This window comes from Salinimicrobium sp. CAU 1759, from assembly GCF_054482715.1.
Genome location: NZ_JBTLRK010000001.1, coordinates 1,803,857 through 1,861,527, shown reverse-complemented (window position 1 = coordinate 1,861,527; position 57,671 = coordinate 1,803,857). Strand labels below are relative to the sequence as shown.

Below are 57,671 nucleotides of genomic sequence, written 5' to 3'. Positions count from 1 at the left end.
GAAGTTCTTCTATAGTCCCCAGTGGAATCCCAATCCACCGTCCAAAAGGACAAACCAAACCTAAAGATGCCGATGAACCGGTATTCGGTCCTTCAAAAAGAGTGGATTTTGAACTGGAAATGGCATTCATAACCACAGATGCAAACCATCTGGGAGAACCTATTCCTATAGACGAAGCCGAAGATTACATTTTTGGTCTGGTACTATTCAATGACTGGAGTGCCCGTGATATTCAAACCTGGGAATATGTTCCGCTTGGACCTTTCTTAGCTAAGAACTTTGCTTCTTCAGTTTCTCCATGGATCGTAACTCTTGATGCTCTTGAGCCCTTTAGAGTGGAAAGCCCAAAACCTGAAAAGAAATTGTTGCCTTACTTGCAGTCCACCGGTAAGAAGAGTTTTGATATAGAACTTGAAGTATTCCTGCAGCCAGAAAATGGCGAAGAGACTAGAGTTTCCAAGTCCAATTTCAAATACATGTATTGGAATATGAGTCAGCAACTGGCCCACCATACGGTAAATGGTTGTCCTGTACTATCGGGAGATATGATGGGATCGGGAACTATCTCGGGACCTACCCCTGATTCTTACGGCTCCATGCTCGAACTCTCCTGGAAAGGTGAGAAACCGGTAAAGCTAAACGATGGCAGTACCCGTACTTTTATTGAAGATAATGATACGGTGATCATGCGTGGTCACTGCAAAAAAGAAAACTATAGAATAGGATTTGGAGAAGTAAGCACTAAACTACTTCCCATTTTTGAACCTAAGAAAAAGTAATTTTTTACTGATATAAAAAAAAGAGCCGCAATTTTGCGGCTCTTTCTATTTCGACTAGAAAAGATTATCTGCGCTCTTCTCTGCTACCGGAACCTCCGGTTCTTTCCTCACTGTTTCGATCCCGATCCATATCACTTTCTCTTTCGGCATCTTCTTTACGTTGCTTATCGCGGTCACCTGCGGCCTGTTGAGCCGGATTTTTGGTTTGCTCTTCCTGTTGGTGCCGTCTTTGCTCTTCGTTGCGATCCCGGTTACGATCTTCTCTTCTCTCTTCCATAATAAAGTTTTTTTAAGTTAATGATTAATACATACTAAATATAACTACATCATACTTCTATAAAAAACTGGTTATAAAACCTTTAACTGGAATTTAATGCTTTAACATAATTCGAAACCTATTAGGCTATATTAACTCTTTTATTCTTTCAACGTCTATCGACTGGTGAGAAGAATGATGTACCACCTGCTGATCTTTTAAAATGATCATTTGCGGACTCTCGTGTCTAACACCAAAGCGGCTCGCTACCTCATTGGAAATGCCCCGGTTGGCTATAAGGTCCAGGAAGTAAAGTTTTACTTCCTTATCTTTTGGCAGGTCGTAATTCCTTTCAAAATTGTTCAACACCATGCGACTAATACCGCATCGGGTGGAATGTTTGAAGATCACAACAAGTTGCTTTTCAGATTCTTTCTCCATCTTGTCAAGCTGCTCCTCTTCGGTCAAAGCATGCCACGGCACTTCCTCAATCTCTTTCTTTACTATATCTCTTTCGCTCTTAAAAACTTTATCGAATAATCCCATTTTTCAATCTTTAGTTACAACTTTTTTCAACTCCGTAAAATAGTAAAATCCTGTGAGATTACAGTGAAAAAGCCCTAAGTTTAGTATCTTTATAAGAGACAAAAAGTCATTCCTTTTTACTCATTTTCAGCCATTTTGTCTGCCGGAAGTTGCTGGTACACGCTTTGCTAAACCTGGTATAAAAAGATCAAAGATATAACTATGAATCTCAATAATTTTACAATAAAAAGCCAGGAAGCCATTCAACAGGCGCAGCAACTGGCTCAGGAACTGGGACATCAGCAAATAGAGAACGAACATATATTTAAAGCTATAACTTTAGTAGATGAGAATGTAACTCCTTTTCTTCTGAAGAAGCTCAATATCAATGTTGTTCTTTTTCAGCAGATCCTGGATAAGACCCTACAGAGTTTCCCAAAGGTGAACGGCGGAGATATTATGCTTTCCCGTGAGGCATCGAGAACTCTCAACGATGCATCTTCCGTAGCCAAAAAAATGGGAGATGAGTACGTTTCCATAGAACACCTCATTTTAGCCATTTTTGGATCCTCAAGTAAAGTGGCACAGATCCTCAAAGATCAGGGAGCTACAGAGAAAGGTTTAAAAGCCGCTATTCAGGAATTGAGGAAAGGAGAAAATGTGACTTCTCAAAGTGCAGAGGAAACTTACAATTCCCTTAATAAATATGCGAACCACCTCAACAGGCTGGCCGAGGAAGGAAAACTCGATCCGGTAATTGGAAGAGACGAGGAAATTCGTCGTGTGCTTCAAATCCTTTCCCGAAGAACAAAGAATAATCCGATGCTGGTAGGAGAACCCGGAGTTGGTAAAACTGCTATTGCCGAAGGTCTCGCTCACCGTATCATCGCCGGGGATGTGCCCGAAAATCTCAAAGACAAGCAGATCTACTCTCTTGACATGGGTGCATTAATTGCCGGAGCGAAGTATAAGGGCGAATTTGAGGAAAGATTGAAAGCCGTTATCAAAGAGGTGACTTCAAGTGAGGGAAATATTGTGCTCTTCATTGATGAGATCCACACTCTTGTTGGTGCCGGTGGCGGACAGGGCGCTATGGATGCGGCTAATATCTTAAAGCCTGCTCTTGCAAGAGGGGAACTCAGAGCTATTGGTGCCACCACTCTTGATGAATACCAGAAGTATTTTGAAAAGGATAAGGCGCTGGAGCGACGTTTCCAGAAGGTGACTGTTGATGAACCCGATACGGAAAGTGCAATTTCCATCCTCCGTGGAATCAAAGAAAAATATGAAACTCACCACAAGGTGAGAATTAAAGATGAGGCCATCATTTCGGCAGTTGAATTGTCTCAGCGATACATCACCAACCGTTTTCTTCCCGATAAGGCTATTGACCTTATGGACGAAGCAGCTTCAAGGTTGCGCATGGAGATCAACTCAAAGCCTGAGGAACTCGATGTGCTTGATCGTAAGATCATGCAACTGGAGATAGAGATGGAAGCTATTAAGAGGGAAAATGATGAGAACAAACTTAAAACTCTTCGCGCCGACCTTGCCAATTACAAGGATGAGCGCAATGAACTGCATGCCCAGTGGAAAAACGAGAAAGATGTAGTTGACAACATTCAGACTTCAAAATCCAAGGTTGAAGAATATAAACTTGAAGCTGAACGTGCAGAAAGAGAAGGAAATTACGGAAAGGTAGCCGAATTGCGCTACGGAAAGATAAAGGAAGAACAGGAAAGATTGGCTGAACTTCAGAAGCAACTTGAAGAGAATCAACAAAGAAAATCTTTGATCAAGGAAGAAGTAACTAATGAGGATATTGCCGAAGTAGTTGCCAAATGGACAGGAATCCCGGTAACGAAGATGCTTCAAACCGAGCGGGAGAAACTTTTGAAACTTGAGGACGAACTGCACCGCAGAGTCGTGGGGCAGGATGAAGCTATACAGGCTGTAAGTGATGCCGTGCGAAGAAGCCGGGCAGGATTACAGGACCAGAAAAAGCCAATTGGATCTTTCCTTTTCCTGGGAACAACAGGAGTCGGTAAGACAGAACTGGCAAAAGCCCTGGCCGATTATCTCTTCAATGATGAGAGCGCAATGACAAGGATCGACATGAGTGAATATCAGGAGCGGCATGCAGTTAGCCGGCTGGTAGGTGCTCCTCCGGGATATGTAGGATACGATGAAGGCGGACAGCTTACTGAGGCGGTAAGAAGAAAACCTTATTCTGTGATCCTGCTGGATGAAATTGAAAAAGCTCACCCGGACACCTTCAACATTTTATTGCAAGTGCTGGACGAAGGCAGGCTGACAGATAATAAAGGTCGGGTAGCCGATTTTAAGAACACCATTATCATTATGACCTCCAACATGGGATCTCATATCATACAGGAGAAATTTGATGCTGTTAAAGATGTCGAAACAGCAATGGAAAGTGCCAAAGTTGAAGTGCTGGCATTGCTGAAACAAAGCGTAAGGCCTGAATTTCTCAACAGGATCGATGATATCGTGATGTTCTCTCCACTCTCCAGGAATGACATCAAACAAATCGTGGGATTACAATTGAAGGGCGTGACAAAAATGCTCGCAAAACAAGGCATTACACTTGATGCAACCGAAGAAGCAATTGCACATCTTGCTGAAAAAGGATTTGATCCACAGTATGGTGCACGACCGGTCAAAAGAACTATTCAAAAAGAGGTGCTAAACAAGCTCTCGAAAGAGATCTTAAGCGGAAAGATCCATACAGATAGTATTATTTTGCTGGATGCTTTTGATGATGAACTGGTCTTCAGGAACCAGGAAGAAATTGCCCAGTAATAGACAAGGCCCCAAAATTTGGGGCCTTTTTTTCTTACCATCTGTCGATTTCCCGTTTCAGGTCCTCTTTACTCCGGCCGGTTTTTTCCTGCAAACGTCCCAGCATTTCATCAAACCTGCCTTCGTTGTAGGTTACATCATCATCGGTGAGATCTCCATATTTCTGTTTGAACTCCCCTTTTATTTGTTTCCATTTTCCTTCAATTTGATCATTATTCATAACAAGTTGTTTTTATATTCAACTTGAAGGTAGACAGAAATGCTCTTCCTATCCTTTAAAAAATTGCCATTTTGCTCTTAAGATTTTGTTATTTTTACCGCTATGAGAAAAATAATTCTGCTTGCTATTCTGGCGTCAGCCCTGTTGAGCTGCAAAAGCTCCAGAATAGGAAATACCTCAAATGTCCAGGTTAGATTTTTAGATGATTACAGCATTAAAAGCGGGCTTACAGTGGAAGGAACCGAAGTTGGCGGACTTTCAGGTATTGATTTTCACGAAGGGGATTACTTCCTGGTGAGCGACCAACCCTCCAATCCAAGAATCTACCGGGCCAAAATTGATATTTCAGAAGAAAAGATAGATTCTGTCTCCATCATTGATGTGATCCTGTTGAACAAAAATGAGGAAGAACTAAAAGATCAACATCTTGACCTGGAGAGTATTCTGTTTGATCCATTAGAAGATAATTTTATTCTTAGCAGTGAAGGAAATATTAAAAGTGGAAAGGATCCCATGGTTTTCAAGACATCCAAAAAGGGCAGTTTTGTGAGTTCTTTTTCTGTACCCGAAAATCTTCTGGCTCAAAGCATAAAGAAACCCCGCAATAACGGAACCTTAGAAGGTCTTGCCTTCTCACACGACGGGAAGGGGGTTTGGGCGGCTATGGAGCTTCCATTGGAGACAGACGGACCTAAACCAAAGCTATATCCCACCAAATCTCCTGTACGGATCACCTATTTTGATAAAAAAACCGGAAATGCCACCAAACAATTTCCTTACAGGCTTGACCGCATAGCAAAGATCCCGTGGTTGTATTTTGCAGTTAACGGAGTTACAGATCTTCTGGAGTATGCCCCGAACAAGTTTTTGATCCTGGAAAGAGGATTTTCCGCCGGGCATGGACAAAAAGGTAATACGGTAAGGATCTATGATGTAGACGCTACCCTGGGAACCAATACACTTGACATCAATAACTTAAGAGTTGCTTTCAATAATCCGGCTAAAAAGACATTGCTCTACGATTTCAAGTGGGCAAAGAAGTTTTTGAGTCAGGAGATCATAGATAATATTGAAGGGATCACGTTTGGGCCCGAGCTGTCCAACGGAAATAAAAGTCTTATTTTAATTTCAGATAACAATTTCAATTCCATGGGACAGCAATTGAACCAGGTGATCCTCATGGAATTCATTCCTAAAAATTAAGTTTATGAACAGCTTTTTCATCCTTATACTTTCATTGTTATCTTTAGGTGAAACTTCTAAATTCGAAACCGATCCGCCTGTGCAGGAAAGTGTCACACAATATTATTTTATTCGTCACGCCGAAAAGGACGAGAGCAACAAAGAGGATAGAAATCCCAACCTGACTCCTGAAGGTGTTGCAAGAGCAACAAAGTGGGCCGAGGTTTTTAAGGAAGTTGAATTCGATTTTATTTTTTCCAGTAATTATAACCGGACCATGCAGACGGCAAAAACAATTGCCAACTCCCAGGAAAAAGATGTCGACATCTATGACCCCAGGCAGTTAAATGATCCTGCTTTTCAAGAGAAAACAAAAGGTAAAACTGTGCTGGTAGTAGGCCATAGCAATACTAACCCGGCATTTGTGAACCTGGTTCTGGGAGAGAAAAAATTTCAGGATGTGGACGAGAAGGAATACGGAAGCCTCTTCATCGTTACTGTAGCTCCAAATGGAGAAAAATCTTCCCAGGTGCTGTATATCAACTAATCCTGAATTTCCACTTTCAGGATCTCATTCTCGATCTGAGAAACCTTCGTCAACTGCCCTTTTTGGAACAGCTCATCCAAATTTTCTAACGGAGTAGAGAGATCTTCAGTTTTGTAATTCTCATAATCTACAAATCGAATTCCATTGACCGTTCTTGGATTTACAGCTTTTCTAAATCTTATTCCGCCGTCATTTACAAAGAATCTGTACGCGAGATAATCTACGGTAAAATCATCTTTTTCGATCCAGTACATATATACATCTTCATGATCTGCACCGCCACCTTCTTGTTTGAATGTTACTTTAATCTCGTGATAAACCGTATTGTTAATGGTATCTTTTCCTACAAGTTCAGTAATGACAGCATCGTTTTGCAATCCAAATGGTAATTGCACAAAGTAATGAACGGCGTTGACACTTTCGGCTATGGCAGCCGAAACAGAATCGGGCATTACTACTTCCCGTTCTTCCCTAAAGGATTTAATACCTTTGTTCGTCAAGACATCCTTTATCTCCCCAAGGGAATCTTTTCTATGCCGGGTAAGTTCGTACAAGCCCTCCTTCCTGCTACTGGTATAAAAATTTTCCCGAAACTGAAATTCAATTATTGCACTCTCATATTTTTCACCCCCTGCTTTTTCTATGGCCTGGGCAATTATTCTATCGGCTTCTGAAAGTTCTTTGTCTTGCTGACAAGATATAAACAGGACAGCCAGAAGCAACCAAAGTATATTTTTCATAAGTAGGATTTATGGTGCAAAAATACCTTTTTGAGACCTAAATCTGAAATAGAACCACCTCTCTTTAAGAAAACTCTAAAAAGAAGGGATTTTCGGGAAAGCTTGTTACTTTTGTTTTATGAAGAACGACATAAACATCAAAAACCGGAAGGCGAAATTTGAATACGAGATCCTGGACAAATATGTAGCAGGGATCAAACTTACAGGTACCGAGATAAAGGCCATAAGGGAAGGCAAGGCATCAATAGCCGAAAGTTTTTGTGAGTTCTCCAACAATGAGCTCTTTGTGATCAACATGACGGTGCAGGAGTACTCTCACGCCACTTACTTTAATCATGATCCAAAGCATGCACGTAAACTTCTGCTGAATCGGCGGGAATTGAGAAAACTGGAGAAAGAGGTGAAAAACTCCGGACTAACCATTATTCCGCTTCGGCTCTTCATCAATGACCGCGGACTCGCAAAAATGCAGATCGCTCTTGCCAAGGGTAAAAAGCTTTATGATAAGCGGGAAACAATTAAGGATAGAGAGAACAAGAGGAAGCTGGATAGAATTCAGAAGGAATATAAATAAAACTGTTGCGGGTTGCAGGTTGCGGGTTGCCTGTTACCTAAGAAAATGAAAACTGCCTACTGAACACCGAGTACTGAACACTTAATTCCTGTCTTCCAGCAAAGGCACAAACCTGAAATTTCCGAATTCTGTTTTCTCGAACTCCGTTTCAGATTTTCTTTCGAAAAGTGTCATTACCTGAGTGTCTTTTCCTACGGGAATGACCATTCTCCCTCCAACTTTTAACTGACTCAGCAAGGGTTTCGGAACAAAAGGGGCGCCGGCAGTAACTATGATCCTGTCGAAAGGCGCATAATCGGGTAATCCCTTGTAGCCGTCACCAAAGGCAAGATAACGCGGCCTGTATCCTATTTTTGACAGGAAAAGCTTTGTTCTCTTGAACAATTCCTGCTGCCTCTCAATACTAAATACTTTAGCTCCAAGTTCGCACAGCACAGCTGTTTGATAACCGCTCCCGGTTCCAATCTCCAATACTGTATCTCCTTTTTTAACCTGCAGCACTTCGGTTTGAAATGCAACGGTATAAGGCTGGGAGATGGTTTGATCTGCTGCTATAGGAAAGGCTTTGTCCTGGTAGGCATGGTCTTCAAAGCTACTATCCATAAAAAGGTGTCGCGGAATTTTCTTGATGGCATCAAGAACCTTTTCATCCTTGATCCCTTTACCTTCCACAACTTTGGCCAGCTGCATTCTCTTTCCCTGATGTTTAAGCGTATCCTTTCGCACCCTTTTTCTTTTGAGCGGCAAAATTACACAAAGATTACCTCAGGTTAAAGAAAAAATGGGAATGGCTGTTTTTATTCGGTCATAATTGGCATTGGCTTTAGTTCAAGAAATGCTATTTTTGTTGAAAACCTTTTATTATGCTTAAAGCCGGCGTCCTGGGTGCAGGACACTTAGGAAAAATTCATCTGCGTTTGCTCAAGGAATCCGAAAAATATGAGTTGGTAGGATTCTACGATATAGATGAAGACAGTGGCCGCAAAGTTGAAGAAGAATTCGGTTACAAATATTTCAACAACCTGGATGATCTAATTGCAGCCGTTGATATGGTTGATGTAGTAACTCCTACCCTTTCTCATTTTGAAGTAGGACAAAAAACCATAAAGGCAGGAAAGCATCTCTTTGTGGAAAAGCCTATCACCAACACCGTAGAAGAAGCTGAAGAGTTGGTACGGTTGGCAAAGGAATATAAGGTGAAAGGACAGGTTGGACATGTCGAAAGATTTAACCCGGCCTTTAAGGCTGTCGCAGAGAAGTTTGAGAATCCTATGTTCATTGAAGCGCATCGCCTGGCAGAATTCAATCCCCGCGGAACTGATGTGCCGGTAGTACTGGATCTCATGATCCATGATATAGATGCCATTTTAAGTGTGGTAAATTCTGAAGTGAAGGAGATCAAAGCCAACGGGGTTTCAGTCATTAGTGATACTCCCGATATCGCCAACGCCCGTATTGAATTTGAGAACGGTTGTGTAGCAAATCTTACCGCCAGCCGAATATCCCTGAAGAACATGCGGAAGGCACGCTTCTTTCAGCGGGACGCTTATATTTCAGTAGATTTCCTGGAAAAAAAATGTGAGGTAGTAAAAATGAAGGATGCACCCGAAGTTCCGGGAGATTTCGACATGATCCTTCAGAATGCCGAAGGTTTAAAAAAGCAGATCTACTTTGATAATCCACAAGTCAATCCTAATAATGCCATTTTAGACGAGCTTAATTCCTTTGCCGATGCTATCGAGAACGATACGACTCCCATTGTAAGTCTTGAGCAGGGAACGCAGGCATTGCGTGTGGCAAAACAAATCATAAATTCATTTAACTAACATTTTCTATGAAAAATATTGCAGTCATTGGTGCAGGAACTATGGGGAACGGAATCGCCCATACTTTTGCTCAATTTGGTTATAAAACAAATCTCATTGATATCTCAGAAAAGAGCCTGGAGAAAGGAATGAAAACCATCTCCGGAAATTTGGACCGCATGGTGGCCAAAGAAAAAATTTCTGAAGATGATAAAACCAATACCCTTAACAACATCACCACCTTTACAAATATTTCTGAAGGAGTAAAGAATGTGGATCTTGTGGTTGAAGCAGCTACCGAAAATGTGGAGCTGAAACTTTCCATTTTTAAGCAACTGGATGAGGCATGTTCTGCAGAAACTGTTCTGGCTTCAAATACTTCCTCTATTTCCATTACAAAGATCGCCTCTGTGGTCTCGAATCCTGAAAGGGTAATAGGAATGCATTTTATGAATCCGGTGCCGGTGATGAAGCTTGTGGAAATTATTCGTGGCTATAACACGAGCGACGAGGTTACCTCAAACATTATGGACCTCTCAAAAAAGCTAAAAAAAGAACCTGTTGAAGTAAATGATTACCCGGGATTTGTTGCCAACCGTATCTTAATGCCTATGATCAACGAATCTATTGAAACCCTTTACAATGGAGTGGCAGGCGTTCAGGAGATCGACACGGTAATGAAACTGGGAATGGCCCATCCCATGGGACCTTTACAGTTAGCCGATTTTATTGGCCTTGATGTGTGCCTTTCCATACTTGAGGTGATGTATAGCGGTTTTAAAAATCCAAAATATGCGCCTTGTCCTCTCCTTGTAAACATGGTACAGGCAGGGAAACTGGGAGTTAAATCGGGAGAAGGTTTCTACGATTATTCCGAAAGCAGAAAAGCTGAGAAAGTTTCTAGCCAGTTCACCTCTTAGAAAAGGCATTTTTAGAACCTATTAATCAGCAGCATTTGGCAAAAATAATTCCTTTCAAGGCAGTACGCCCTTCGCGGGACAAGGTGGGGCTTGTGGCTTCACGTCCCTATCAGGAATATTCGGTTGAAGAAGTAACCTTTCAGCTGGAGCACAATCCTTTTTCTTTTCTGCATATCATAAATCCGGGATATAAATTTCAGAAGGAAATATCGGGAAGTGAGCGTTTTCAGCTTGTAAAGAACCGCTATCTCGAGTTCAAGGAGGAAGAGGTCTTTATTCAGGATGAAAAACCGGCTTACTACATTTACAAAACCATTTCCCGAAACCAGGCCTACTGCGGAATTATCGCTGCCACCAGTGCCGAAGATTACGAAAATAATGTGATCAAGAAACACGAGGACACGATCTCGCACCGGGAACAGCTCTTCAAGGATTACCTGAAGACTGTAGGCTTCAATACAGAACCTGTGCTCCTCACCTATCCAGATAGTGAGGTGATCAACAAGATCACTAATGATGTGATGCAGGAGCGGCCAGAATATGAGTTTTCATCCCTCAACCGGGATGTGCACTATATGTGGTTGGTAGATGATCATGAAAAAACTGAACTCATAAGAAAAGAGTTTGAACAATTGCAGGCAGTTTACATTGCCGATGGTCACCACCGCAGTGCCTCCTCCTGGCTGCTTGCCAAGGAATCCCGTGAAAAGAATCCCAATCATACTGGGGAAGAACCTTATAATTTTTTCCTGAGCTACATGATCGCCGAAAGCAACCTGAAGCTTTATGAATTCAACAGGCTGGTGCGGGACCTCAACGGACTTGGAAAAGAGGAATTTTTGATCGGCCTTGACGAATGGTTCAGGATAGAGAACAGAGGAACTCAGTTTTACAAGCCTTCTAAAAAACATCATTTTTCGATGTATTTGGACGGAGAATATTACTCGCTCTATCTGCGAAGGACGAATTACGAATTCACCGATTCATTAAGTTCTCTCGACCCTTACATCCTGTTCATCAAGATCCTAAAACCTATATTAGGAATTGAAGATCTTAAAAATGACCGGAGAATATCTTATCTTCCGGGTAGAAATGACACTTTTGATGTAAAGAAAGCTGTAGACGAGGGAAAATTTGCAGTTGGCTTTGGAATGCTGCCATTAACAATAGAAGAAATAAAACAAATTGCAGATGCAGGCTTGACCATGCCTCCAAAGAGCACCTGCATTGAACCCAAATTACGCAGCGGACTTACCGTATATGAATTCTGAAGACTTTATGAGCATTGCAGAAAATATCACCAAATTTAAAAATGAAATTCCTGAAGAGGTCACTCTTGTAGCCATCTCAAAGACCAAACCCGAAAATGACATTTTAGAAGCCTATAATGCCGGGCAAAGGATCTTTGGGGAAAACAAGATCCAGGAGATGACCGAGAAATGGGAAACGCTGCCTAAGGATATTAAATGGCATATGGTAGGCCACGTGCAGCGCAACAAGGTGAAGTATATGGCAGAATATGTGGACCTTATCCATGCGGTAGATTCTTTAAAGCTACTCAAGGAGATTGAGAAACAGGCTAAAAAATACGACCGCACAATTTCATGCCTTCTACAGATCAAGATAGCCGAAGAAGACACTAAATATGGAATAGATGTTGATGAAGCCAGAGGTATCCTTGAATCTGATGCTTACCGCAAAATGACTCACGTTAAGGTAGTTGGATTGATGGGAATGGCAACATTTACCGAAAAAGAAGAAAAAGTAAGAAGGGAATTTAGCTTTTTAAAGACTACCTTTGAAGATTTGAAATCTGAATATAATTCCTTCAGCATTTTATCTATGGGAATGAGTGGCGATTACAGGATCGCCATAGACTGTGGCAGCACGATGGTAAGGATAGGAAGTTCAATATTTGGAGAAAGAAATTATAATTAACAGGGAGATTTAGCATTTGTACGCGATTTTAGACATAGAAACTACCGGCGGGAAGTACAATGAAGAGGGAATTACAGAGATTGCTGTCTATAAATTTGATGGTCATAAGGTCGTAGATCAATTCATTAGCTTAATAAATCCGGAAATTCCAATTCAGCCTTTTGTTGTTGGGCTTACCGGTATTAATAACGAAATGCTTCGGCATGCACCAAAGTTCTACGAGGTGGCAAAACAAATTGTGGAGATCACCGATGGAGCTATCCTGGTTGCTCACAATGCAAAATTCGACTATCGCATCCTGAGAACCGAGTTCCGCAGATTAGGTTTTGAATATGAAAGACAGAGCCTTTGTACGGTAGAGCTGTCTAAAAAGCTAATTCCGGGGCTGCCTTCCTATAGCCTTGGGAAACTTGTAAGATCCCTGGGAATCCCTCTGAGCGACAGGCATAGGGCCAGTGGAGATGCACAGGCTACTGTTAAGTTGTTCAAAATGCTGCTCGCAAAAGATTCCGAAAAAGAGATCCTCAAGAGTTCAGTCAGAAATGCTCCAAAACTTCAAATGGATGATAAGCTTCTTAGGCTGCTTGAAGACCTGCCATCTATCACAGGTGTTTATTACCTGCACAATTCAGAAGGAGATATCATCTATATAGGGAAGAGTAAGAATATCAAGAAGCGCGTAAATCAACACTTCACCAGCGAGAATCGCAAATCACTAGAGATTCAAAAGGAAGTTGTTTCTATTAGCTACGAGGCTACAGGAAATGAACTTAATGCGCTGCTCAAGGAAAATGAGGAGATTAAACGGAATAAGCCTAAATTCAATAAATCTCTTTCCAGGACAATATTCTCTTATGCTCTGTATCGAACTACAGATGAGCATGGCTTCATTCACCTGAAGATTGGCAAGGCCGATCGTCGTAAAAAAGCGGTAACTACCTTTACCAATCAGCAACAGGCAAAGCAAATGCTTTCTAACCTGGTCGAAGAGTATAATTTGTGCCAAAGGTATACCGGCCTACATGAGGGCAATGGAAGTTGCTTTCATTACAGCATTAAAAAATGTAATGGTGCCTGCCTGGGAGAAGAGTCTGCTTCTGACTACAATAAGAGAGTACAGGAAATACTCGATAAATACAGCTATGAAAGGCAAAATATGCTGGTAATCGACCGGGGTCGGGATCTGGATGAAAAGAGTGCATTATTGGTCGAGGAAGGTCAGTTCAAAGGAATTGGGTATTTTAATCTCAACTACCAGCTCAACAATATGGACATTATCAAGTCGATCATCACTCCCATGAATAATGACCGTGATGCGCAGCATATTATCCAGAGTTATCTTCGGAAAAACAATCGGCTTAAGGTAATCATGCTCGATCCTGCAGAATAGATTTATCTTTTGAAGAGTTTACATTCCCCCGAAAAATCCTATTTTTAGGCTGTAATTCTACATTTGTGGCCGAATCAAATACTTCAGAGTGGAAAAAGAAACTTCATGAGATCATCTATGAAGCCGATACTCCTATTGGAAAGACCTTTGACATAGGGCTGCTTTTCGTAATTGTTCTAAGTATTGTCCTGGTAATGCTGGAGAGCATTCCCGGACTTAACGAGAGATACTACTGGGAATTTTACACAGCAGAGTGGATCATTACTGCCATCTTCACCATTGAATATATTCTAAGGATCGTGGTGATTAAAAGACCTTCCAAGTATATATTCAGCTTTTATGGTATAGTAGATCTTCTTTCTACACTTCCTACGTATCTAGCGATATTAGGCGGGGGGCACAACCTTCTCTTCGCCGTAAGGGCACTACGGCTTTTGAGGATCTTCAGGATCTTAAAGATCACCCGGTACATTGGAGAGTCAAACAGGTTACTCCTCGCGCTGCGGAACAGTCGAGCCAAGATCCTGGTATTTCTTTACGCAGTTGTAATTCTATGTGTGATCATGGGAACTATCATGTACCTGGTAGAGGGACCTGATAATGGCTACACTAGTATTCCCACAGGGATCTATTGGTGCATAGTCACTCTAACAACAGTAGGTTTTGGAGACATACACCCCATTACTCCTCTGGGCCAATTCATAGCTTCCATAATAATGATCACGGGTTACGGTATTATTGCTGTACCTACCGGAATTGTAACTTCAGAATTTTCAAGAGCATCGAGCCGGGTTCAGGTGAATACTCAGGTATGTCCTCATTGTAATGAATCGCAACATTTGGATAAGGCGGAATATTGCCATAACTGCGGAAATCTTCTGAATGAATAATAAATTCCTGATCGTAGTAGTTGGACCTACAGCTATTGGAAAGACTTCTTTAGGCGTTGAACTCGCCAGGAGCTTTAACACAGAGGTCATTTCAGCCGATTCCCGGCAGTTCTTCAAAGAAATGAGGCTTGGTACTGCTGTCCCTTCCAAAGGGGAACTGGAAGCCGTAAAACATCATTTTATTCAACATATTTCAATAGAAGATGAGTATTCCGTGGGAGATTTTGAGCGGGATGCTATTGAAAAGCTGAAAGAGTTATATCAGCAAAAGGACGTAGTGGTGATGGTTGGCGGCAGCGGATTATACATTGATGCTGTCACAAAAGGATTAGATGATTTTCCTGAAGTCGATCCGCAAATAAGAAGAGATCTAAAAAGAGAACTGGAAGAATCAGGCTTGGAAAAACTTCAGGAGGAATTGCAAATCAAAGATCCCGACTATTATTCTGAAGTTGATCTTCAAAATCCGCACCGGGTCCTTAGAGCCCTGGAAATTTGCAGGGGCACCGGGAAAGCGTATTCTTCCTTCAGAAAAGAAAGCTCCAAAAATCGCTTTTTTGAGCCTGTATATGTCGGACTTACCGCTGAACGAGCAACCGTGTATGAACGAATAAACAGGCGGGTAGATATCATGATGGAGCAAGGTCTTTTGCAGGAAGCCGAAGCTCTTTTCTCCCGGAAGCATCTAAATGCCCTGAACACTGTGGGATATAAAGAACTGTTTAAATACCTACAGGGAGAATGGGATCTCGAAACTGCAGTAAGTGAAATAAAAAAGAATACCAGAAGGTTCGCCAAGCGCCAGTTCACATGGTTTAGAAAAAATGAGCAGATCAACTGGTTCAAAATAGATACCCCTCCTACAGAAGTTGTTTCCTTTGTTCAGAAAAAAATTACCAGATAATTGCCCTTTTTAGATACTCCCTTCCATTAGTGTAGATCATCATGGGATAAACACCTGCTTGATATGCTCTCAAATCCAGCGTATATTCGAGTGGTGGCACTGTGTTATCGTACTGATGCTCCATAACAAACCGCCCTCTTACGTCAAAGACTTCGATCCTGTCGATTTGCAGCCCGGGAGATAGTTCGAATCTGATAAATCCATCCCCGGGATTAGGGTACAGGATCAGAGTGTCACCCTCAACGGGCCCTGTTGTCTCACAAATTCCGAGAGGATCGTCAACCCCTACTCTTACCTGACAAGAGCCCTGCTCAAATTCTGTTGAATAGTTTAGAGTGACCACATTTTCTCCCAAATCTTCACAGGTAAATACTGACTGACTTACGGTATAAGTACCGGTACTTGTACCTCCAGAGAAAAGATCTTCCGGCCTTATCTCTGCCCTCCCCGTTACATCAAGGCTAAGTGTAACAAGATCTACACATTCTACAGCGGGAGGATTTTCTCCATTGGCAAGGATAGTTACAGTGCCCTCACAGGTGTTTGTATTTCCTGATGTGTCTACAACTGTTAGAACAACCTGTTGTTGACCTATATCAGACTTTGTAAAAGTTGTTCGATCAAGGCTCATTGAAGCGATCTCGCAATTATCTGTGGACCCACTTCCAAATTCTTCTGCAGACAATGTTGCAGTGCCATTAGCATCTAATGTAATTTCAAGATCTGGTGTACAAACTGCCACAGGATCGGTATTGTCTACCACCTCTACCTCAACTTCACAGCTTTGAGAAGGGTCATCCTTCTTAGAAAGAACGACTGTATGTAATCCTATGTCTTCACAGGTATAGGGAATCTCTCCAAAGAATTCGACTCCTGCAGGATCACCTGCATAGAGATCCTGCGCAGTAAGAGTCACTTCTCCGCTGTTATTGAGCTCCAGTACCACCTTTTCTTTGCAATTCAATTCTCCCGTGGTAGCCATGTACGGTTTGACATTCACTGTTACCTCGCAAACGTTTATATTTCCAGAAGAATCTGTGACAATTAACCTTACTTCCTGAGTTCCGATGTCTTCTGTGGTAAAGCTACTTCTACTTAATCGCAAATCTCCAATACCGCAATTGTCGGTGGAATTGAGATTAACATCACTTGAAGAGAGCACAGCCTCCCCATTTTGATCCAGGATAAGGTTAACTTCAGAAACGCAGTTTACAACGGGAGGTAGATCGTCCACTACAATGATCTCTATTTCACAACTTCCCGTGTGTTCTCCGTAGTAGGTCGCTGTGATCATTTGAGAACCAATATCGTCACAGGTAAAATTACTTTTGCTAAGTTCCAGTGCTATATTCTCTTCATTCCCACTATAGTTGAGATTGAGTTCTCTCTTACCTTCTTCATCGAGAGGCAGCGTGATGGATTCTATACAAGAAACTCCACCACTTTGTTCAAAAGGAATTACTGTCACGGTGGTAGTACAGGTCCCGGAATTTCCATTTACATCGGTCACAGTCACTTCTACCTCATTTTCCCCAACATCTGGGGTTTCGAACCTGGTCTTACTGAGAACCGCACTTTGTATTCCGCAGTTATCTGTTGCATTTTCAAGGAGGATCTCTGCTGAAACAATACCGTAACCTTCTTCATTGAGAAAGAGTTCAAAAGTTTCCCGGCAGGAAATTGTAGGTGGAGTAGTGTCAACAAGCTCCACCAGGAAGGTGCAACTCGCCGTCTCACTTCCATCTACCGCAATTAAAGTTACATCAGTAGATCCTGAAATCAAACTACCCACAGGCGGATCTTGAGATAATTTGGCATCTGCCCGGGATACGCTCGCCATTTCTGTATAATCAGGCAATATAAAAGAGCAGTTTTCTCCGGAGGTTTCCGACTGGTCACCCAAGCAGGTAATCTCTAAAGGAGCATTCTCGACTATAAAAAGGCTAAAACTGCAGGTAGTGCTTAGACCCGCTTCATCCATTACAGAAAATGAAATCTGAGTCTCCTCACCCGTAATTTCCACCCCAGGTGCGGGACTTTGAATAATTTCATAAGAACAATTCTCATTTACCTCTGCCAGTTCTCTGTAGTCGGGAAGCACAAAAAGCTGTCCGTCCGGAGCCTGTACAGTAATGTCATCCGGACATTCAACTACAGGAGGAGTTTTGTCTTCCACATTAATTATAAAGGTACAGGTATCGGTCAAGCCATTAGGCCCTGTAACTGTAATACTCACCTGGGTTGCTTCGGAGATCTGTGTGCCTGGAGATGGTAGCTGAATAATGTTCACATAGGTTTGTGAAGTCTCAACTTCAGCAGTATAATCGGGCAGCTGAAATTGACAATTAGTTGAAAGCTCCTCGGTGGTAGATGTTGGGCAGGAGGTTATTCTGAAATCCTGGGAGGCATTAAGGATTAAATTGAAGTTACATGTTGTTCTGTTCCCGGTCTCATCCTCAAGAGTGATAACCACCTCCCTGTTTTGATATAATACCGTTCCCGGAGTCGGTACCTGTTCGATCTGCAAATTGCAATTATCCCGCACATTTAATTCTGTAGAAAAATCGGGGGTGGTATAACCTGTAGAAGGATCGAAGGGTCTGGTGATCTCTCCGGGACAATCGATTTCAGGAAAAAGATTATCAACCACCTCAACCTGAGTCATACAACTTGCCGAGGTTCCATCAAAATAAGAAACTGTCAACTCTACCTGCTTAGTTCCCAAATCATCACAATCAAATGAAGCAGGATTTACTACCATACTTTGAATATTGGGGTCATTGGAATCGCCATCAAAAATTTGAGAAGCTTCCAAATTTACAGTACCATCTAAACCCAAAGCTAATTGAACCGAGTTGCAGGCAATAGATTTATTTTCGTCAAATTTCAATTGGAAGGAACAGTCATTGGAAACATTTCCAAAATTATCTTCAACTTTAAAAGTTACTTGAGTGTTCTCAGTTATAGTTGTACCCGCAGCAGGATCCTGAATTAAATTTAAAGATCCGGAGCAATTATCAGCGTAGGTGACTTTATAAGAATAATCTGGAACAATAAAGTTTTCGCCCGAAGCTATTCCTGTCTCTACAGGCGACGCATTGCATGATATGATCTGCGGAGCTGTAACATCTAAAAGAGGAATTTCAACCTCACATTCTCCCACAAACTCACCAGTTTGGTCTGCACCGTGAAATACTTCCAGAGTTACCCGAAGTACATTCCCTTCTCTCACTTCCTTCTGATCAATGAAGATCCCATTTTCAAAGTGCTGTCTATTTATGACAAGATCTCTAAAATCATTCTCAGGGTAATTACAGGTTTCGTCAAGCTCCAGGGATAACGCTTCAGCAGAGCCACATTCAAAGGTTGGCGCTTCTTGTTCAATTAGCACCAGTTGCATTAAACAAGGTTCTGATTTATTACCAGCTTCATCAGATGCAATAACTGAAACGGTAGTATCTGAAGTAATTTCTGAACCTATTGGCACAGACTGTGAGTAATTTACAATAGAACTGCAATTATCTGTAGCCTCCACCAGCTCCAGAAGATTAGGAACCAAATATGCTCCATTTTCAGCTGAAATATACTGGATTGAATTCGAAGGGCAGGTTGTAAAAACCGGGCTCTCCTCGTCCTTAACCGTAATAAGTAAAGTACATGTAGCAAAATTATCTGAAGCATCCCGTGCTTCAAAGACTACTTCATAACTGCCGACCGCAAGAAAGTCTGCGGAGTCCGGGCCACTTAATTTTGTTACTTGTGGTGAACCTGCATTGTCACTGGCCTCCGGTTGTGGATAATTCACTACCGCTCCACATTGGCCAGGTTCATTCAGCACCTCTATGTCGGTTGGACAGGTTATCACCGGGGCCTCCTCATCTTCCGCTTCATTTACTGTGACTGAAAAGCTGCAGGTTATTTTTTTACCCGAAGCATCTGTTACTTCAAAGATATTTGTGACAGTTTCTCCTACAGGAAATACAGTTCCAGATGCCTGTCCATCAATTTGTTGAATCGTAGAACCTGAACAGTTATCTCCATATGTTGGCAGATCAAAATTCACAATTTTTCCCGTTTCCCCTATTGCTGCAGTTTCAAAAATGTCTTCCGGACAAGTAATTTCGGGGACCTCTTCGTCTGTCACTGTAATTGTAAAGCTACATTCAGCAGTATTACCTGCTCCGTCTGTGGCTGTATAAGTTACCGTAGTAGGACCAACAGGAAAAAATTCTCCCGGTGCAGGGCCTGCTGTTCTTTCAACGTTAACCGTTCCGGAATCATCTGTAGCAGAGGGAACCGCATAATTGACTATAGCACCACATTCTCCAGCATCATTTACTACTACAAGGTCTTCAGAAGGACAATTTGAAAAAACAGGATCTGTGGTATCTGTAGGATCTTCAATTAAAATTTTAAAAGTACACTCTACCGATTCATTTCCGGAATCATCTATTGCAGTTAATGTAATGGTTGTAGTCTCTGTTATAGATGTGTTTGCTGGTGGTGCTTGAACAATATCAAGATCATCATCACAATTATCTGTGAATTGTGCAAAATTAGAGTAATCTCCAATCGTAAAACTCCCATTCACTAATTCTTCCTCCTGATCACCGGAGCATGAAACCAAAACCGGAGCTTCAGTATCATAACCCGCTGATCTATTATAGACTTCCAGATCAAAATCCAGGTCAAAGTCAGGAACATCGGTACAACCAAAGAACGGGATACAATATGAATCTAATTCTCCATCGAAAATTGCGTTATTTACGTATAGAGCGCCGCATGGAGAAACAGCAAAGTCTATAGGAAAATCTATTTGAGAAGAAATTGTTGATCTAAAGGAATTATCTGGATTATAGATATTAATCTTAAAAACGTTATTTTTTATTCCATTCTTGATTATTTCAAAAACAGCGTAAAACTCATCTATATCCTCTGTAGCTGCCAAAAGTCTTGGCAGATCAATTTCATTTCCGAAGTCTGCTACAAAAACATAATCAAATTTGTCAATAATTATACTTCCGGGAGCCCCTAAATTAGTCGCAGGACCATTCGTTATACTTATAGGATTGAAATTCTGATCTAACTGGACTATTTTCACTTTCGCATTGTCATCTTGTCCAAGCTCGGACATGTACAATTCTCCCTGACTGTTAATAGCAAGTCTATAAGGAAATTTTAAAATAGTGCCATTGACATTGTCAAATTCTCTAATAAGATTATTCTTGTAATTTCCAGAAGCGTCTTTCCGGTAGATCTTTATAGCACTTGGGCGGGAAGGGTTTTCAGTTCCAATATAGTGGTCGGCAACATATAAGTTGTCGTCTTTATCGAAAGCCAAACCTGAAGGTCCCTTAAATTTATTTGCGCCGCTGCCATACGAACCGTCTCCCAAAGTTTCGTTTGACAAATAGGCACCTTGAGGGGAATAAACTCTTATAAATCTCCGGTTACTTTCATTGGTTGCAACAAAGAATTTCCCCTCACTGTTAATGGCAAAATCCAGTGCGTTGCTCAACCTGTCGCTTTGATTTGGAATAAAGTTTACCAAGCCTCCATTAGCCCCTACTTTTTTGATCCCGTTACCAAATGTTAGAACGTAAACTTCACCATCGGGACCTACATCGACAGCAATAATAAGCCTGTTAATTTTTGCCTGAGGATTTATTGCGTCTGTTATTGTAATGCTGAAATTATCCAGGTTCCTGGACTCTGCAGGATTATGTGTGTAATTAGGCTCCTGGGCCAGAAGAGCGCCATTCGTGGAGTACAGTAGAAAAAAGGAAAAAATAAAGACTGAAAAAGTTTTTTTCCGGCTAAGACCAGCACAAAGCCCACCAAAAAAATGCCGCAGGAATACGGCAGTAGAATGACATTTTTGGATGGAGCGGAGTCTCCTCATTGTGTGCAGGTTACACGGCAAATATAAGTAAGTAAAACGAAGACCCCGTAAAAGTTATTATTAACATACAAATATTCAACATTGCTGCAGCTATACTGCAGCAATGCCAAATATTAGAAACTGAAAATAGTATGCTTAGCTCTGAGCTTCTTCTTTATTTCTTATCACCAGCCTGAACCCTTCCCCGTGAATGTTCAGGATCTCTACGTTTTCATCCTTTTTAAGGTACTTGCGTAGTTTGGCAATGTAAACATCCATACTTCTTGAAGTAAAGTAGTTATCATCCCTCCAGATCTTGGTTAAAGCAAGTTCCCTTGGCATAAGGTCATTTTCATGAAGTGCCAAAAGTCGCAATAGCTCGTTCTCTTTTGGAGATAATTTTGATGGCTCTTCATCCCTAAAAGTAAGGAAGCGGAGTTTTGAATTCAAATGGAAATCTCCAATCTGGAATTCGAATTGCTTACTATCGGCCACACTGTCTGTAGCTTTACGCTGCATTATTGCTTTGATCTTCATAAGCAACACTTCGCTGTCAAAAGGCTTGTTGAGATAATCGTCTGCCCCAACCTTGTAACCTTTTAGAACATCTTCTTTCATAGCCTTAGCCGTTAGGAAAATGATTGGAATTTCCTCATTCTTTTCCCTTATTTCTTTTGCCAGCGTAAAACCGTCTTTGTACGGCATCATTACATCCAGGATACAAAGATCGAAATCATCTTTCTTGAATTTTTCAAATCCTTCCATTCCATTCTTGGCGTGAGTGACCTCATAATCGTTCATGGCCAGGTAATCTTTTAATACCGTTCCAAAATTCGGGTCATCTTCAACTAGTAAAATCTTCTTATTTTCAGTTTCCATAAATTAAGATATTAGTGGTAGTTTAATTATAAATGTACTTCCTTTTCCTTTCTCGCTCTCCACGCTAATTTGCCCGTGGTGATCATCAAGGATTCGTTTTGCGTAGGCTAGCCCAAGGCCGTGGCCTTTGACATTGTGGATATCACCTGTATGCTCACGATAAAACTTTTCAAATATTTTCTTTTGGACCGGCTTGCTCATTCCGCTACCCTGATCCCTAATTTTCATTACGATATAGTTCTTGACATTTTCCGTAAAGATATCTATCCGCGGTGGATCTGGTGAATATTTCACCGCATTGTCCAGCATGTTCACGATAACATTGGTAAAGTGAGTTGGGTTAGCGAGTATAGATGACTTCAATGCTCCAAAATGTGTTTGAATATATCCTTCCTTATCCTCTACAATTAGTTCGACATGAGTGATCGCTTCTTCAATTAACTCATGAAGATCAAGCCTTTCTTTCTTTAGATCGAGTTCGTTCTTTTCAAGTCTTGAAATTCGCAGTACGTTCTCCACCTGTGCATGCATCCTTTTATTCTCATCTCTGATCATGCGATGATAATGCGCAATTTTATCTGGATCGTTCATGACCTTCGGATTCTTTATAGCATCCAGAGCCAAATTGATGGTCGCTATAGGTGTTTTGAACTCGTGGGTCATGTTGTTTATAAAATCTGTCTTGATCTCTGAGATCTGCCGTTGCCTTATTAACTGAGATAAAGCACTTGAATAGGCGATCACAATGATCAAAGTAAAAATGATCGACAAGGCCGCCATAAGGGTAATGGACGACAAAACAACCTGCTTCTTTTCAGTAAAATTGACGAATAACTGATAATTATTGCTGTTATTCCCGGCTGTAAACAGCGGTACCCTGTAAGTGGTCCTGGCATCCAGTTCAAAATTCTCCGATCGTACCTTTGTAGCCAGTCCATTGCCGTACACTCCATATTCAAAAGAGGTATTCATCCCTCTGTTTCGAAGTTCATTCTGGATCAACTCTTCCAAATAAGACTTTGAAACCCTCTCATGAATAGGCTTTCTGCTCGTATATTCGCTCACGGTAGAACGGATAAATTCCTTCTCAACATCTTTCATTCTAAAGATGCGGTTGATCCTACTGGAGGTAGCCAGCGAATTTTCATTCAGACTGTCATTTTTCACCAGCTTTGAGACCTTACGGTTGATGAGCTTCTTAAACTGAATGGTATCTATAGATGCATCCAGAAAAGCTGTAGACAGCTTGTAGTCTTCCTCCAACCTTCCCTCTGCCTGAAAGAAAGCATCATCGGCAATCTCATCGCGCGGCATTTCAAAGATCTGCCTTATTATAGCACTGTCTGCCTTAGCTCCAAGGCTGTCAACCAACTCCTGCATTGCGAAATAGTAGTTCTCAAGCTCATTGTTTTCAACTTCATTGGCTACTCTTCGCAGTATCTGTTTAGCATTAAAAGAGAATTGCTCTTCTTTGCTCTCAACTGTGTTCTTTATCCAAAACCCCTGAACAAATATAATTCCTATTAGAGAGAGGCTCATGAGAACCACTAAAAGAAAAAATATCTTTTTGTTCATATTTTCAAAAGTATGATTTTAACATTTAGCCAAACAGGCCTTTAACCAAAAGTTAACAAAAGGAAACCAGTATTTACGCGCTCTTAAGGAGGATTTCGTGCAGTTGGCGCACTTCCCGTTGGGTCCTATCGAGCTCTTTATTTTCTATAATAAAATCTGCCAGTTCTGCCTTCTTGTCGTCACTCCATTGATTATTCATTCGGGCCTCAATTTCCTCCAGGGTAGAACTGTCCCTTTTTTGAAGCCTTTCAATTCTCCTGTTGTATGGAGCGGTGATAAGAAGGTTATAATCACATTTTTTATAGCCTCCTTTTTCAAACAGAATTGCGGCTTCATAGATAACATATGGAGCATGTTGTTCCTGCTTCCAGTTTTCAAAATGATCTCCCACGGCAGGATGAATAATTGTATTTAATTGCTCAAGTTTCTCCTTGTCTCCAAAAACCCTGGATGCAATATACTTCCTGTTGGGACTACTGTTGTTATATGCTTCCTCTCCAAAAAGTTGAATTATAGCCAATCTTATTTTTTCATCGGTTTCCATGAGCTTCTTAGCCTCAACATCTGCAATGTAAACAGGAATGCCTAATTCCTGAAAAAATCCGGCAACTGTGGTTTTTCCGCTGCCAATTCCTCCTGTTAACCCAAGTACTTTCATTTCTTGATAATAAACTGGATCTTCTTTTCGTTTAGCCGAATACTGGAAGTGAAATCCGGTTTTTTGATCACCTCCGGAATAAGGAAATCCTGCTCTCCTCTAACGTTAGCGAAGTCGGCTACTACCCTGAAATCTGAAGCCGTTACTTTACTGAAGTCTTTTAGGTTCACCTGGAAAAACAGCACCGTCTCCTTAGGAAAAATAACGACATTGAGGTTTTGAGGCACGTTGATGAGCTCAATTGGCACCTGTACTTTTCCCTCAGTAAATTTTTCTACATCAACAGAATATTTCACTTTGTTGCGGTAGAAGGTAACGTTGGGAAGTGAAGTACTATCCAGGAAAACAAATCCGTTTTGATCTGTCTTGACCTTTGAAAGTTTCAGCGGAAATGTCTGCAAACCAGAAAGTGTATCCAGAATATTATCGGGACCACTCACTCTTACCGAGTCGGGTTCAATAGAAAGTTGTTCAACTGCCGAATATCCAACGGCATATTCTATTTCAACTTTAGATCTCACAGGAAGCTTTTTCTCTTGTTTCTGCTCATAATCAAGAACCAGAGCATCCCTTACAAATTGATTATCGTCAAAATCTATTTCCAGCTGTGACTGGATTTCAGATCGGTTTTCATCTATTACATAGATCAGGGACCCATTTTCAGCAAATGCTTTGGAAAGATCAATGCTAAGGGTAGGCGGAAAAAGAGAAAACCATGCTATTCTGAAACCATTCTCCTGCATTCTAAGCTGAATGCTTTGTGGCGCATCTTCCAAAAGCAACTTATCTGGGGGAATATTTACATACTTCACCGGAATTTCAAGTACCTCATTATACTGCTTTGAAAACTGCACAAAGATCCAGATCACCACAGCAAAGAAAAGAAAGAACAGGAATGAATTGAAATCGGTTTTTCTAAACCGGGTTCTGGTGACAGATTTAAATCTTTTAAACATGTTTGAAGAATAGCTTGGGGAACCTTTCCTCGGGATCCTTGTTCAACACCCTAAGATAGCAGGTTGACTTGCAGAAACCAAACCCGTACCCCAAAAACTGAATTAAAGCAGCCCCTATGGATAACACCGCGATCTTAAGGTCCTTATTGAGAAAAAGGGAATGCAGAAACAACACAATGAAATAAAGTCCATACACCCAAAGCAGCCAATTCCATCCAAAAATGGCAAAAACAACAGCTGTTATTAATCCGACACTAAAAAGTGTGGGAAACCAGTAAGTGATCTTAGCCGAATCGGGGTGCCACTTATTGAGAATAGGCCTCACCAGTCCGAATTTCTTCACCTGTTGGTAAAATTTGCTCCAGTCGATACGGCGTTTGTGAAAGACAAAAGCTTCAGGAAATAAACGGGTCGTAAAATGCCTTTTTTGAAGCCTTAGTGCAAGGTCGGGATCTTCGCCCGGGTGGATCCTTCCAAAACCTCCGCTGGATTCAAAGGCCTCTTTTGAAAGTCCCATATTGAAGCTTCTTGGCTGAAATTTTCCCAGCATTTTCTTTCCCCCTCTAATTCCGCCGGTGGTGAGAAAAGAGGTCATAGCGTAGTTGATCGCCTTCTGTAGATCGCTAAAATCCTCATGGGCAGCATCGGGGCCGCCGAAGCAATGAACAAAATCCTTCCGGAGCTCCTCCTCTACTTCAGCTAAATACTGTGGCGGCAAAATAACATCTGAATCCAGGATCAAAAAGTAATTTCCGGCAGCCTTTCTCATTCCGAAGTTGCGGGAATCGCCGGGACCGGAATTCGGCTTTGTGAAATAGCTGATCTTCAGTCGCTCCTGGAAATCCCGCACCACTTCTTCCGAAGAAATTGTAGAACCATCTTCCACGATCACCACCTCAAATGGCTTGTCGTAGTTGAGATGCAGCATACTTTCAAGCAGCTCTCTTATTTCCGCAGGACGGTTATACACAGGAATGACAAATGAGAAAGAGAGCTCCATAGCACAAATGTATTAAAGAATGTGGGACGGGCACCAAAAAATAAGAGGCCTCAAAAATGTCATTTTTGAGACCTCTTATCTATCGATATTTGAATTAGCTACTCTCCTTTGCTCTTAACAAAAGCTTCCATGACCTGCTGACTCACTCCCATGTTGGAGAAGCCGCCGTCGTTGTATAGGTTTTGCAGAGTTACTCTTTTCGTAAGGTCCGAGAACAGAGTGACAATGTAGTTGGCACAATCCATTCCTGTTGCATTTCCTAGTGGTGACATCTCTTCTGCATATGCAATGAAGCCGTCAAAACCTTTCACACCCGTACCTGCCGTAGTTGGCGTTGGAGACTGGGAAATAGTATTCACTCTTACTTTTTTCTCTTTTCCGAAGAAATACCCGAAACTGCGGGCAATTGACTCAAGATAAGCCTTGTTATCGGCCATATCGTTATAGTCCGGGAAAACTTTTTGGGCTGCGATATAAGAAAGCGCCATAATGCTTCCCCACTCGTTCATAGCGTCTTTCTTGTAAAGGCTCTGCATGGTCTTGTGAAAAGAAACAGCCGAAACATCCCAGCCTTTGGTGGTGAAATCGTAATTCTGATTGGTGTAGTGATTACCCTTTCGCACGTTTACAGACATCCCAATTGAATGCAGCACGAAATCCAGTTTTCCACCAAGAATTTCCATGGCTTTTTCTACCAGGTTGTCAAGGTCTTCAACGCTGGTCGCATCTGCAGGAATGATCTCTGCATTTGTTTTTTCAGCAAGCTCCTTGATATTTCCCATTCTCATGGCGATTGGTGCGTTGGTAAGAACGAACTGTCCTCCCTCTTCATGCACTCTCAAAGCTGTTTTCCAGGCGATAGAATTCTCGTCAAGGGCTCCAAAAATGATCCCCTTTTTTCCTTTTAGTAGATTATATGACATGGTTTGGTTTTATAGAGTTGTTAAGCGGGTAAATATAAGAAACATCTTTTAATTCAGAAGCGCTTTGGCGTGTGCCACGGCAGATTCGCTAATGTTTTTACCGCCCAGCATCATAGCCAGCTCCTCAATTCTGTCCTCGCCCTTTAATTCCTTGATATTGGTGATCGTGCTATGGGCTGCATCTTCTTTGAAGATCTTGAAGTGCCTGTCCCCTTTTCCGGCGATCTGCGGAAGGTGAGTAATGGCAATAACCTGCATGTTTTTTCCCATTTTCTGAAGGATACCGGCCATTTTCTGGGCAATATCTCCCGAAACTCCGGTGTCGATCTCGTCAAAAATTATAGTGGGCAATTGGCTGTAGGTGGCTAAAATGCTTTTTACAGCCAGCATTATTCTCGAGAGCTCCCCGCCCGATGCTGCTTTCTTGATGTCGTTGTAAGCTCCGCCTTTGTTGGCAGCAAGGAGCCAGGTAAGTTTATCCTGTCCATTGGTATAAAATTCCTTCTGTTGCTCCAGCTCGATCTTTAAAGTTGCATTAGGCATTCCCAGATCATCCAGGATCGTCTCCACTTCCTGAATGAATTTCGGAATAATGCTTTTTCGGGAGGTATGTATTTCCGAAGCTATTTTATGAAGCTCTTCTTTCTTCTCAAAAATGGCTTTTTCTGAACGTGTTATTTCTTCATCGGCATTTTCTGAAACTGCTACTTTCTTCGCCAGCTCCTCCTGAATATCCTTTAGTTCCTCCACAGTTGCAACTGCGTGTTTCTTCTGAAGGTTATACAACATTTGAAGTTTGGCATTCACCTGCTCCAGTTCCGCCGGATTCGCTTCAACCTTATCCAAAGCCGATTCGAGTTCCGTAACGATATCATCAAGTTCGATATTGACACTCTGCAAACGTTCAAAAAGCTGATGATATTGATTGGAAATTACCGATATCTTCTGAAGACTATTTTTTGCTTCCCTTAAGGATGCCGCTGCCCCGATCTCCTCCTGCTGAATATTATTAATTGCGCCTCCCAGTTGTTCGGTGAGTTGCTCTACATTGCTCAGCTCCTCATATCGCTCCTCCAGCTCTTCCTGCATTCCCGGCTCGAGTTTTGCCTGTTGCAATTCGGTAAGCAAAAAGAGGTTGTAGTCGTATTCTTTTGTAGCCTGCGCCTGCTCTTCTCTTAATTGCTGAAGTTCCTTCTGAAGCTTCTTGAGTTGCTGCAGTTCTTTCTGGTATTCCTTAAGCTTAGCTTCATTCCCGGCCAAAGAATCGATTACCAGGAATTGATATTCATTGTTTCCCAGGCTAAGGGTCTCATGCTGACTGTGAATATCAAGCAGCTTCTCCCCCAGCGCCTGCAGCGAAGAAAGATTCGCCGGAGTATCATTTATAAACGCCCGACTCTTGCCGGACGGAAGTATTTCTCTCCTTATGATTGTTTGCGGTTCGTAATCAAGATCCTCTTCAGCAAAAAGATCTTTCAGGTTGTATGAGGAAATGCTGAAAGTGCCTTCAATGACACATTTCTTTTCCGCATTTCGTATCGCACTAAAATCGGCCCGTTTGCCCAACAGCAAAGAAAGCGCCCCCAGCATGATGGACTTTCCTGCGCCGGTTTCCCCTGTAATTATTGTAAAGCCACTGCGAAGATCCATTTGGATATCTTCAATAAGGGCGTAATTCTTTATAGAGAGATTTGTGAGCAAAAGCCTGTGAAATTTCGGTTAAAGATAAAGTAATTTATAATTGCCAAACAGCAATTAACACACGACAAATTTAAAAGAATCAAAGAGGAAGCACCAAATTACCAAAGGATTTAAAATTCAAAATTCAAGGTTCAAAATTCTATTGTGGGAATTACGCTGTCAAAGGTTTCCTTCAGATAACGTAGATTTGGAGAGATTTTTTGAACTTAAAAAAAGTCTTGACTCCTGGCTCTTGAATCTTGGTTCTTCCGAAACTGACGACTGATCACTAGTATCTAATATTTCCCCACTTTTCGGTATAGTTGGGTGCCATTGTATTAAGAGCATCGACCACCTCCCTAATATTCACTGAAGGCCCGCCGCTAAAGATCTGCTCCACCTCATCGGCTTTGGCGTCAAAAAAGGTTCTTAGCAAGAGCGAATTCGGGCGACGACTGTTCATTCGCTGCAGGTCAATGATTGAAGAAGCTACTGCTTCTTTACCTTCTTCAGGCGACATGTGCATAACGTCCAACCCCTCACGGTGATATGTGTAAAGAGCATTGCGATATCCGGAATAGGTATTGGAAAGCAAATCGGCATTCAGTTGATACCTGGAACGATTCCCGTCTGTTCCTTTCCAACCGCTATAGGAGCTCTGCTGTGCAGTTCCCACGATCTGGTTAGCTGTTTGATAATAGGAAGTTCCCCCCTGTTCACTAAAAGTATCGGAATCCAGACCCAAAATGGTATAAACATAGAAGCTGATTACCGACACCAGATTCGAGTTAAATTGATTTGGACTAAACTCTAAAGGTTGATATTCGGTATATTCAAAGGCAAATTGCTCATCATTAAAATTCAACACAGGAGTGACCATGGTAGAACCAAAAACAGGTCTGGAAGACTGAATTTGAATTGTCCCGCCAAAGCTGTTGCCCTCAAAGCTGTTTATGTTAATGAACATGCTACAGTTAATGCGCTCCTGCGAAAGGAAGTCTTTGTTGGTCCAGCGAGTTTGATTCACAAACTCAGTAAGTGCATTTTGCAGGGTCTTAAAGACTGAAGCATTTGCCTGCCCCGTCTGCTCCGCGTTTACAATCACCTGGCAATTTAATTCCTGGGCACCTACAGACACGCTGAGGCTAAGCATCAAAAAAAGTAAAAATGAATTACGCATTGCTTAATAGGATTACTTCATTCAGAATATCTGCGGCAACTTCTTTTTTGGACTTCAGTTCAAAATTCTTCCTTGTCCCATCCTTGAACAGGATCTTAATCTTGTTGGTTTGAGATTTGAAGCCAGCACCCTCATCATTTAGAGAATTGAGCACTATAAAATCCAGGTTCTTCCTTTTTAATTTACCAGCTGCATTTTCCTCTTCATTTTCAGTTTCCAACGCAAATCCAACCAGAAGCTGACCTTTCTTTGCTTCTCCCAAAGCAGCCAGAATATCTGGATTTTTCACCAGCTCAAGCGTCATAATCTCTTCGGTCTTCTTGATCTTTTGCTCTGCAGATATCTTCGGACGGTAATCACTTACAGCAGCCGATGCAATCGCAATATCTACATCAGGAAATGCTTTCGTAGCGACTTCATACATATCGACAGCGCTCTGCACTCTCACTAACTTTATCCCTTCCCTGGGGCTCTCTAAATGTGTGGGGCCTGAGATCAGGATCACTTCAGCTCCAGCATCATGTGCAGCGGCAGCCAACTCAAATCCCATTTTTCCACTCGAGTGGTTTCCTATAAAACGCACGGGATCGATCGCTTCGTATGTAGGACCTGCTGTTATAAGCACTTTTTTAGCGTAGAGCGGAAGATCTTTCACTAAATGATCTTCAATGAAAGCTACGATATCTTCGGGCTCTGCCATCCTGCCCTCTCCCGTCAAGCCACTCGCAAGTTCCCCAGAAGTAGCAGGGATCATGACATTTCCAAAGGAAGTAAGTTTACCAAAATTCTCTTTTGTGGAAGCATGCTTGTACATATCCAGGTCCATTGCAGGCGCAAAATAAACCGGACACTTAGCAGAGAGATAAGTTGCCATTAAGAAATTATCGCTATGTCCACCTGCCATTTTTGAAAGGGTATTGGCCGTAGCAGGAGCAATGATCATAAGGTCTGCCCATAGGCCCAGCTCCACATGGTTGTTCCACAGGTCGCCATCATCTTCTTCCAGTGTAAAAGAAGAAACCACCTCATTCTTGGAAAGGGTGGATAAAGTAAGAGGGGTAACAAATTCTTTGGCTGCAGGGGTCATAATAACCTTTACCTGCGCACCGGCCTTAATAAAGAGCCGGACCAAAAATGCTGTTTTATAAGCGGCAATACCCGCGGTAACGCCGAGAAGTATCTTTTTGCCGCTTAATACAGACATATACTTTTATTCTTCGCTTTTAGTATTGCGATGGTAAATTTTGTCATCCAGCCATTCCTGAACTGCTAAAGCATGTGGCTTTGGCAATTTTTCATAGAACTTGGAAACTTCTATCTGCTCCTTGTTTTCAAAGATCTCATCAAGGCTATCATTGTAAGTAGCAAATTCATCAAGTTTTTCAAGAAGTTCTTTCTTGATCTCAGAATTTATTTGCGTAGCTCTTTTTGAAATAATTGAGATCGCTTCATAAATGTTATTGGTAGAAGAATCGATCTTGTTCTTATCAAGAGTCGTAGTGTTTACCGGAGCATCTGTCTTCTTTAGATCTATCATATTCTCGTCTCAGATTTATAATTGTTGTTCTTTTGTTTCAATATCTTTTAATGCAGCATCTGCCAAAGCAATAAACTCGCCTTCAGGATAATACCGCTTGTAATCTTCATAATATTCTCTTGCTGTGGCCAGTCTTTCCGGCATGGCATAGGCATAACTGTTGATGGCATACAGGTAAGCCGATTCAAACCTGTAGTACATGGCCTTTTCTCTAAAAGGAGATCCCGGATATTGAGAAATAAAATTATCAAAAGCAGTCATGGCCGCAATGTAGCTTTCTGTATGATGGTACTGCTTAGCGATCTCGTATGCCTTTCTTTCCAGCTTCACCCTAAGCTCGGTAACGAGTTCGTTAGCCTCATCCATTTTCTCACTATCGGGAAAACGGTTTATAAATGCCTGTAACTTACTTATTCCCTTTTCAGTTTCTGTTTGATCGAGATAGTATGGTGGCGACAGGAAGTAATAACTCTTTGCTCCTTTAAAAGCGGCTTCTTCTATCTTTTCACTCTCGGGATAGGTTTCTACAAATCGCTCAAATTGGTAGCCTGCCAAGAAATAATCATTCAATTCATAATAAGTGTCTGCAAAAAGGAACATCAGTTTTTGCCCCTGCGGTTTACCTCTGAATTCAGGCACAAGCTGTTCAAAGATCCTTAAAGCTTTTCTGAATTTTCTTCTGCTATTACCTTCACCAGCCTTGGCTTCGTTGTAAAGATTTTCAGCAGTAGTATACTTTAGACTGGTATCTTTGCTTTTCAACACTTCCTGGTATTCCCCGCAAGAGCTTAAAACAAAAGCTACACTTAATAAAAAGATGATTTTCTTCATTCTTAATTTTAACATCTGGCAAAAATACTCTTTTCTGCCTTATTATAAAAACTTTAGTTTCAGCCAGATTTCAGCTAAAAATCCAGTATTTCCGAAGCTTGACTGCTAGAAATTATCCACAAAAGCATTGATCTTTTGTGTCAGATTTTCGGTTGAAGGAACCAGTGGTAAACGAAGGTTGTTCTTCACAATGTCCTTCTTTTCAAGAAGTGCTTTAATCCCTACAGGATTTCCTTCAGCAAAAATAAGATCTATTGAAGGCGCAACCTTGTAGTGCAACTCATAGGCTTCATCAACCTTTTTTTCGAGCCCCAGTTTTACCATTTTTGAAAATTGGGCAGGAAGACCCTGTGCAATTACTGAAATAACTCCGTGACCTCCCGCAAGAACCATAGGTAAAGTGATCATGTCATCTCCCGAAATTACCAGGAAGTCATTTGGAACCGCATCAATAACTTTCATGGCCTGCACCATATCTCCTGCCGCTTCTTTGATCCCGATGATATTATCTACCTGAGACAACCTCTTCACAGTTTCGGGCAGCATGTTTGAACCTGTCCTCCCGGGAACATTGTACATAATAATAGGCTTGGGAGACGCAGCTGCAACAGCTTGGTAGTGCTGAAAGATCCCTTCCTGTGAAGGCTTGTTGTAATAAGGAGATACAGAAAGCACTGCATCAAAAGCAGAAAGATCTGTATTCTTCACCTCATGGCAGACCTTTGCTGTATTGTTACCCCCAATTCCAAGTACTAATGGAAGCCGACCATTATTCTCGGAAACTATAGTTTCAATCACCAAATCTTTTTCCTGGCTGGTAAGGGTGGCGCTTTCGCCGGTAGTTCCCAACACCACCATATAATCGATCCCGTTCTCTACCTGATAATTCACCAGCTTTTTCAAAGCTTCAACATCTACAGAAAGATCATCTTTAAAAGGAGTGATAAGGGCTACTCCCGTTCCAACAAATTTGTTCATTTAACTGCTGTATTTTAAAATTGGTAAAATTTTTTTTAGTTCTGTTGTGAAAATTTTTGGCTCTGTAAGCTCTGCCGAAATATTTAGATCGAAAATGCCATTTTTGTCTACTTTCTTTCTGCCTACCTTTAGATCTGCCCGACTTACTTCAACGAGAAAGTCGGCCATTTTATTTCCTTCAGCAGTGAAAGAGATGAGTACTTCAAAAGCGGACTTTAAAAAAGTCGAAGCCTCCTCAGAAATATTTCCTTTCCAATTGAGATCTTTGATCGAAAGAGAAGGATACTCAAAAATGTCATTTTTGGCACCTGCTTTTCTGCAAATTATTATCTGGATGTCCTCTTTGGAAAAATTAAGATCTTCTTTCAGTCCTAAAAAAGCATTTAAAAGATCATCCTTTTCAGCTTCAAGAATAATTCCCATTTTTTTTAGGTTTACTTTCAGGAGCAGCTGTGGCAAGATCCTGAAATTTCTTCCTGGCAAAAGCAATCTTTATTTCCTCAATTTTCACGGCACAAAATTAGGAATTAATGTATTACCAGAAACAGGAAAAGAATGCAATCTCACTAGACAAGGTGGAGAAGCCTTAGTTTTTTCTCGGGGGTAATAAAGAACAGGAAAACCAGCTTCAATGCTGCAAATTTTATAAGTGTCCCAACAATTTCAACGCTAAGGTCTCTAAAATAGAATACTTCCATATCCCGCAAAACATCTGAAAAGATAAAGGAGAGCGTAAGACAGATAAAGAAAACAGATTTTTTAGAGAACGAATTGAGATAAAACACCAATGCCGCTATAGCAATGAAAAGAATATTTAGATAATAAAGTATGTAAAGGGAAAAAACAAAATGATTTCCCACATTTCGCTCGATCTCGATCACATGTACCCACAAAAGGTAAATATAAACGGCAATTACTCCTAAAAAGTACAGGTTCGTGAAGCGGTTACCTTTCTCGTATTCGGTATGCTTAATGGCTTCACGGGCGAGAAAGATATAACCTACCAGCCAGAAACCCAGCTTAGCCTCTTCGAAGTACCAAATTTTTTCAAAGTAAGCTACTATTGTGGCCGCCAAAGCCATTCCCAGAAACATTAGGAAATTAAAATTTTTGAAGGGGATCTTTTTCAGGTAATACAGGATGAGAGGTAGAAAGAAAAGTATTTCTCCTGTTTTTCTTAGTAGAAAGTCTTCCTGAATGATTCCAACGACATTCACAAGCATTGCCGTGATAGCCAGGGAAGAAAGAATCACCTTCTGTTTCATGGAGTTAGAAATTACCGGCAATATAAAAATTTTATGATTATAAAACTGAAATGTCAAATATTTTAAGAATTTCCTGTCCCTGTGATTTTAAAATCCCGGCAAATAACGGCTTCTCCTTCTATGAAGAGCATGCTCCACCATAGCATAAAATGCGATGACATGAAAGAATGGATAAAAGATGATTACACTAATATCGGAGATCACATACATTCTGAAAAACAGGGAAAATTCAGAAACCAACAGGGAAGCTGAAGCTAACATAAGCCATAGTGATGCATAATGTGATTTAAGAAGGTATTGTGTAAAGGTTATTGCCAGCAATAGAGTGAGGACAAGGAGATAAATGTATGTAAGGTTTTTATAAGAAGGTATCACCTGTGGCACGAGTTCGGCAATTGTGTAGAACAAAAAACCAAGAAAGCCGTACATAATGATAAGAGAAAAAATTTCTACGGGATGTGCCTTCGCTCTTGGGAAACTTGTAAGGGCATATATATAAAGGATAAGAAGACCGCCGCCAAAAAATAACAGGATTGGACCTGCATTATTGCTAAAACCATTTATCATAAACAGATCTCTTATGTAAAAGAACAAAAGGGCAATGACCATGGGCAAAAACCATTTCCTGGCCTTGTACCTATAATATAAGATGAGGACAGGAATAAGAAAAACTGTTGAGATGAGCTCCAGTAGGTCAAAATCAAATATGGAGCCTATTGTAAAAAGTACTCCCAGGAGTATAAAAAGCGACAGAACTTTTTGACTTGTCTTCAATCTTTGATGGTTAGCGAAATGAGTTTTTTCTACTTTTTCGCTGGAAAAATAAAACATTTTCTTTTAAGATTGCATATTGTTAGAAAATAATAGGTAAAAGCGATCAATATCTAAAGAAACTAAAGACTACTACATCATAAAATAAAACTTTAGTTTTGTCTACACCTCTAAAAAAATGAAACATTACGTTGTAATTCTTTGTATTCTTCTTAGCTCCTGCAAATTCAGCAGAGACTATTCTCCTACTCTTATTAAAGGCGAACAGCTGGAAATAGGTCCAGCTATAACGGCAGATGATTCTCTTGAAGCATTTATTGAACCCTATAAACACCATATAGATAAGGAAATGGAACAAGTACTTAGTTACGTTCCCTACGACCTTACTTTAAGAAATGGTGAGCTTAATACGCCAATTGGAAATTTAATGGCCGATGCTATGATGGAATTGTCTAATCCTGTCTTTAAGGAAAGGACCGGAAATGATATTGATATGGTCCTATTAAATTTTGGCGGAATAAGATCTTCCATCAGTAAAGGAAATATTACCACCAGAACAGCCTTTGAAGTTATGCCTTTTGAGAACGAAGTTGTGGTGGCAAAATTAAGTGCAGAGCAGGTAAGGGAGATGATAAGATATTTGGTCGATTCGGGTAGCGCCCACCCGGTAGCGGGGATCGAGTTACAATTGGAAAAGGATAATAGCATAGCCAAAGTTCTAATCCAGGGGGAACCTTTGCAGGATGACAGATCCTATTTCGTAGCGACAAATGATTACCTCCTGCAGGGTGGTGATAACATGGTCTTTTTTGGAAAGGCCGAAGAAGTTATCTACCTGGATTATAAGATCAGGAATCTGTTGATCGATTATTTTAAGAGTAAGGATACTATTGCACCTTTGAGAGATGACCGGTTTATTCGCCTTAAGTAGAACTTCAGCCTATTAGCTAAATAAACATTCGCTCTTCCCTTTCTTTCTCGCGAATGCATGTCATTATTTCCTGAAGTTTATCTGATGTCATTGGTTTACTAAAAATGCCAGAAATCAAAGGATATTTTTTCCTCTCCACCGAAAAATCTTCGATAGAAGAGGTTAGAACATAAATTAAAAATTTCTTTTGCACCTCTGGATCAAATTTTTGAAAATCATCTAAAAACTCCCAACCGGTTAGGGAAGGCATATTTAGATCCAGAAAAAGTATGCAAGTCTTCCTATCATTAGGAACGCATTTTTCTTTAATACATGACAAGGCTTTCTCGGGGTCATTAAAAGAAATTATAGCTGCATCGGGATCTGCCTTTTTTATATTCAGCTTACATATGATGTTACTTGTTGCATCGTCATCAACCAACACGTACTGTCGTTCTTTCTTCATCCTCCTTTGTTTTATTACATTTTTCTTTTCTAAATTCTATCAGGAATCGGGTTCCCTCATTCACTTTACTATATACTTTAATTTCCCCTCCCATTAGTTCCACCTGGGTTTTGACCATGAATAAGCCCATACCTTTACCTTCCACATGATTGTGAAATCTTTTGTAAAGACCAAAAATCTGGTTTCTTTTTTTATCCAGGTCTATGCCCATGCCATTATCACCAAATTCAAAAATGAATTTATCATGTTCCTCCCTACTCGTAATACTCAGGACAAGATCGACATCTGGACGTCTATACTTAATACTGTTAAGTATGAGATTAGAAAAAATGCTGTGCAAATAGGGTTTGGGAGCATTAAAATCAGGGACTTCAGAAAAATCGGTGATTATTTTCACCCCTTTCTGTTTTATTATTTGCTTAACCCCCAGTGTTATTGTGCGTACCAGTTCCTCCAGATCGATCTGTTCCTTCTTTTCGTGCATATCCACCTTCACCTGTAGAATGTCGTTAAGATCCTTGATCATGGAATCCAGGCGCCCAACATTGGAAATAATTTCCTGAAGAAGTTGCTGCTTTAAATCTTCGGGATAATTTTCTGTACTTATCAACTCCCCCAGCCCTATAATATTGGCGACCGGAGCTCTAAGGTTATGCGAAACTATATATGAAAACTGCTCCAGCCCTTTATTTGCTGTGACCAGTTCTTTGGTGTAATTTCTCAGGTTCCGGTTTAACTCCAGTAACTCGTTATCAGCATTTTTTCTTTCTGTTATATCGGAGGAAATTCCAATGACACCAATAAAATTTCCATTTTCATCATAAAAGGGAGAATCGGTGACCAAAGCCGGAAATTCGGTACCATCCTTACGGCGAACCATGAATTCTCCCGTCCATGCTTTTCCTTGTTCCAGGCTTTCCATGATCTTCTCTCCCAGTTCAAGGGAACCCTTTGATGGAGTTATCATTAGAATATTTTCCCCTAACACCTCTTCTTTAGTCCAGCCGTAAATTTCTGATGCAGCTTTGTTCCAATAAGTGATTGTTCCTGTAGAGTCTGTAGCAATGACTGCCTGACCGATTTTGTCAAGCAAATTGGCCTGAAACCTATTTTTGCTTTCCGCTTTGACCCTGTCTGTGATATCTATTCCTACACATTGCATTTCCCCCTCTTCATTTGAGGTATCGGCTAAATAAACCATATCCCAAAGCGTAGTTTTGACCGAATCATTTTTGCCGGGTTTGTCTATCTCCACCTGGAAGACTTCTCCGGGGTTGGAAATGCATTTTTGGCCGATCTCGGCTATACGCTCGTGGTGATAGCTCATAACAGAAGTCATGGAATCCTCTCCAATCAATTCTCCTTTCCCGTAAATCCAGCTAAATTCTTTTAAAAACTTATCATTGCAATAGGAGTAATTCCCCTCCAGATCAATCCTTACTACGTAATTTGTTTGCGACTGAATAATTCCTTTATGTCGGGCTTCACTGCGTATTAGCTTTTGCATTGCTTCTTTGCGATCTGTAATATCCTGGACAGCACCCACCATTCGAACTGCTTTACCAGTCTCATCTCTAATAATGGTACCTTTTTCCAACACATGGGCGTATTCTCCATTCAATTTGCGATAGCGGTATTCTGCCTGCCAGAAGTTGTTTTTTCCATCCAGTTCCCTGGAAAGATCAGAAAGAATTTGACTGTCTTCCGGATGTACATTTGAAGCCCAGGAAGAAAAACTAACCGGGGTCGAATCGAGGCAATAACCAAAGAGCTTACTGTAGTTGTTGCTCCAAAGGATCTCTCCGGTGACACAATTCCAATCATAAATAGCATCTGAAGTTGCTTTTGTTACCAACTCATAACGATGATTGCTTTCAACCAAAGATCTTTCCACCTTAACCCTGTCGGTTATATCTATTCCAACTCCCTGTACTTCCATGGGATTACCTTCGGCGTCTGCCAGACAAATGAAATCCCAAAAAGTATATTTTTCGCCACCTTCTTTTTGCAACTTTTCTACTTCTACCTGTACCACTGAATTAGGCTGTGATACACATTTTTGAAAAGCTTCTTTTACTTTAGCATGACAGGATTCTTTAACCGAGCTCAGTGCCAACTTTCCAATAGGATTGTTGTCCTCAAATATCCAATTGAAATCCTCAAAGAATTTGTCGTTGCAAAAAGTATACTTACCATCCAAGTCCACCCTTATCAGGTAGTTAGTTTGTGACTTTAGAATTCCACGAATACGGGCTTCACTGGTAATAAGTTTTTGACGATTCAATTTCTCATCGGTAATATCCTGTACGGTACCTTCAAATATTCTTTTGCCCGATTCTGTGAACTTCAATGCTCCTCTCTCGTGAACCCATTTAATGCTCCCATCGGGAAGAACTATCCGATGCTCAAAATCGAGATTGCGAAGACCTGCCATAGCAGACGAATTCTCACTTAAAAACCTATCCAGATCTTTTGGATGAATTGTCTTCAGCAAAAGACTGTACGTGGGCGAAAAATTTATTTTATTCCTACCCCATATTCTATATACCTCCTCTGTCCAGAAAATACTGTAATTCTCCAGGTCCTGCTCCCAATATCCCAGTTTCGCAATTCGCTGCGCTGTTTGTAGTTTTTCACTTTGCACTCGTAACTCCCTAAGAACAGCTTCTTTTTCCTCCTCTGCTTTTGCTTTGTGTGAAAGATCCCTTAGAATCATGGAAGTTCTTTTCTCCCCACATGCAGTAAGGAAGACAGAAGAGGTCACCTCTACCGGGAATTTAACTCCATCCTTTCGAATAAATGTCACTTCAGCCTTTACGTGTCCTTTCTCCTGGCGCTTCTTTATTGCGGTGCGCACTCTTTGATCCTCAGGATCTACAATACCAAATCTTCCTGCCTCACATATCTCTTCCTCGGTCATTTGCAGCATACCACAAGCCGCGGGATTGGCGGCTAAAATGCGCCCATCTGTTACAGTTATAAGAATACCATCCAGACTATTTTCAAAAAATGACCTGTATTTTTCCTCACTTTCCTTTATGGCCAACTCTGCCTTTTTGTAACAGGAAATGTCTCTAAAATTAACGACCATTCCCTTAACTGCCGGTTCATCAAGAAGATTTGTAAAGGTAGCTTCCAGCCAAAGATAACTTCCCGCCTTAGCTTTTATTCTAACAGGAAATCCGGAAAGAGGTTTCCCCGGCATTTCTAAACAAGCAAGAATACCTTCTTCTACGGCATATTGATCTTCAGGATAGATTAGGGAATAAAAATTGAGCTCTTTTGCCTCGTCCTCTGAATAACCAAGGATCTTTTCGGCAGAAGGAGAAATATAAGAATTCCGTCCATCAGGATTAAGGATTAAAATGGCATCAGCACTATTCTCAATAAGGCTTTTGAATTTTCGATCATTAAGAACTAACCGGGCCTCTAAGCTTTCTCTTTCCGCCTTAAAAGAATATTTTTTCATGATCTTCCTTACAGAGACCGGTAAACGCCCCGGTCTGTCTATAAAAACGTAATCATCCAGACCTTCTGACAAAAGATCTATAACCTGATGTTCTGATACTGAGTCAATGAGTAAAATAAACGGTAAATCAAGTTTACGCTGTTTTATCACTTCAAGGGCGGCTACTGTATAATTAAAATTACTGGTGTGATCTACCAGAACAACATCGGGTACCTTTCTTGCAACTGCATTTCCAAATTCGGTTATTGTGTTTACCAATGTTCTTTCGCCGGAATTCTTCTCTTCTCCATATAGCTGCCTAAGGAGGCCCTCTCCCTTCTCTATTTCAGAAGTAAAATAAAGGAGCCTGATTTTTTCTGTAGTTAACTTCATATCCGACAAAGTGTAAGTATTTATCGATAAACGACTCAATTTCGAGGTAAATATAAGATTTTCAGATTTATATTAACATTTTTTTAGGAAAAAATAATTTTCTTCTTTTTCTAAAATTTTTCCACTGAAAAGTCATCCTCTAAAATTCAAATTGTACGTAAAACCTCCAGGAAAACTTTACTTTTGTTGTTGATCACACATTTAGAAGTTTTCGCTGGGGTATAACTAAAGGCAAAAAAAAAGAATGAAAAGAAGGAGTTTCATAAAGAAAACAGCAGCTGCAGGAGCAGTTGCAGGAGTAAGTAGCCTGGGTCTCATGTCATTTTCCCCTGAAAGGAACCTAAAACATATTACTATTCTGCATACAAATGATGTACACAGCCACATAGAACCCTTTGCAAAAGATCACGCCCAGTACCCCGGAATGGGAGGTGCAGCAAAAAGATATACCCTAATCGAACAAATAAGAAAAGAAAACCCTAACACCTTATTACTTGACGCCGGAGATATTTTTCAGGGAACGCCTTATTTCAACTTTTACGGGGGAGAACTGGAGTTCAAGATTATGAGTAAGATGGGATATGATGCCGCAACTATCGGGAATCATGATTTTGACAATGGAATAGAGGGTTTATTTGCGCAACTGCCACATGCCGAATTTCCATTTGTTAGTGCCAATTATAACTTTAAAAACACTGTACTTGAGGGAAAGGTAAGGCCTTACCAGGTCTTTTTGAGGGACGGAATACGAATAGGAGTATTCGGTTTAGGAATTGAGTTGGACGGCCTGGTCACCAAAAAGTTATATAAAGAAACCGAATATCTCGATCCCGTGGAGATGGCTTCAGAAACAGTAAACCAGCTCAAAAAGACTGAGAAATGTCATCTTATTATTTGTCTTTCTCATTTGGGATATGAATACCGGGATGATATGATCAGCGATGTAAAACTGGCAAAGGCCACAAAAGATATTGATCTCATCATTGGCGGACACACCCACACCTTTCTCCCTGAACCCTCCATTATCCTGAACAAAGAAGGAAAAAAGGTGCTGATCAATCAGGTAGGATGGGCCGGTGTCAATTTAGGCAGAATAGATTTCTACCTGGATGCTTCAGGAAAATCAAATGCCGGTGGCGCAACAATTCTGGTTTGATATTTATTTAGGAGAAAATTAAATACTATTGGACTTTTCCCCTGCCCCTTCTACTGTGAAGTCTAAAAGTTTTAGCGTAATTTAGATAAATAACCTGCGTAAGCAGCTCACTCCCCCCGGTTACTGCTATCCAATTTTTGCAGACATTCATATGGGGAGATCTTTACTATATTATCTTATAACAATTCTTTTCGTCCTGCCTTCCGGAATAATCTATTCTCAGAAGAAGGAATCAATTAAAGTTGGTGTCTATAATAACTCTCCAAAGATCTATGTGAATAAAGAAGGTAAACCGGATGGAATCTTTGTCGCAATTCTTGAACGAATAGCCGAAGAAGAAAACCTGGAGTTGAAATATGTTATTGGGGAATGGCATGAACTAATGTCTATGCTTCAAGAAGCTGAAATCGACATGCTCCCCGATCTCGCTTATTCGCCAGAACGAGATTCTTTATTCAGTTTAAACTCAGTTCCTGTTTTGACTTCCTGGCTGGAGGTGTTTAGCCTTAAAAATAACACTATTCATACTGTCAAAAACATGAACGGCAAGAACATAGGGGTACTTGCAGGCTCAATACAAGAGGCGCTCCTAAAAGGTGACTTTGATAAAAGTTTTCCAATGGATTACAATTTGAAGTCTTACGAGGATTATCCGCGCTCAACAGAGGCTTTAAAAAGTGGTGAGATCGACCTTCTGGTTGCCTCCAGGTTCTTTTCATTTTCTGAACATTTTGATGATAAAATAATTTCTACAGGTATTATTTTAAGACCTTCTGAATTACACCTCGCCTTTTCAAAAAACACTGATCCTCTTCTCATAAATCGCTTTGACCGCCAGCTCGCCGCGATGAAGAATGATCCCCGGTCTGATTATTATATGATCCTGCAAACTCATCTCGATCCTGTGATGAAGCCTCCTCAATCCCGTCACTTCTTATGGTTACTGGCAGTACTCTTCATAGTACTTCTTATCGTCACTCTGTTTGCATTTCTACTTAAATATCAGGTAGATCTTAAGACGCGGGCTTTATGGAGACGCAACAGGCAACTTACAAAGGCAAAGGAGAAAGCGGAAGAAAATGAACGCTTAAAAACCATATTTCTTCAGAACATGTCTCATGAGATCCGTACTCCCATGAACGGGATCATTGGTTTTTTGAGTTTATTGAAAGAACCGGATCTGGATTCCGCCTCAAGAGAGAAATACATTGATATTGTGAACAAAAGTGGAAAGCGACTGCTTACCACCATCAATAATATTATAGAGATCTCAAAGATCGACACGAGACAGATAGAGGTGCGGCATACGAATGTGGATCTCAATGAAGTGATGAATTTTTACTACAATTTCTTCATTCGGCAGGCAAAAGAAAAAGGTTTGGAGCTGCATCTCACCTGTAAATTACCACCCGGAAAGGAACATGTATTGACAGATAAGTTCATCCTGGACAACATACTCACCAACTTGATCAACAACGCTCTAAAGTTCACGAATGAGGGAATTGTAGAGCTCGGAGTAGATCTCAAGGGTAATTTTGTCAAATTCTGGATCAAAGATTCGGGAATAGGTATTCCGGTGGAGCGTCAAAAAGCCATTTTTGAGAGGTTTGTTCAGGCGAATTTGAACATGACCCGCGCCCACGAAGGGTCCGGCCTTGGCCTGGCTATTGTCAAAGCTTATGTAGAAATATTAAATGGAAAGATCTGGCTGGAGTCTGAAGAAGGTAAAGGCAGCACTTTTTATTTTGAGATCCCTTATATTCCGGCGGAAGTAGAACCACCTGAAGAAGTCGAGCCGCTACAGGAGCAATTTGAAGGGGAGCACCTGAAGGTTCTCGTTGCTGAAGATGATAATATCAGCTTTCTGTTCATTCAGCAATTATTAAATTTGCAGGAAGTAGAGGTACTTCGCGCTACAGATGGACGGCAGGTGATCGAAATGGCTCGCAATAATCCTGATATTTCCCTTATCTTAATGGATATAAAAATGCCTGAAATAAATGGGATCGAAGCCACACGGGAAATAAGAAAGTTCAATCCTTCTGTTCCAATTATAGCCCAGAGTGCCTATACCTTCTCTAATGAACAGGATAAGGCCATGGAAGCTGGATGTAACGGCTATATTACTAAACCTATAAACAAGAGCGATTTGCTCAAGCTTATTAAGCAATACACCCATCATTAATCAAGGATCCTCATCCAGATCTCTCTTTCCTAAATGATTTTTAAAAATATCTTAAAAAGTGTATGATATAAATCATAATTCAGCAGCTATTCCCGGGGTACATTTGCCCAGTAATAATAATATGGAGATCTGATAATGAAGAATATGGCACACCTGTGAATGAGTTGTTCTTAACAAAAAGAATGTTTACGAAAAGTCAAACCTTGGTTAAACTGGAAACAGGCAGCAGCAGCTAGAGATCAGATACCTATTTTTGAACGGACTTTACTACAGGTCCAGGAAATGTGTAGCTAAAATACTTGATCATGATTAAAAAAATTGTGCAGGAAAATCTTAACCGAATGTGTTTTCAACAAAAATCGCTGTTTACCATCTTCCTTATATTGATGATCATTCTCGGGGGGATCCTTTCCACAGATTTTTAGCTAGTCTATCATCTTGAGAAATTTCTTCTCATCGATGATGGGGATCTGCAAACTTTCTGCCTTAGCCAGTTTGCTCGGGCCCATGTTTTCTCCTGCCACAACATAGCTTGTTTTAGAAGAAATAGAACCTGAAACTTTCCCGCCATTATCCTCTATAAGTTTCTTAAGGTCATTTCGCGACATCTCAAATACTCCCGAAACTACAAAGGTCTGTCCTTCCAGTTTATTGGTTTGATTGGCTAGTTTCTCTGCAGATATCTCCAACTGCAATCCGTACTCTTTCAGTCGCTCGACATTTCTTACATTCTCTTCGTCCCGGAAAAAATCGACCACACTTTCGGCTATTCTTTCTCCTATTTCATCGACATTTTCAAGCTCCTCCTTTTTTGCCCTTTTAAGAGCATCAATATTTTTAAATTCTTTTGCGAGTTTTTTAGCTACAGTTTCACCCACATATCTAATTCCGAGAGCAAAGAGTACGCGCTCAAAAGGGATCTGCTTTGAATTTTCGATCCCGTTGATCAAATTTTCAGCAGATTTTTCAGCCATACGCTCCAGTGGCAGAACCTGTTCCTTTTTCAATTCATAAAGGTCGGCGTAGTTTCCAATTAGCCCTTCATTGACCAACAAAGCAACCGTTTCGCCTCCCAGGCCTTCGATATCCATTGCCTTTCTGGAAATAAAATGCTGAATCCTCCCAATGATCTGTGGAGGGCAACCATTAAAATTGGGGCAATAATGCTGCGCCTCTCCTTCATTCCTAACCAGTTCTGTATCACATTCAGGGCAGTTCGTAATGTAATGAGTAGCTTCAGATTGCGGGTCACGTTTGGTAAAATCTACACCCACGATCTTTGGAATGATCTCCCCTCCTTTTTCCACATAAACCTCATCACCTTCGCGAACATCAAGCTTTTCAATTTGATCGGCGTTGTGAAGGGAAGCTCTTTTCACTGTTGTTCCTCCCAACTGTACCGGCTCAAGGTTTGCAACCGGAGTAATTGCCCCTGTACGCCCCACCTGATATGTTATCTTATTAAGTTTTGTCGAAACCTGCTCTGCTTTGAATTTATATGCCATGGCCCACCGGGGAGCTTTAGCTGTGTAACCCAGCTCCTCCTGCTGATGCAAGCTGTTCACCTTCACCACAACTCCATCGGTCTCGTAAGGCAGATCATGCCGGTGCACATCCCAGTAATTGACAAAATCCATCACTTCCTTCAGGTTTTTAGCAAGTTTAGCCTCGTCCGGAACTTTGAAACCCCATTCTCTAGCCTTCTGAAGGCTTTCATACTGAGTCTCAATTCCTAAATTATTTCCTGCCAGGTTGTACAATAAGCAATCCAGTGGTCTTTTTGCAACCTCGGCACTGTCCTGTAACTTCAGACTACCTGAAGCTGTGTTCCGCGGATTTGCATATGGCTCCTCCCCTGCTTCTACACGAGCTGCATTGAGGTGCGCGAAGCCCTCATAAGGAAGAACGATCTCTCCCCTTATCTCAAATTTTTCAGGGTAATCTCCTTTTAATTTTAAAGGAACTGAGCGTATTGTCCGAACATTATTAGTGACATCATCTCCCTGAATTCCGTCCCCGCGGGTAACCGCCTGCTTAAATTGCCCTTTTTCGTAGGTAAGACTTATGGAAGCTCCATCATACTTGAGCTCACAGGTAAAATTCACTTCTCCATCAACCTGCTTGATGATCCTTTTTTCCCAGTTTTCCAGGTCCTCTTTTGAATACGAATTATCCAGAGAATACATCCTGTGTTCATGAACAACAGTGGCAAAATTCTTTGTCACGGCACCTCCAACCCTTAGCGTTGGGGAATTCTCGTCATGAAATTCCGGATGCTTTTCCTCAAGCTCCTGAAGTTCCTTCAGCTTTTGATCGAATTCATAGTCCGAGATCTCCGGCTTGTCCAGTACGTAATAAAGATGATTATGATGGTGAAGCTCTTTTCTTAGAGCAATGATCTTTTCTTCCGGTTTCATAGAAGTTCAAGTCTTTCGTTTTTGAATACAGCTCCAAAAAGGGCCTTTTCAACAGATATTTTTATTTCGAATGGAGAGGCAAAAGCTTCATCGCCGGTAGGGATCCAGTCTTTTTGGTCTTTATTGATAATTATGAAAAGTCCCTCATCATCTCCCACTGCACAAAAGCGCTCATAATCTCCGGAATATTTTTCAAGTCCGAAATTTTGGTTTAGAAAAGAGAATTTTTCTTTAACATCATTAGTAGCAAGGCCTACCTCACTTATGCCGAGAATTTCTTCTGAAGAAAATTCTCCGGTTTGAGTAGGATAAAGATCTCTTCTGGAAATGAACTCCAGAATATTTTTATCGGCATCGTAGAAATATAGGGACTTTGCCTTCCAGGCGGGAAAATCAATAATCTTATCTCCTTCATTTTTCAAAATTGACATCTTTTGTTCAAGCCATTCCAGTGCAGGGTTTTCCCGGTGCGGCGGAATGTGAAAAGCAAGGTGATAAGGAGTAGCATCTTTACTTTCTTCAATTTCCAATTCTGAAAAGCCAATGTGCACCCTGAAAGTATTCTCACCGACTTCTTTTACAGGCAGCTCCAGTACATCCCGGTAAAATGTCTTTTGCTCTTCAATATTTTGACTAAAGATCTTGAGATATTCTATTTTCATGCTTTTACACCTTTGAGCATACGTTCTGCCCCGAAAATATCCTTTTTTAAGGTGGTTTGGAAATTTTTTAGCTTTAAAAGTGCCTCGGTTTCTTTTCCCAGGTATTGGTTGATCTCGAAATATAGATTCCCCCCGACAGGTAAATTGTCCCAGGCAAGAGCTATGATCTTCCTGTAAAATAAAAGCGGATCTTCATCTTTGACATACAGAGCTGTTTCCGGCTCATGTTCCAGGACATTCCGCTGCATGTATTCTTTCTCCAGCTCTCTTACGTAGGGCGGATTCGATACTATCACATCAAACCTCTTCGGAAAATTTTCAATTGCAAGAACATCCAGCTCCAAAAATTGAATTTCGACCTCATTCTTTTCCGCATTAGTCTTTGCCACTTTAAGAGCTCCGGGAGAAATGTCTATGGCTGTTACTTTGGCTTCCGGAAGATGTTTTGCCAGGGCAATAGCAATACAGCCACTCCCCGTCCCAATATCAAGGATATTCACCTTTTTCCCCTTAAGATCCTGTAGCATCCATTCTACCAGTTCTTCGGTCTCCGGCCGCGGAATAAGCACATCCCGATTCACCTGAAAACTGAGTCCGAAAAATTCTGTGTGGCCGGTGATGTACTGAATTGGTTCATGGTGTTTTAGCCGCTGCAAAGCAGTAGTCAACATTTCCACTTCTTTATCGGATAATTCGCCATCGGGTTCTAAAGCAATATTCAGCCTTGACAGACCTAACTTTTCCTCCGTAAGAATATAAAAAAAAGAGCCGATCTCCTCCTTCGAATATTCCCCGGCTAAGGTGTCAAAAAAGTGATTTTTAAAGGCTGTTATTTTCATGCAGCTGTAAGAACTTTCAATAATTTTTTTCCATTTTTTTCACAAAAAGCTCTAAAGAAAAAAAGAAGAACACCAGGAAATCTTCTTCAATCATTTCCCGCAAATTTTCCATTATACCTCCTAAATCCCCCTAAGGGGGGACAGAAAAATGGGATTTTGGTGCTTGAGCTTTTAGAAATTGAGACTAAAGGTCTCTAATCATCCAAACGCTACAATTGTAGTGACCTGTATCTCCTATTGGACCGTCCAGGCTTTCAAATCCGGAGCGTTTGTAGAGCTTTTGAGCCTGCTCCATGTAAGGCATGGTCTCAATGTAGCATTTTTCATATCCTTGCTCTTTGGCGAATTTCAGGCATTTTTTCATCATCTCGGCACCAACTCCCTTTCCCCGAACTTCAGGTAAAAAATACATTTTTTGAAGCTCACAAATGGAGCCATCAAAGTTTGCCAGCGGTGCAATTCCTGCTCCTCCTATGATCTTTCCGTGGTCATCTACCACGAAATATTCTTTTCGATCTTCATCATATTCCGCGTGCATATCGTTGAGGGAAGCATCTTCGTATGCCGTCCCCACTTTTGGAACTCCCATTTCTACCAATACGTTTTGCACGACCGACTTAACCTGCTCATTGTCTTCAGGTTTTATTTCCCGAATTATGTAAGTGCTCATTATCTTTATTAAATGCTATTTTTGTGGGGGTGAAGATACACGAAAAATACATAAACCGTTGTATTCAGTTGGCTCAAAACGGCCTTGGACGCACCTATCCAAACCCCATCGTGGGCAGCGTGATCGTTTATAACGACCGGATCATTGGCGAAGGTTGGCATCAAAAAGCCGGAGAGCCTCATGCCGAAGTTAATGCAGTAAACTCGGTCAAGGATAAGAGCCTGCTTTCCAAATCAACAATATATGTGAGCCTGGAGCCTTGTAGTCACTACGGAAAAACTCCGCCATGTAGCAATCTTATAATTGACAGCGGAATCAAGAAAGTCGTAATAGGTACAGTTGATCCATTTGCCGAAGTTGCCGGCAAGGGCATAAAAAAACTCATGGACGCCGGCTGCGAGGTACGGGTGGGAGTGCTTGAGCAGGAATGTCACGATCTCAATAAACGATTTTTCACCTATCACACGAAACAGCGTCCTTATATTATATTGAAGTGGGCACAAACCAGTGACGCATTTTTAGCACCCACCCCTCAAAAAGATGCCAAACGGGAACCTGTATGGATCACCGGAAAATACTCCCAACAGCTCGTTCATAAGTGGCGGGCAACAGAACAGGCAATAATGGTGGGCACCAATACTGCAATGATGGATAACCCGAAACTCAATACCCGCCTGTGGCAGGGAAATGATCCTGTTCGGGTGGTGCTGGATAGAAGCCAAAGAATTCCAAAAGAATCTCACCTTTTTGACGGATCAGTTAAAACTCTGGTTCTTTCCGAAAAAATTCCGGAAAATAAGAGTGCCAAAAATGTCATTTTTGAGAGCCTTCATTTTAAAGGAGATCTTCCAAAGCAAGTTTGTGAGATCTTATATCGACATGAAATTCAGTCGGTGATCGTTGAGGGAGGAAGGGAAACGCTTCAGACATTTATTTCAGCAGAAATATGGGATGAAGCTAGGATTTTTACAGGAAAACCTCATTTTAAAGAGGGAACAAAAGCTCCAGAATTGCAGGGCAGGCTTATTTCTGAAACAAAAATCGGCGATGACGATTTAAAGATTTACTCGAATGATTAAGACCATCATATTTGATTTTGGAGATGTTTTCCTCAACCTCGACAAGCCGGCTACTGCCCGGGAATTAAAGAAGCTTGAAATATCTCATTTTTCAGAGGAAATGCTGAAGCAGAATCAGTTATATGAGAAAGGCCTGATAAGTTCGGAAGAGTTTATTTCCGGATATTGTGAGTCTTTTCCGAAGCTTACTTCTGAAGCATTTACCAATTCCTGGAATGCTATCCTCGTTGATTTCCCTGAGCACCGCCTCAATTTCCTGAAAAATTTAAAACAGCAAGGTCGTTACGAGCTCATTCTCCTTAGTAACACCAACCACATTCATATTGATTGGGTAAAGCAGAATATTTCATTCTTTGAGGAGTTTAAGAACTGCTTCGATGCCTTTTACCTTTCCCAGGAGATCAATCTACGGAAACCTGATGCAGACACTTATCATTATGTCCTGGAAAAGCACGATCTAAAACCTGAGGAAACTCTTTTTATAGATGACACTACAGAAAATACTGCGGCCGCTGCCGAAATTGGGATCCATACCTGGAATATTGACCCTTCAAAAGAAGATGTAACAGATCTTTTCACCATTAAAAGTGAATTGTTTTGATCTACCTCCTACTAAGCGTCCTCTCCTCGAGCGTGATCTTCGTGATCTTTAAGCTTTTTGAGCGATTCAGGATCAATACCCTTCAGGCAATAATTTTCAACTACTTTTTTGCGTTTTCGGCAGGTATGCTGGTTGACCAACAGAAGCTTGATCCTGTGAAAGTGGTTTCTGAATCCTGGTTTTTAGGAACCTTCATCCTGGGCTTCATGTTTATAGCGGTTTTTTATCTCGCCGCCATCACCACCCAGAAGAGTGGATTATCGGTGGTTTCTGTGGCTACCAAGATGTCGGTCGCTATTCCGGTTTTCTTTGGCATCATTTTGTACAACGAAAGTACGGGCTGGATCAAGATCACCGGGATAATTCTGGCGCTTTTTGCGGTTTACCTTACCTCTATAAAGAAGAAGGAAGGTATTAAAATAAGGAAACGCAATTTGATATTTCCGCTCCTTGTTTTCTTTGGCAGCGGAATCATTGACACTACCCTAAAATTTCTTGAAACCTCTTATGTTGCTGAAGCCGATGTGGCCCTTTTCTCCTCCACGATCTTTGCCATTGCAGGAATAATTGGTGTTTGTATCCTTATCTTCCAGAAGATGAGAGGCAGCCTAAGCTTAAGTTTCAGAAATGTGATTGCCGGAGTGGCTTTAGGAATTCCTAATTTCGGCTCGATCTACTTCCTCGTGATGGCATTACGGACCGAAGGATTGGAAAGTTCTACGGTTTTTCCGCTTAACAATGTAGCTATAGTTATGATCTCAACCTTCCTCGGAATTTTACTGTTTCGAGAAAGAATGTTGGCCAAGAATTGGATCGGGATATTGCTGGCAATTGCAAGCATCATTTTAATCGCAACTTCCGAAGAATGGATGTAAAGGATACATACAGGACGATCACTAAACCTTCAGAAGAAGTTCTATTTAAGGACAAGAACAGTAAGTTCTTTGGGTATGCCTTTCCGGTAACTTCCGAAGAAGAAATAAAGGAGCACCTTGAGGAGCTAAAAAAGAAACATCACGCGGCGCGTCACTGGTGCTATGCCTGGCAGCTGGGAAAAGCGGAAGTTCATTACCGGGCAAACGACGATGGGGAGCCGTCTAATTCGGCGGGAATGCCCATTTATGGACAATTACAGTCCTTTGATGTTACTAACACCTTTATAGTAGTGGTGCGATATTTTGGCGTGGTAAAACTGGGAGTCGGCGGATTGATCAATGCCTATAAGACCGCTGCACAAATGGCACTGGAGGCTTCGAAGATCATCACCCTAACCATAGATGTGAAATTTGAGATCTCTTTTGATTATCCCGAGATGAATAAGGTGATGCGGGTGATCAAAGAAAATAATCTCAATGTTGTGGAGCAGATCCTCGAACTCGACTGCAAGATCATTATTGCCGTTCGCAAAAAAGAAGCGGAAAGGATCTATGAAAAATTTGACGCCACCTATAAAGTAAAGATCACCGAACTGGAGGATCAATAACCCAGTTTTTCTAAAAGATTTGCAGGACATTTCATTGGCTTCATCTTTTCCATGTCCATAAATATCAAACTTGTCTCTGCCTCTGTTAGTAATTCGTCGTGTTGATTAAAAATCTCATATTGAAATTCTATCCTTACGCCGGGCTTTTCTTTTAACCGCGTAACAATTTTAAGCATGTCGTCAAACTTTGCTGACCTTTTAAATTTTATTTTGAGCTCATAAACCGGAAGCATTACTCCCTCCTCTTCCATTTTTTTATATGAGATCCCCAGGGCATCAAGCCAGTCAATACGGGCTATTTCGAGATATTGTGCATAATTGCCGTGGTAGACAACGCCCATTTGATCTGTTTCTGCATATCGAACTTTAACACAGGTGGAGTGGCTTTTCATGAATTTTTTGATGGATTATTTAATTCGGTTTTGTACTTTCACGTATGAACGAAGTATGCTAAAAATTTTGTTAAATTTCAAGTGTCAAAACGTTTTTTTTTCAGATAATTTGTTCACATATTTGTTGCTCTAATAAACCCGGGAGAAAGAAATTTTTCTCTTTTTCTTATGGAAGTCACTACTAACAAACGCATTATTAATTTAGAATCCGGAATGTCAGAAACTGCGCAATCAGTTTGGAATAGCTGCCTAGCCTTCATTAAAGACAACATTACCCCCCAGGCATATAAAACCTGGTTTGAACCTATTCAGGCGGTTAAACTTACAGATAAAGCTTTAAGCATTCAGGTTCCTTCAAAATTCTTCTACGAGTGGCTGGAAGAACATTATGTTAAACTTCTTAAGGTTTCGTTAAATAGGGTGCTGGGAGACCAGGCGAAACTGGTCTATGTGATAAGGATGGAAAACACCTATGGGAACAAGCAACCTTTTACAGAAAAAATACCAAGTACAAACCGTTCTAATGTAGCTTCCCAGGAGGTCGACGTTCCTATTAAGAATAAGAACCCGGAGCTAAAGAACCCTTTTATCATTCCCGGGATCAGAAATGTTAAAATAGAATCTCAGCTTAACCCGAGCTATAATTTTGACAACTTTCTGGAAGGAGATTCGAACCGGCTGGCGAGATCTGCAGGACTTGCGGTGGCCAACAAACCCGGAGAGACATCTTTTAACCCCCTATTAATTTTTGGTGGGGTTGGTTTAGGGAAAACACACCTCGCCCACTCTATTGGGATCGAGATCAAAGACAAGTATCCGGAAAAGACAGTACTTTATATCTCTGCAGAAAAATTCACCCAGCAGTATATTGAGTCCGTCAAAAAGAATAACCGAAATGATTTTATTCATTTCTACCAGATCATAGATGTATTGATCGTGGATGACATCCAGTTACTATCAGGAAAAGCCGGAACTCAGGATGTTTTCTTCCATATCTTTAATCACCTGCACCAAAATCGCAAACAGGTGATCCTTACCAGTGATAAAGCACCGGTAGATATGCAGGACATTGAGCAGAGATTGCTTTCCCGTTTTAAATGGGGGCTCTCGGCAGAACTGCAACATCCTGATACTGACACCAGAATTTCTATTATAAAGAATAAGCTTTATCGCGATGGTGTGGATATGCCTGAGGATATAGTAGAATTCCTGGCAAACAATATCAAGACAAATATCCGGGAGTTGGAAGGAGCTATAATTTCTCTTATCGCTCACTCTTCCTTTAATAAAAAAGATATTACTCTTGATCTTGCTAAAAAGATAGTCGACAATTACGTCAAGAACACTAAGCGCGAAGTTTCTATTGATTACATTCAAAAGATTGTAAGTGAATACTTCCAAATGGATGTGGAAACTTTACAATCCAAAACAAGAAAAAGACATATAGTGCAGGCGCGTCAACTTGCCATGTTCTTTGCAAAGAAGTTTACCAAGGCATCTTTAGCCAGCATTGGTAGCCAAATTGGAAAAAGAGATCACGCCACTGTTTTGCACGCATGTAAAACTGTTGATAATTTAGCTTCAACAGACAAACAGTTCAATAAATTTGTTGAGGACATCAACAAAAAACTTACTCTTTAAGAATGAAAACCCGGATCCTGATGGTGTGTCTTGGCAATATTTGCAGGTCACCCCTGGCCGAAGGTATTCTCAAATCCAAAGTTGATCCAAACAAAGTATTCGTAGACTCGGCCGGAACAAGTAATTATCATGTTGATGAGGGTCCCGATACCCGATCAATTGATATAGCCAAACAAAATAACCTCGACATTCGGTCTCAACGCGGGCGACAATTTTCGGTTCAAGATTTTGATGATTTTGACAAGATCTATGTGATGGATATGTCAAATTATTACGATGTACTTTCCCTCGCCCGAAATGAAGAAGATAAGGAGAAGGTATTTTTGATCCTCAATGAGATCTTTCCAGGTGAAAATGTCGAAGTTCCGGATCCATACCACGGCGGGGCAGACGGATTTAAAAAAGTCTATAAAATGCTGGATGAAGCCTGTGAAGTAATTGCCCAAAAGCACCAGTAGATTGAACAATAATTTCTCTTATAGCGGAAAATTATTTTTACTTCCAACTACCCTGGGAGATAATGAACCTTTGGAGGTTCTACCCGCCACCGTACAACAACAGGTAGAAAGGTTAAATGTTTTCATTGCTGAAAATGAAAAAACTGCGAGGAGAGCCATAAAAAAGCTGGTACCGGGAAAATCTCAACCCTCATTGAGTTTTTTCCTCCTGAACAAACATACCGACCCTGCTGATATTCCGTCATTTTTGGAAGCCTGTAAAGCAGGAAAAGACATTGGACTCTTGAGCGAGGCAGGATGTCCCGGCGTTGCCGACCCCGGTGCAGAGGTAGTAAAGATCGCACATCGTGAAGGAATCCAGGTAGTGCCAATGGTTGGCCCCTCCTCTATTCTTCTGGCCATGATGGCATCGGGTATGAATGGACAAAATTTTGCCTTTAATGGCTATCTGCCAATTGATAAAGCAGCCAGAAAAGCTGAAATAAAAGATTTAGAAAGGATTTCTTTGGAGAAAAATCAGGCACAGGCATTTATTGAGACTCCATACAGGAATAACAAAATGCTGGAAGATCTCACCGGAATGCTTCACCCAGCCACCCGTATCTGCGTAGCCTGTGATCTAACTCTGAGCACGGAATTTATAGTAACAAAAACTGCTTCAGAATGGCGTAAAACAAAAGTGGACCTTCATAAAAGGCCCACTATTTTTATATTACAGAAGGATTATTAACCTTCGCTTTTCTATCGGGAACTACGAATGAAGTGTCGTAGCCTTCAAATTTTTTAAAGTAATGCTTAATTGATGTTCCAAAGCCATCGCTAAAGCTATTGGTTCCGTTGCTTCTAAGGAACTTTTTCACATTCCCGGGACCTGCAAGGTGAGCGGCCGCCAAAATACCTGATTCGGTTATTTTGATCCCGTTGATCACTTTATCCTGAAATTGCTTGATATCTTTACGAAGAATCCATTTGTTTCGGTACGCATTAGCGTAAAAAGCAGCTTCCTGGAGATCGGGAGAATTTAAGAAAAGATTGGTATCTCTCACTCCTATCAATTTCAAAGTTCCCCTTCCAAACTGATATTTACCCATATATCCAAATTCGTTAATGATCTTATAATCACCACCGGATTCTTTAAAACCCAGAGCTTCTTTAAAAGCCACATATGATTTTCCTAACTCGGGATATGAACGAAGCTGTGGATCAAAGGCTACAGCATCTGGTGCTTGCGGAACTTCAAAGCTTAACTCCTCGTTTACTGTCTTGAATTCTTCAAGAACAGCATCGGTCAAATCTTGTGCTTTCTTGGTAGAAAAGCTGTAAAAGAATATCGATGCTCCTACAACCGGTAATACTGAAAATTTTGCAACTTTCTTCTTCATCCTATTTGTTTTTGCTCCTAAAAAATCTAAAAGATCTTTTCAAAACGGCCGACAAATGTAAGAATTTTTTTAATAATCTTACTATCAGCTTGTTAAACCAATCTTAAAGAAATTCTCGGTGCTCACATTAAAGCATAGAACGTGCCAAAGAGAAAAATAGTATAATGAATTTAACTTGCTGAAAAATAATAAATTACCTATTTATCTTCTGTTCATTGATCCACCTCACATAAGCTCTTTTATTAGCATTGTGTTGAGAAAGGGTCCTCGCAAATTTGTGGTACCCAAAATTCTCCACATCGGCCACAAAGTAGAAGTAGTTGTGATCTTCATAGTTCAAAACCGCATCTATGGATGAAATATCAGGCATGGCAATAGGCCCGGGAGGTAATTCTTTATATTTATAAGTGTTATATGGGGAATCAATCGTAAGATCGGCATACAGCACCCGCTTAATAATTGTATCAAAATTCTGAAGCCGGTCTTTAAGAGCATAGATTACGGTAGGATCTGCGTCAAGTTTCCATCCATTATTAATTCTGTTCATATAAACTCCTGCCACCTTCGGCCTTTCATCCACTTTAGCGGTTTCCTTCTGAACTATAGAGGCAAGCACCATCACTTCATGTGGAGAAAGACCAATTTCTTCTGCCTTAGCCAATCGCTCTTCATTCCAGAAGCGTTGGTATTCTGCCCTCATACGCTCCCTGAATTTTTCGGCAGAAGTATTCCAAAAGAACTGGTACTTGTTAGGAACATACATAGCCAGAGCATTTCTTTCTTTAAAGCCATACTCCTTTAAAAAGGCTGTATCCTTCATACTTTCCAGAAGAGCAATACTATCTGCTTCGATTTGAGAAGCAATCCTGCCGGCAAGATCTTCCAGGCGTTCCTGATTGTTGAAGGTAACCCACACCGGCTCATTGGTACTGCGAAGGGTGTTGACGATTTCGTTATTGTTCATTCCTTTCCTGAGAATAAACCTCCCTGCCTTCACATTATTTATGTAACCTTTCTTTTGTGCAACTATGCCAAATTCATTTACATCCTCGAGGTATGGCTCCAGGAGCTCCCGTACTGTTGAATAATCTGCACCGGTGGGAACAAAAATCTCTACTCTTTCTTCGGAAAAAGAGGTGTTGGGAGAAAAGATCACATCATATATATACCAGGAAAATCCCGCTAAAACCACGATTCCTAAAAGGGCAATTATTACTAATATTTTCTTGATATACATCTTAATTGATCAATTGATAGGTAATTTCATCTTTATATTCTCCCCCCACCAGGTTCCAGTCTTTTTTCCTGGCTGCCACAGTGAATCCGGCTTTTTCAAACAATAATTTGCTTGAGATATTATCTTCTCCAACATTTGCATAGACCTGATGTAAACCTAAATGTGTGAAGCAGTATTTTGAAACTAATTGCAGTGTCTCTGTTCCAAACCCTTTTTTTCGGTCTTTTCTATTGATGATAAGGATTCCCAAGGCGGCACGACGGTTCTTTGGATCAAGATCGAACAAATCAATGAAGCCCACAGCTTCCCCGCTATTTTCGCAAATTACCAGCCTAAGCTGTTTCACCTCATAAATGTCTCTATGGGAATTCTCCAGGTACTGCTTTAGGATATATCGGGAAAATGGAGCACTGGTTGCACTTACCTCCCAAAACTCCTCGTTGTTTTCTACCTCAAAAAGCAGGTCAAGATCTTCGGGCTCCAGTGCTCTTAAATAAACCAGATCTCCTTTTAAAGATTGCATTCTATTTCTCCTTTGAAGACCTGTTTTGCAGGACCTGTTAACCAAATATCTTCAAATCCTTCGGCAGTAGGTTTAAAACTTACTGTAAGTTCTCCACCCGGGGTGACCAATTTCACAATAGT

At 41.0% G+C, this 57,671-nt stretch carries 54 protein-coding genes (2 of these 54 running past the window's edge); 22 read left to right on the top strand and 32 right to left on the bottom strand.

Going from position 1 to position 57,671, the window contains the following annotated elements; translation table 11 throughout:
* Window positions 1-779, top strand: partial view of a fumarylacetoacetase gene (fahA, locus tag ACXYMT_RS08435; protein ID WP_459058638.1) — the 3' portion only. Its footprint begins 511 nt before the window's first position; the window shows 779 of its 1,290 coding nt (coding positions 512-1,290); its start codon lies off the left edge, out of view; its stop codon occupies window positions 777-779.
* Between the two features lie 64 nt (window positions 780-843).
* Here the strand turns inward: fahA and ACXYMT_RS08430 are convergent, their stop codons facing one another.
* Together ACXYMT_RS08430 and ytxJ are read right to left on the bottom strand one after the other, a co-directional pair.
* Window positions 844-1,056 carry a hypothetical protein gene (locus tag ACXYMT_RS08430; protein ID WP_459058637.1) on the bottom strand — a complete coding sequence of 71 codons (213 nt, stop codon included), beginning with the start codon at window positions 1,054-1,056 and terminating at the stop codon, window positions 844-846.
* A gap of 126 nt (window positions 1,057-1,182) precedes the next feature.
* On the bottom strand, window positions 1,183-1,581 hold the full coding sequence (ytxJ, locus tag ACXYMT_RS08425) for a bacillithiol system redox-active protein YtxJ (protein WP_459058636.1): 399 nt from the start codon (window positions 1,579-1,581) through the stop codon (window positions 1,183-1,185).
* A 201-nt stretch (window positions 1,582-1,782) separates the two neighbouring features.
* On the opposite strand from ytxJ, the gene clpB reads away from it, so the two are divergent.
* Window positions 1,783-4,383, top strand: coding sequence for an ATP-dependent chaperone ClpB (gene clpB / locus ACXYMT_RS08420; RefSeq protein ID WP_459058635.1), 2,601 nt, complete (start codon window positions 1,783-1,785; stop codon window positions 4,381-4,383).
* 34 nt (window positions 4,384-4,417) lie between these two features.
* Here clpB and ACXYMT_RS08415 read toward each other — a convergent pair whose 3' ends face one another.
* Window positions 4,418-4,603, bottom strand: coding sequence for a CsbD family protein (locus ACXYMT_RS08415; RefSeq protein ID WP_459058634.1), 186 nt, complete (start codon window positions 4,601-4,603; stop codon window positions 4,418-4,420).
* Window positions 4,604-4,705: 102 nt separating this feature from the next.
* Here ACXYMT_RS08415 and ACXYMT_RS08410 point away from each other — a divergent pair, with 102 nt between their 5' ends.
* A complete protein-coding gene (locus ACXYMT_RS08410; protein ID WP_459058633.1) occupies window positions 4,706-5,806 on the top strand; it encodes an esterase-like activity of phytase family protein in 1,101 nt (366 codons plus the stop codon).
* Window positions 5,807-5,810: 4 nt separating this feature from the next.
* Window positions 5,811-6,332 (top strand): phosphoglycerate mutase family protein, encoded by a 522-nt coding sequence (locus ACXYMT_RS08405; RefSeq protein WP_459058632.1) that lies wholly within the window; start codon window positions 5,811-5,813, stop codon window positions 6,330-6,332.
* On the opposite strand, the gene ACXYMT_RS08400 is transcribed toward ACXYMT_RS08405, so the two are convergent.
* Window positions 6,329-7,072, bottom strand: coding sequence for a DUF6503 family protein (locus ACXYMT_RS08400; RefSeq protein WP_459058631.1), 744 nt, complete (start codon window positions 7,070-7,072; stop codon window positions 6,329-6,331). The two genes, ACXYMT_RS08405 and ACXYMT_RS08400, sit on opposite strands and share 4 nt — an antisense overlap.
* A gap of 118 nt (window positions 7,073-7,190) precedes the next feature.
* Here ACXYMT_RS08400 and smpB point away from each other — a divergent pair, with 118 nt between their 5' ends.
* Window positions 7,191-7,646: an SsrA-binding protein SmpB gene (gene smpB / locus ACXYMT_RS08395; RefSeq protein ID WP_459058630.1), complete on the top strand. Its 456-nt coding sequence runs from the start codon at window positions 7,191-7,193 to the stop codon at window positions 7,644-7,646.
* An 81-nt stretch (window positions 7,647-7,727) separates the two neighbouring features.
* Here smpB and ACXYMT_RS08390 read toward each other — a convergent pair whose 3' ends face one another.
* On the bottom strand, window positions 7,728-8,372 hold the full coding sequence (locus ACXYMT_RS08390) for a protein-L-isoaspartate(D-aspartate) O-methyltransferase (RefSeq protein ID WP_459058629.1): 645 nt from the start codon (window positions 8,370-8,372) through the stop codon (window positions 7,728-7,730).
* Between the two features lie 137 nt (window positions 8,373-8,509).
* On the opposite strand from ACXYMT_RS08390, the gene ACXYMT_RS08385 reads away from it, so the two are divergent.
* From ACXYMT_RS08385 to miaA, 7 genes are all read left to right on the top strand, one after another.
* Window positions 8,510-9,472 carry a Gfo/Idh/MocA family protein gene (locus tag ACXYMT_RS08385; RefSeq protein WP_459058628.1) on the top strand — a complete coding sequence of 321 codons (963 nt, stop codon included), beginning with the start codon at window positions 8,510-8,512 and terminating at the stop codon, window positions 9,470-9,472.
* 8 nt (window positions 9,473-9,480) lie between these two features.
* A complete protein-coding gene (locus ACXYMT_RS08380) occupies window positions 9,481-10,371 on the top strand; it encodes a 3-hydroxyacyl-CoA dehydrogenase family protein (protein ID WP_459058627.1) in 891 nt (296 codons plus the stop codon).
* A gap of 35 nt (window positions 10,372-10,406) precedes the next feature.
* On the top strand, window positions 10,407-11,642 hold the full coding sequence (locus ACXYMT_RS08375) for a DUF1015 domain-containing protein (protein WP_459058626.1): 1,236 nt from the start codon (window positions 10,407-10,409) through the stop codon (window positions 11,640-11,642).
* A gap of 7 nt (window positions 11,643-11,649) precedes the next feature.
* A complete protein-coding gene (locus tag ACXYMT_RS08370) occupies window positions 11,650-12,309 on the top strand; it encodes a YggS family pyridoxal phosphate-dependent enzyme (RefSeq protein WP_459059163.1) in 660 nt (219 codons plus the stop codon).
* 16 nt (window positions 12,310-12,325) lie between these two features.
* Entirely contained in the window at window positions 12,326-13,699 is a 1,374-nt protein-coding gene (locus tag ACXYMT_RS08365; protein ID WP_459058625.1) for an exonuclease domain-containing protein, read from the top strand.
* Window positions 13,700-13,764: 65 nt separating this feature from the next.
* Window positions 13,765-14,589, top strand: a complete 825-nt coding sequence (locus ACXYMT_RS08360; protein ID WP_459058624.1) for an ion transporter — start codon at window positions 13,765-13,767, stop codon at window positions 14,587-14,589.
* Window positions 14,582-15,493, top strand: coding sequence for a tRNA (adenosine(37)-N6)-dimethylallyltransferase MiaA (miaA, locus tag ACXYMT_RS08355; RefSeq protein ID WP_459058623.1), 912 nt, complete (start codon window positions 14,582-14,584; stop codon window positions 15,491-15,493). Before ACXYMT_RS08360 ends, miaA begins: the two co-directional genes overlap by 8 nt.
* Here the strand turns inward: miaA and ACXYMT_RS08350 are convergent.
* From ACXYMT_RS08350 to ACXYMT_RS08275, 16 genes are all read right to left on the bottom strand, one after another.
* Complete coding sequence (locus ACXYMT_RS08350) at window positions 15,483-21,395, bottom strand: HYR domain-containing protein (RefSeq protein ID WP_459058622.1); 5,913 nt, start codon at window positions 21,393-21,395, stop codon at window positions 15,483-15,485. The genes miaA and ACXYMT_RS08350 overlap by 11 nt on opposite strands.
* 135 nt (window positions 21,396-21,530) lie before the next feature.
* Window positions 21,531-22,253, bottom strand: a complete 723-nt coding sequence (locus ACXYMT_RS08345) for a response regulator transcription factor (protein WP_029037458.1) — start codon at window positions 22,251-22,253, stop codon at window positions 21,531-21,533.
* A gap of 3 nt (window positions 22,254-22,256) precedes the next feature.
* The gene (locus tag ACXYMT_RS08340) at window positions 22,257-23,828 is read right to left on the bottom strand and encodes a sensor histidine kinase (protein WP_459058621.1); all 1,572 of its coding nucleotides are present in this window, start codon (window positions 23,826-23,828) and stop codon (window positions 22,257-22,259) included.
* A 73-nt stretch (window positions 23,829-23,901) separates the two neighbouring features.
* Window positions 23,902-24,486, bottom strand: a complete 585-nt coding sequence (gene coaE / locus ACXYMT_RS08335) for a dephospho-CoA kinase (RefSeq protein ID WP_459058620.1) — start codon at window positions 24,484-24,486, stop codon at window positions 23,902-23,904.
* Window positions 24,483-25,442, bottom strand: a complete 960-nt coding sequence (locus tag ACXYMT_RS08330; protein ID WP_459058619.1) for a YbbR-like domain-containing protein — start codon at window positions 25,440-25,442, stop codon at window positions 24,483-24,485. Before ACXYMT_RS08330 ends, coaE begins: the two co-directional genes overlap by 4 nt.
* Window positions 25,435-26,442 (bottom strand): glycosyltransferase family 2 protein, encoded by a 1,008-nt coding sequence (locus ACXYMT_RS08325; protein ID WP_459058618.1) that lies wholly within the window; start codon window positions 26,440-26,442, stop codon window positions 25,435-25,437. The genes ACXYMT_RS08330 and ACXYMT_RS08325 overlap by 8 nt, the downstream gene beginning before the upstream one ends.
* Window positions 26,443-26,540: 98 nt before the next feature.
* On the bottom strand, window positions 26,541-27,365 hold the full coding sequence (locus ACXYMT_RS08320) for an enoyl-ACP reductase FabI (protein ID WP_459058617.1): 825 nt from the start codon (window positions 27,363-27,365) through the stop codon (window positions 26,541-26,543).
* A 48-nt stretch (window positions 27,366-27,413) separates the two neighbouring features.
* Window positions 27,414-29,066: a DNA repair protein RecN gene (recN, locus tag ACXYMT_RS08315; RefSeq protein WP_459058616.1), complete on the bottom strand. Its 1,653-nt coding sequence runs from the start codon at window positions 29,064-29,066 to the stop codon at window positions 27,414-27,416.
* A 268-nt stretch (window positions 29,067-29,334) separates the two neighbouring features.
* Window positions 29,335-30,225, bottom strand: coding sequence for a type IX secretion system protein PorD (porD, locus tag ACXYMT_RS08310; RefSeq protein ID WP_459058615.1), 891 nt, complete (start codon window positions 30,223-30,225; stop codon window positions 29,335-29,337).
* Window positions 30,218-31,429, bottom strand: a complete 1,212-nt coding sequence (gene coaBC, locus ACXYMT_RS08305; protein ID WP_459058614.1) for a bifunctional phosphopantothenoylcysteine decarboxylase/phosphopantothenate--cysteine ligase CoaBC — start codon at window positions 31,427-31,429, stop codon at window positions 30,218-30,220. The genes porD and coaBC overlap by 8 nt, the downstream gene beginning before the upstream one ends.
* A gap of 6 nt (window positions 31,430-31,435) precedes the next feature.
* Window positions 31,436-31,762 carry a DNA-directed RNA polymerase subunit omega gene (locus ACXYMT_RS08300; protein ID WP_459058613.1) on the bottom strand — a complete coding sequence of 109 codons (327 nt, stop codon included), beginning with the start codon at window positions 31,760-31,762 and terminating at the stop codon, window positions 31,436-31,438.
* A gap of 15 nt (window positions 31,763-31,777) precedes the next feature.
* A complete protein-coding gene (locus ACXYMT_RS08295; RefSeq protein WP_459058612.1) occupies window positions 31,778-32,593 on the bottom strand; it encodes an outer membrane protein assembly factor BamD in 816 nt (271 codons plus the stop codon).
* A 105-nt stretch (window positions 32,594-32,698) separates the two neighbouring features.
* Window positions 32,699-33,571, bottom strand: coding sequence for a 4-hydroxy-tetrahydrodipicolinate synthase (gene dapA / locus ACXYMT_RS08290; RefSeq protein WP_459058611.1), 873 nt, complete (start codon window positions 33,569-33,571; stop codon window positions 32,699-32,701).
* A complete protein-coding gene (locus ACXYMT_RS08285) occupies window positions 33,572-33,994 on the bottom strand; it encodes a DUF6913 domain-containing protein (RefSeq protein ID WP_459058610.1) in 423 nt (140 codons plus the stop codon).
* A gap of 143 nt (window positions 33,995-34,137) precedes the next feature.
* Window positions 34,138-34,836: a hypothetical protein gene (locus ACXYMT_RS08280; protein ID WP_459058609.1), complete on the bottom strand. Its 699-nt coding sequence runs from the start codon at window positions 34,834-34,836 to the stop codon at window positions 34,138-34,140.
* Window positions 34,837-34,923: 87 nt separating this feature from the next.
* The gene (locus tag ACXYMT_RS08275) at window positions 34,924-35,610 is read right to left on the bottom strand and encodes a hypothetical protein (protein ID WP_459058608.1); all 687 of its coding nucleotides are present in this window, start codon (window positions 35,608-35,610) and stop codon (window positions 34,924-34,926) included.
* 175 nt (window positions 35,611-35,785) lie between these two features.
* Between ACXYMT_RS08275 and ACXYMT_RS08270 the strand changes: the two genes are divergently transcribed.
* Window positions 35,786-36,538 (top strand): 5'-nucleotidase C-terminal domain-containing protein, encoded by a 753-nt coding sequence (locus ACXYMT_RS08270; protein ID WP_459058607.1) that lies wholly within the window; start codon window positions 35,786-35,788, stop codon window positions 36,536-36,538.
* 16 nt (window positions 36,539-36,554) lie between these two features.
* Here the strand turns inward: ACXYMT_RS08270 and ACXYMT_RS08265 are convergent, their stop codons facing one another.
* Together ACXYMT_RS08265 and ACXYMT_RS08260 are read right to left on the bottom strand one after the other, a co-directional pair.
* The gene (locus ACXYMT_RS08265; protein ID WP_459058606.1) at window positions 36,555-36,983 is read right to left on the bottom strand and encodes a response regulator; all 429 of its coding nucleotides are present in this window, start codon (window positions 36,981-36,983) and stop codon (window positions 36,555-36,557) included.
* A complete protein-coding gene (locus ACXYMT_RS08260; protein WP_459058605.1) occupies window positions 36,952-40,824 on the bottom strand; it encodes a PAS domain-containing sensor histidine kinase in 3,873 nt (1,290 codons plus the stop codon). Before ACXYMT_RS08260 ends, ACXYMT_RS08265 begins: the two co-directional genes overlap by 32 nt.
* A 244-nt stretch (window positions 40,825-41,068) precedes the next feature.
* On the opposite strand from ACXYMT_RS08260, the gene ACXYMT_RS08255 reads away from it, so the two are divergent.
* Complete coding sequence (locus tag ACXYMT_RS08255) at window positions 41,069-41,980, top strand: bifunctional metallophosphatase/5'-nucleotidase (RefSeq protein ID WP_459058604.1); 912 nt, start codon at window positions 41,069-41,071, stop codon at window positions 41,978-41,980.
* Window positions 41,981-42,131: 151 nt separating this feature from the next.
* Window positions 42,132-44,165 carry a response regulator gene (locus ACXYMT_RS08250; protein ID WP_459058603.1) on the top strand — a complete coding sequence of 678 codons (2,034 nt, stop codon included), beginning with the start codon at window positions 42,132-42,134 and terminating at the stop codon, window positions 44,163-44,165.
* 425 nt (window positions 44,166-44,590) lie between these two features.
* Here the strand turns inward: ACXYMT_RS08250 and ligA are convergent, their stop codons facing one another.
* The 4 genes from ligA to ACXYMT_RS08230 all read right to left on the bottom strand — a co-directional run bounded on the left by ligA (window position 44,591) and on the right by ACXYMT_RS08230 (window position 48,753).
* Window positions 44,591-46,582 carry an NAD-dependent DNA ligase LigA gene (ligA, locus tag ACXYMT_RS08245; protein ID WP_459058602.1) on the bottom strand — a complete coding sequence of 664 codons (1,992 nt, stop codon included), beginning with the start codon at window positions 46,580-46,582 and terminating at the stop codon, window positions 44,591-44,593.
* Window positions 46,579-47,244, bottom strand: a complete 666-nt coding sequence (locus ACXYMT_RS08240) for a VOC family protein (protein ID WP_459058601.1) — start codon at window positions 47,242-47,244, stop codon at window positions 46,579-46,581. The genes ligA and ACXYMT_RS08240 overlap by 4 nt, the downstream gene beginning before the upstream one ends.
* Window positions 47,241-48,083: a peptide chain release factor N(5)-glutamine methyltransferase gene (gene prmC, locus ACXYMT_RS08235; protein ID WP_459058600.1), complete on the bottom strand. Its 843-nt coding sequence runs from the start codon at window positions 48,081-48,083 to the stop codon at window positions 47,241-47,243. The genes ACXYMT_RS08240 and prmC overlap by 4 nt, the downstream gene beginning before the upstream one ends.
* A 184-nt stretch (window positions 48,084-48,267) precedes the next feature.
* Window positions 48,268-48,753, bottom strand: coding sequence for a GNAT family N-acetyltransferase (locus ACXYMT_RS08230; RefSeq protein WP_459058599.1), 486 nt, complete (start codon window positions 48,751-48,753; stop codon window positions 48,268-48,270).
* 29 nt (window positions 48,754-48,782) lie between these two features.
* Here ACXYMT_RS08230 and ribD point away from each other — a divergent pair, with 29 nt between their 5' ends.
* Genes ribD through ACXYMT_RS08210 form a run of 4 tightly spaced genes read left to right on the top strand, consistent with a single transcriptional unit; the run spans window position 48,783 to window position 51,916 of the window.
* Window positions 48,783-49,832 carry a bifunctional diaminohydroxyphosphoribosylaminopyrimidine deaminase/5-amino-6-(5-phosphoribosylamino)uracil reductase RibD gene (gene ribD, locus ACXYMT_RS08225; protein WP_459059162.1) on the top strand — a complete coding sequence of 350 codons (1,050 nt, stop codon included), beginning with the start codon at window positions 48,783-48,785 and terminating at the stop codon, window positions 49,830-49,832.
* Window positions 49,825-50,433, top strand: a complete 609-nt coding sequence (locus tag ACXYMT_RS08220; protein ID WP_459058598.1) for an HAD family hydrolase — start codon at window positions 49,825-49,827, stop codon at window positions 50,431-50,433. Before ribD ends, ACXYMT_RS08220 begins: the two co-directional genes overlap by 8 nt.
* Window positions 50,430-51,308, top strand: a complete 879-nt coding sequence (locus ACXYMT_RS08215; protein ID WP_459058597.1) for an EamA family transporter — start codon at window positions 50,430-50,432, stop codon at window positions 51,306-51,308. The genes ACXYMT_RS08220 and ACXYMT_RS08215 overlap by 4 nt, the downstream gene beginning before the upstream one ends.
* A complete protein-coding gene (locus tag ACXYMT_RS08210) occupies window positions 51,299-51,916 on the top strand; it encodes an IMPACT family protein (RefSeq protein WP_459058596.1) in 618 nt (205 codons plus the stop codon). Before ACXYMT_RS08215 ends, ACXYMT_RS08210 begins: the two co-directional genes overlap by 10 nt.
* Here ACXYMT_RS08210 and ACXYMT_RS08205 read toward each other — a convergent pair.
* Window positions 51,910-52,308 carry an acyl-CoA thioesterase gene (locus ACXYMT_RS08205; RefSeq protein WP_459058595.1) on the bottom strand — a complete coding sequence of 133 codons (399 nt, stop codon included), beginning with the start codon at window positions 52,306-52,308 and terminating at the stop codon, window positions 51,910-51,912. The two genes, ACXYMT_RS08210 and ACXYMT_RS08205, sit on opposite strands and share 7 nt — an antisense overlap.
* Window positions 52,309-52,521: 213 nt before the next feature.
* On the opposite strand from ACXYMT_RS08205, the gene dnaA reads away from it, so the two are divergent.
* Genes dnaA through ACXYMT_RS08190 form a run of 3 tightly spaced genes read left to right on the top strand, consistent with a single transcriptional unit; the run spans window position 52,522 to window position 55,137 of the window.
* Complete coding sequence (dnaA, locus tag ACXYMT_RS08200; protein ID WP_459058594.1) at window positions 52,522-53,949, top strand: chromosomal replication initiator protein DnaA; 1,428 nt, start codon at window positions 52,522-52,524, stop codon at window positions 53,947-53,949.
* 2 nt (window positions 53,950-53,951) lie between these two features.
* The gene (locus ACXYMT_RS08195; RefSeq protein ID WP_459058593.1) at window positions 53,952-54,407 is read left to right on the top strand and encodes a low molecular weight protein-tyrosine-phosphatase; all 456 of its coding nucleotides are present in this window, start codon (window positions 53,952-53,954) and stop codon (window positions 54,405-54,407) included.
* A 1-nt stretch (window position 54,408) separates the two neighbouring features.
* Window positions 54,409-55,137 (top strand): SAM-dependent methyltransferase, encoded by a 729-nt coding sequence (locus ACXYMT_RS08190; protein WP_459058592.1) that lies wholly within the window; start codon window positions 54,409-54,411, stop codon window positions 55,135-55,137.
* Here ACXYMT_RS08190 and ACXYMT_RS08185 read toward each other — a convergent pair.
* The 4 genes from ACXYMT_RS08185 to dapF form a co-directional block, all read right to left on the bottom strand.
* Entirely contained in the window at window positions 55,115-55,789 is a 675-nt protein-coding gene (locus tag ACXYMT_RS08185; RefSeq protein ID WP_459058591.1) for a peptidoglycan-binding protein LysM, read from the bottom strand. The genes ACXYMT_RS08190 and ACXYMT_RS08185 overlap by 23 nt on opposite strands.
* Window positions 55,790-55,982: 193 nt before the next feature.
* Window positions 55,983-57,026 (bottom strand): endolytic transglycosylase MltG, encoded by a 1,044-nt coding sequence (mltG, locus tag ACXYMT_RS08180; RefSeq protein WP_459058590.1) that lies wholly within the window; start codon window positions 57,024-57,026, stop codon window positions 55,983-55,985.
* 1 nt (window position 57,027) lies between these two features.
* Window positions 57,028-57,549 (bottom strand): GNAT family N-acetyltransferase, encoded by a 522-nt coding sequence (locus ACXYMT_RS08175; protein ID WP_459058589.1) that lies wholly within the window; start codon window positions 57,547-57,549, stop codon window positions 57,028-57,030.
* A protein-coding gene (gene dapF / locus ACXYMT_RS08170; RefSeq protein WP_459058588.1) for a diaminopimelate epimerase crosses the window boundary here: on the bottom strand, window positions 57,537-57,671 show its 3' end. It continues 660 nt past the right edge of the window; only the last 135 of its 795 coding nucleotides appear in the window; its start codon lies off the right edge, out of view; its stop codon occupies window positions 57,537-57,539. Before dapF ends, ACXYMT_RS08175 begins: the two co-directional genes overlap by 13 nt.

Excerpts from the sequence above, each read along its gene's own strand:
- ACXYMT_RS08380 (WP_459058627.1), top strand. The coding sequence starts at position 9,481 with ATGAAAAATATTGCAGTCATTGGTGCAGGAACTATGGGGAACGGAATC.
- smpB (WP_459058630.1), top strand. The coding sequence starts at position 7,191 with ATGAAGAACGACATAAACATCAAAAACCGGAAGGCGAAATTTGAATAC.
- ACXYMT_RS08270 (WP_459058607.1), top strand. The coding sequence starts at position 35,786 with ATGAAACATTACGTTGTAATTCTTTGTATTCTTCTTAGCTCCTGCAAA.
- ACXYMT_RS08240 (WP_459058601.1), bottom strand. The coding sequence starts at position 47,244 with ATGAAAATAGAATATCTCAAGATCTTTAGTCAAAATATTGAAGAGCAA.
- ACXYMT_RS08250 (WP_459058603.1), top strand. The coding sequence starts at position 42,132 with ATGGGGAGATCTTTACTATATTATCTTATAACAATTCTTTTCGTCCTG.
- miaA (WP_459058623.1), top strand. The coding sequence starts at position 14,582 with ATGAATAATAAATTCCTGATCGTAGTAGTTGGACCTACAGCTATTGGA.
- coaBC (WP_459058614.1), bottom strand. The coding sequence starts at position 31,429 with ATGTCTGTATTAAGCGGCAAAAAGATACTTCTCGGCGTTACCGCGGGT.
- prmC (WP_459058600.1), bottom strand. The coding sequence starts at position 48,083 with ATGAAAATAACAGCCTTTAAAAATCACTTTTTTGACACCTTAGCCGGG.
- ACXYMT_RS08325 (WP_459058618.1), bottom strand. The coding sequence starts at position 26,442 with ATGGAGCTCTCTTTCTCATTTGTCATTCCTGTGTATAACCGTCCTGCG.
- ACXYMT_RS08285 (WP_459058610.1), bottom strand. The coding sequence starts at position 33,994 with ATGGGAATTATTCTTGAAGCTGAAAAGGATGATCTTTTAAATGCTTTT.
- ACXYMT_RS08195 (WP_459058593.1), top strand. The coding sequence starts at position 53,952 with ATGAAAACCCGGATCCTGATGGTGTGTCTTGGCAATATTTGCAGGTCA.
- ACXYMT_RS08265 (WP_459058606.1), bottom strand. The coding sequence starts at position 36,983 with ATGAAGAAAGAACGACAGTACGTGTTGGTTGATGACGATGCAACAAGT.
- ACXYMT_RS08280 (WP_459058609.1), bottom strand. The coding sequence starts at position 34,836 with ATGAAACAGAAGGTGATTCTTTCTTCCCTGGCTATCACGGCAATGCTT.
- ACXYMT_RS08300 (WP_459058613.1), bottom strand. The coding sequence starts at position 31,762 with ATGATAGATCTAAAGAAGACAGATGCTCCGGTAAACACTACGACTCTT.
- ACXYMT_RS08410 (WP_459058633.1), top strand. The coding sequence starts at position 4,706 with ATGAGAAAAATAATTCTGCTTGCTATTCTGGCGTCAGCCCTGTTGAGC.
- ACXYMT_RS08185 (WP_459058591.1), bottom strand. The coding sequence starts at position 55,789 with ATGAAGAAGAAAGTTGCAAAATTTTCAGTATTACCGGTTGTAGGAGCA.
- ACXYMT_RS08405 (WP_459058632.1), top strand. The coding sequence starts at position 5,811 with ATGAACAGCTTTTTCATCCTTATACTTTCATTGTTATCTTTAGGTGAA.
- ACXYMT_RS08230 (WP_459058599.1), bottom strand. The coding sequence starts at position 48,753 with ATGAGCACTTACATAATTCGGGAAATAAAACCTGAAGACAATGAGCAG.
- porD (WP_459058615.1), bottom strand. The coding sequence starts at position 30,225 with ATGCGTAATTCATTTTTACTTTTTTTGATGCTTAGCCTCAGCGTGTCT.
- ACXYMT_RS08400 (WP_459058631.1), bottom strand. The coding sequence starts at position 7,072 with ATGAAAAATATACTTTGGTTGCTTCTGGCTGTCCTGTTTATATCTTGT.
- ACXYMT_RS08385 (WP_459058628.1), top strand. The coding sequence starts at position 8,510 with ATGCTTAAAGCCGGCGTCCTGGGTGCAGGACACTTAGGAAAAATTCAT.
- coaE (WP_459058620.1), bottom strand. The coding sequence starts at position 24,486 with ATGAAAGTACTTGGGTTAACAGGAGGAATTGGCAGCGGAAAAACCACA.
- ACXYMT_RS08220 (WP_459058598.1), top strand. The coding sequence starts at position 49,825 with ATGATTAAGACCATCATATTTGATTTTGGAGATGTTTTCCTCAACCTC.
- ACXYMT_RS08210 (WP_459058596.1), top strand. The coding sequence starts at position 51,299 with ATGGATGTAAAGGATACATACAGGACGATCACTAAACCTTCAGAAGAA.
- ACXYMT_RS08260 (WP_459058605.1), bottom strand. The coding sequence starts at position 40,824 with ATGAAGTTAACTACAGAAAAAATCAGGCTCCTTTATTTTACTTCTGAA.
- dnaA (WP_459058594.1), top strand. The coding sequence starts at position 52,522 with ATGTCAGAAACTGCGCAATCAGTTTGGAATAGCTGCCTAGCCTTCATT.
- ACXYMT_RS08370 (WP_459059163.1), top strand. The coding sequence starts at position 11,650 with ATGAGCATTGCAGAAAATATCACCAAATTTAAAAATGAAATTCCTGAA.
- ACXYMT_RS08175 (WP_459058589.1), bottom strand. The coding sequence starts at position 57,549 with ATGCAATCTTTAAAAGGAGATCTGGTTTATTTAAGAGCACTGGAGCCC.
- ligA (WP_459058602.1), bottom strand. The coding sequence starts at position 46,582 with ATGAAACCGGAAGAAAAGATCATTGCTCTAAGAAAAGAGCTTCACCAT.
- ACXYMT_RS08415 (WP_459058634.1), bottom strand. The coding sequence starts at position 4,603 with ATGAATAATGATCAAATTGAAGGAAAATGGAAACAAATAAAAGGGGAG.
- mltG (WP_459058590.1), bottom strand. The coding sequence starts at position 57,026 with ATGTATATCAAGAAAATATTAGTAATAATTGCCCTTTTAGGAATCGTG.
- ytxJ (WP_459058636.1), bottom strand. The coding sequence starts at position 1,581 with ATGGGATTATTCGATAAAGTTTTTAAGAGCGAAAGAGATATAGTAAAG.
- ACXYMT_RS08295 (WP_459058612.1), bottom strand. The coding sequence starts at position 32,593 with ATGAAGAAAATCATCTTTTTATTAAGTGTAGCTTTTGTTTTAAGCTCT.
- ACXYMT_RS08345 (WP_029037458.1), bottom strand. The coding sequence starts at position 22,253 with ATGGAAACTGAAAATAAGAAGATTTTACTAGTTGAAGATGACCCGAAT.
- ACXYMT_RS08320 (WP_459058617.1), bottom strand. The coding sequence starts at position 27,365 with ATGTCATATAATCTACTAAAAGGAAAAAAGGGGATCATTTTTGGAGCC.
- ACXYMT_RS08255 (WP_459058604.1), top strand. The coding sequence starts at position 41,069 with ATGAAAAGAAGGAGTTTCATAAAGAAAACAGCAGCTGCAGGAGCAGTT.
- clpB (WP_459058635.1), top strand. The coding sequence starts at position 1,783 with ATGAATCTCAATAATTTTACAATAAAAAGCCAGGAAGCCATTCAACAG.
- ACXYMT_RS08205 (WP_459058595.1), bottom strand. The coding sequence starts at position 52,308 with ATGAAAAGCCACTCCACCTGTGTTAAAGTTCGATATGCAGAAACAGAT.
- ACXYMT_RS08430 (WP_459058637.1), bottom strand. The coding sequence starts at position 1,056 with ATGGAAGAGAGAAGAGAAGATCGTAACCGGGATCGCAACGAAGAGCAA.
- ACXYMT_RS08330 (WP_459058619.1), bottom strand. The coding sequence starts at position 25,442 with ATGTTTAAAAGATTTAAATCTGTCACCAGAACCCGGTTTAGAAAAACC.
- ACXYMT_RS08350 (WP_459058622.1), bottom strand. The coding sequence starts at position 21,395 with ATGAGGAGACTCCGCTCCATCCAAAAATGTCATTCTACTGCCGTATTC.
- ACXYMT_RS08340 (WP_459058621.1), bottom strand. The coding sequence starts at position 23,828 with ATGAACAAAAAGATATTTTTTCTTTTAGTGGTTCTCATGAGCCTCTCT.
- dapA (WP_459058611.1), bottom strand. The coding sequence starts at position 33,571 with ATGAACAAATTTGTTGGAACGGGAGTAGCCCTTATCACTCCTTTTAAA.